Annotated in this window: 49 protein-coding genes (1 of these 49 running past the window's edge); 35 read left to right on the forward strand and 14 right to left on the reverse strand. The window is 29.0% G+C overall.

Features of this window, described 5'->3' with window-relative positions; translation table 11 throughout:
* Positions 1-89: 89 nt before the first annotated feature.
* A complete protein-coding gene (locus ACSIGE_RS02530) occupies positions 90-434 on the forward strand; it encodes a hypothetical protein (protein WP_440881226.1) in 345 nt (114 codons plus the stop codon).
* A gap of 79 nt (positions 435-513) precedes the next feature.
* Here the strand turns inward: ACSIGE_RS02530 and ACSIGE_RS02535 are convergent, their stop codons facing one another.
* Complete coding sequence (locus tag ACSIGE_RS02535) at positions 514-906, reverse strand: group III truncated hemoglobin (protein ID WP_440881227.1); 393 nt, start codon at positions 904-906, stop codon at positions 514-516.
* A 63-nt stretch (positions 907-969) separates the two neighbouring features.
* Between ACSIGE_RS02535 and ACSIGE_RS02540 the strand changes: the two genes are divergently transcribed.
* From ACSIGE_RS02540 to ACSIGE_RS02570, 7 genes are all read left to right on the forward strand, one after another.
* The gene (locus ACSIGE_RS02540) at positions 970-1,566 is read left to right on the forward strand and encodes a Crp/Fnr family transcriptional regulator (RefSeq protein ID WP_440881228.1); all 597 of its coding nucleotides are present in this window, start codon (positions 970-972) and stop codon (positions 1,564-1,566) included.
* A 142-nt stretch (positions 1,567-1,708) separates the two neighbouring features.
* The gene (gene purB, locus ACSIGE_RS02545) at positions 1,709-3,052 is read left to right on the forward strand and encodes an adenylosuccinate lyase (RefSeq protein ID WP_440881229.1); all 1,344 of its coding nucleotides are present in this window, start codon (positions 1,709-1,711) and stop codon (positions 3,050-3,052) included.
* A gap of 12 nt (positions 3,053-3,064) precedes the next feature.
* The gene (locus tag ACSIGE_RS02550) at positions 3,065-3,484 is read left to right on the forward strand and encodes a hypothetical protein (RefSeq protein WP_440881230.1); all 420 of its coding nucleotides are present in this window, start codon (positions 3,065-3,067) and stop codon (positions 3,482-3,484) included.
* 3 nt (positions 3,485-3,487) lie between these two features.
* Positions 3,488-4,267, forward strand: a complete 780-nt coding sequence (locus ACSIGE_RS02555; protein ID WP_440881231.1) for a TerC family protein — start codon at positions 3,488-3,490, stop codon at positions 4,265-4,267.
* Positions 4,268-4,380: 113 nt separating this feature from the next.
* Positions 4,381-4,695, forward strand: coding sequence for a hypothetical protein (locus ACSIGE_RS02560; protein WP_440881232.1), 315 nt, complete (start codon positions 4,381-4,383; stop codon positions 4,693-4,695).
* 44 nt (positions 4,696-4,739) lie between these two features.
* On the forward strand, positions 4,740-7,142 hold the full coding sequence (locus ACSIGE_RS02565) for a TonB-dependent receptor (RefSeq protein ID WP_440881233.1): 2,403 nt from the start codon (positions 4,740-4,742) through the stop codon (positions 7,140-7,142).
* A 17-nt stretch (positions 7,143-7,159) separates the two neighbouring features.
* Positions 7,160-7,729 (forward strand): type 1 periplasmic binding fold superfamily protein, encoded by a 570-nt coding sequence (locus ACSIGE_RS02570; RefSeq protein WP_440881234.1) that lies wholly within the window; start codon positions 7,160-7,162, stop codon positions 7,727-7,729.
* A gap of 89 nt (positions 7,730-7,818) precedes the next feature.
* Here the strand turns inward: ACSIGE_RS02570 and ACSIGE_RS02575 are convergent, their stop codons facing one another.
* Positions 7,819-7,974: a hypothetical protein gene (locus ACSIGE_RS02575; protein WP_440881235.1), complete on the reverse strand. Its 156-nt coding sequence runs from the start codon at positions 7,972-7,974 to the stop codon at positions 7,819-7,821.
* 409 nt (positions 7,975-8,383) lie between these two features.
* Positions 8,384-10,792 (reverse strand): replication restart helicase PriA, encoded by a 2,409-nt coding sequence (gene priA, locus ACSIGE_RS02580; RefSeq protein WP_440881236.1) that lies wholly within the window; start codon positions 10,790-10,792, stop codon positions 8,384-8,386.
* 516 nt (positions 10,793-11,308) lie between these two features.
* Here priA and ACSIGE_RS02585 point away from each other — a divergent pair.
* On the forward strand, positions 11,309-11,647 hold the full coding sequence (locus ACSIGE_RS02585) for a hypothetical protein (RefSeq protein WP_440881237.1): 339 nt from the start codon (positions 11,309-11,311) through the stop codon (positions 11,645-11,647).
* 47 nt (positions 11,648-11,694) lie between these two features.
* Here the strand turns inward: ACSIGE_RS02585 and ACSIGE_RS02590 are convergent, their stop codons facing one another.
* Positions 11,695-12,240 (reverse strand): TlpA family protein disulfide reductase, encoded by a 546-nt coding sequence (locus tag ACSIGE_RS02590; RefSeq protein ID WP_440881238.1) that lies wholly within the window; start codon positions 12,238-12,240, stop codon positions 11,695-11,697.
* Between the two features lie 185 nt (positions 12,241-12,425).
* On the opposite strand from ACSIGE_RS02590, the gene gcvT reads away from it, so the two are divergent.
* Positions 12,426-13,508 carry a glycine cleavage system aminomethyltransferase GcvT gene (gene gcvT / locus ACSIGE_RS02595; protein ID WP_440881239.1) on the forward strand — a complete coding sequence of 361 codons (1,083 nt, stop codon included), beginning with the start codon at positions 12,426-12,428 and terminating at the stop codon, positions 13,506-13,508.
* A gap of 64 nt (positions 13,509-13,572) precedes the next feature.
* Here the strand turns inward: gcvT and ACSIGE_RS02600 are convergent, their stop codons facing one another.
* A complete protein-coding gene (locus ACSIGE_RS02600; RefSeq protein ID WP_440881240.1) occupies positions 13,573-15,063 on the reverse strand; it encodes a pyridoxal phosphate-dependent decarboxylase family protein in 1,491 nt (496 codons plus the stop codon).
* A gap of 138 nt (positions 15,064-15,201) precedes the next feature.
* On the opposite strand from ACSIGE_RS02600, the gene ACSIGE_RS02605 reads away from it, so the two are divergent.
* The 5 genes from ACSIGE_RS02605 to ACSIGE_RS02625 all read left to right on the forward strand — a co-directional run bounded on the left by ACSIGE_RS02605 (position 15,202) and on the right by ACSIGE_RS02625 (position 22,950).
* Entirely contained in the window at positions 15,202-16,848 is a 1,647-nt protein-coding gene (locus tag ACSIGE_RS02605; RefSeq protein ID WP_440881241.1) for an OstA-like protein, read from the forward strand.
* Between the two features lie 5 nt (positions 16,849-16,853).
* Positions 16,854-18,035, forward strand: coding sequence for an aspartate aminotransferase family protein (locus ACSIGE_RS02610; protein ID WP_440881242.1), 1,182 nt, complete (start codon positions 16,854-16,856; stop codon positions 18,033-18,035).
* Between the two features lie 334 nt (positions 18,036-18,369).
* The gene (locus ACSIGE_RS02615) at positions 18,370-20,142 is read left to right on the forward strand and encodes an AMP-dependent synthetase/ligase (RefSeq protein ID WP_440881243.1); all 1,773 of its coding nucleotides are present in this window, start codon (positions 18,370-18,372) and stop codon (positions 20,140-20,142) included.
* A gap of 64 nt (positions 20,143-20,206) precedes the next feature.
* Complete coding sequence (locus ACSIGE_RS02620; RefSeq protein WP_440881244.1) at positions 20,207-21,820, forward strand: RluA family pseudouridine synthase; 1,614 nt, start codon at positions 20,207-20,209, stop codon at positions 21,818-21,820.
* A gap of 404 nt (positions 21,821-22,224) precedes the next feature.
* Positions 22,225-22,950 carry an SDR family NAD(P)-dependent oxidoreductase gene (locus ACSIGE_RS02625; RefSeq protein ID WP_440881245.1) on the forward strand — a complete coding sequence of 242 codons (726 nt, stop codon included), beginning with the start codon at positions 22,225-22,227 and terminating at the stop codon, positions 22,948-22,950.
* Positions 22,951-22,956: 6 nt separating this feature from the next.
* On the opposite strand, the gene ACSIGE_RS02630 is transcribed toward ACSIGE_RS02625, so the two are convergent.
* A complete protein-coding gene (locus tag ACSIGE_RS02630) occupies positions 22,957-23,700 on the reverse strand; it encodes a LytR/AlgR family response regulator transcription factor (protein WP_440881246.1) in 744 nt (247 codons plus the stop codon).
* A 655-nt stretch (positions 23,701-24,355) separates the two neighbouring features.
* On the opposite strand from ACSIGE_RS02630, the gene ACSIGE_RS02635 reads away from it, so the two are divergent.
* The 5 genes from ACSIGE_RS02635 (at position 24,356) to ACSIGE_RS02655 (ending at position 31,662) form a co-directional block, all read left to right on the forward strand.
* Positions 24,356-24,955 carry a hypothetical protein gene (locus ACSIGE_RS02635; protein WP_440881247.1) on the forward strand — a complete coding sequence of 200 codons (600 nt, stop codon included), beginning with the start codon at positions 24,356-24,358 and terminating at the stop codon, positions 24,953-24,955.
* Positions 24,956-25,597: 642 nt separating this feature from the next.
* Positions 25,598-26,842, forward strand: a complete 1,245-nt coding sequence (locus ACSIGE_RS02640; protein ID WP_440881248.1) for an FAD-dependent oxidoreductase — start codon at positions 25,598-25,600, stop codon at positions 26,840-26,842.
* 155 nt (positions 26,843-26,997) lie between these two features.
* The gene (locus tag ACSIGE_RS02645) at positions 26,998-28,293 is read left to right on the forward strand and encodes a DASH family cryptochrome (protein WP_440881249.1); all 1,296 of its coding nucleotides are present in this window, start codon (positions 26,998-27,000) and stop codon (positions 28,291-28,293) included.
* Positions 28,294-28,314: 21 nt separating this feature from the next.
* Positions 28,315-29,799 carry a cryptochrome/photolyase family protein gene (locus tag ACSIGE_RS02650; RefSeq protein WP_440881250.1) on the forward strand — a complete coding sequence of 495 codons (1,485 nt, stop codon included), beginning with the start codon at positions 28,315-28,317 and terminating at the stop codon, positions 29,797-29,799.
* Positions 29,800-30,027: 228 nt separating this feature from the next.
* Positions 30,028-31,662 carry a class I SAM-dependent methyltransferase gene (locus ACSIGE_RS02655; protein ID WP_440881251.1) on the forward strand — a complete coding sequence of 545 codons (1,635 nt, stop codon included), beginning with the start codon at positions 30,028-30,030 and terminating at the stop codon, positions 31,660-31,662.
* A gap of 65 nt (positions 31,663-31,727) precedes the next feature.
* Here the strand turns inward: ACSIGE_RS02655 and ACSIGE_RS02660 are convergent, their stop codons facing one another.
* Together ACSIGE_RS02660 and ACSIGE_RS02665 are read right to left on the reverse strand one after the other, a co-directional pair.
* Entirely contained in the window at positions 31,728-34,208 is a 2,481-nt protein-coding gene (locus ACSIGE_RS02660; RefSeq protein ID WP_440881252.1) for a PIG-L family deacetylase, read from the reverse strand.
* Positions 34,209-34,414: 206 nt separating this feature from the next.
* The gene (locus tag ACSIGE_RS02665; RefSeq protein ID WP_440881253.1) at positions 34,415-35,842 is read right to left on the reverse strand and encodes an ATP-dependent DNA helicase; all 1,428 of its coding nucleotides are present in this window, start codon (positions 35,840-35,842) and stop codon (positions 34,415-34,417) included.
* Positions 35,843-35,948: 106 nt separating this feature from the next.
* On the opposite strand from ACSIGE_RS02665, the gene ACSIGE_RS02670 reads away from it, so the two are divergent.
* The 4 genes from ACSIGE_RS02670 to ACSIGE_RS02685 all read left to right on the forward strand — a co-directional run bounded on the left by ACSIGE_RS02670 (position 35,949) and on the right by ACSIGE_RS02685 (position 38,416).
* Positions 35,949-36,683: a hypothetical protein gene (locus ACSIGE_RS02670; protein ID WP_440881254.1), complete on the forward strand. Its 735-nt coding sequence runs from the start codon at positions 35,949-35,951 to the stop codon at positions 36,681-36,683.
* Positions 36,667-37,482 carry a DUF3822 family protein gene (locus ACSIGE_RS02675; protein ID WP_440881255.1) on the forward strand — a complete coding sequence of 272 codons (816 nt, stop codon included), beginning with the start codon at positions 36,667-36,669 and terminating at the stop codon, positions 37,480-37,482. The genes ACSIGE_RS02670 and ACSIGE_RS02675 overlap by 17 nt, the downstream gene beginning before the upstream one ends.
* Positions 37,483-37,491: 9 nt before the next feature.
* Complete coding sequence (locus ACSIGE_RS02680; protein WP_440881256.1) at positions 37,492-38,028, forward strand: RsmD family RNA methyltransferase; 537 nt, start codon at positions 37,492-37,494, stop codon at positions 38,026-38,028.
* Positions 38,029-38,137: 109 nt separating this feature from the next.
* The gene (locus ACSIGE_RS02685) at positions 38,138-38,416 is read left to right on the forward strand and encodes an STAS domain-containing protein (protein ID WP_440881257.1); all 279 of its coding nucleotides are present in this window, start codon (positions 38,138-38,140) and stop codon (positions 38,414-38,416) included.
* 94 nt (positions 38,417-38,510) lie between these two features.
* On the opposite strand, the gene acs is transcribed toward ACSIGE_RS02685, so the two are convergent.
* On the reverse strand, positions 38,511-40,436 hold the full coding sequence (gene acs / locus ACSIGE_RS02690) for an acetate--CoA ligase (RefSeq protein ID WP_440881258.1): 1,926 nt from the start codon (positions 40,434-40,436) through the stop codon (positions 38,511-38,513).
* A gap of 241 nt (positions 40,437-40,677) precedes the next feature.
* On the opposite strand from acs, the gene ACSIGE_RS02695 reads away from it, so the two are divergent.
* On the forward strand, positions 40,678-41,466 hold the full coding sequence (locus ACSIGE_RS02695; protein WP_440881259.1) for a sulfite exporter TauE/SafE family protein: 789 nt from the start codon (positions 40,678-40,680) through the stop codon (positions 41,464-41,466).
* Between the two features lie 167 nt (positions 41,467-41,633).
* Complete coding sequence (locus ACSIGE_RS02700) at positions 41,634-42,338, forward strand: energy transducer TonB (protein ID WP_440881260.1); 705 nt, start codon at positions 41,634-41,636, stop codon at positions 42,336-42,338.
* A gap of 114 nt (positions 42,339-42,452) precedes the next feature.
* Here ACSIGE_RS02700 and ACSIGE_RS02705 read toward each other — a convergent pair whose 3' ends face one another.
* Both ACSIGE_RS02705 and ACSIGE_RS02710 read right to left on the reverse strand, forming a co-directional pair.
* Positions 42,453-44,459: a M12 family metallopeptidase gene (locus tag ACSIGE_RS02705; RefSeq protein WP_440881261.1), complete on the reverse strand. Its 2,007-nt coding sequence runs from the start codon at positions 44,457-44,459 to the stop codon at positions 42,453-42,455.
* Positions 44,460-45,074: 615 nt separating this feature from the next.
* Positions 45,075-45,545 carry a Dps family protein gene (locus ACSIGE_RS02710; RefSeq protein ID WP_440881262.1) on the reverse strand — a complete coding sequence of 157 codons (471 nt, stop codon included), beginning with the start codon at positions 45,543-45,545 and terminating at the stop codon, positions 45,075-45,077.
* A gap of 115 nt (positions 45,546-45,660) precedes the next feature.
* Between ACSIGE_RS02710 and ACSIGE_RS02715 the strand changes: the two genes are divergently transcribed.
* Positions 45,661-46,602, forward strand: a complete 942-nt coding sequence (locus ACSIGE_RS02715) for a hydrogen peroxide-inducible genes activator (RefSeq protein ID WP_440881263.1) — start codon at positions 45,661-45,663, stop codon at positions 46,600-46,602.
* 24 nt (positions 46,603-46,626) lie between these two features.
* On the opposite strand, the gene ACSIGE_RS02720 is transcribed toward ACSIGE_RS02715, so the two are convergent.
* Positions 46,627-48,519 carry a SulP family inorganic anion transporter gene (locus tag ACSIGE_RS02720; RefSeq protein ID WP_440881264.1) on the reverse strand — a complete coding sequence of 631 codons (1,893 nt, stop codon included), beginning with the start codon at positions 48,517-48,519 and terminating at the stop codon, positions 46,627-46,629.
* Between the two features lie 138 nt (positions 48,520-48,657).
* On the opposite strand from ACSIGE_RS02720, the gene pyrR reads away from it, so the two are divergent.
* The 6 genes from pyrR to ACSIGE_RS02750 all read left to right on the forward strand — a co-directional run bounded on the left by pyrR (position 48,658) and on the right by ACSIGE_RS02750 (position 52,668).
* Positions 48,658-49,209 (forward strand): bifunctional pyr operon transcriptional regulator/uracil phosphoribosyltransferase PyrR, encoded by a 552-nt coding sequence (gene pyrR, locus ACSIGE_RS02725; protein WP_440881265.1) that lies wholly within the window; start codon positions 48,658-48,660, stop codon positions 49,207-49,209.
* Between the two features lie 26 nt (positions 49,210-49,235).
* Entirely contained in the window at positions 49,236-50,168 is a 933-nt protein-coding gene (locus ACSIGE_RS02730; RefSeq protein ID WP_440881266.1) for an aspartate carbamoyltransferase catalytic subunit, read from the forward strand.
* A gap of 5 nt (positions 50,169-50,173) precedes the next feature.
* The gene (locus tag ACSIGE_RS02735) at positions 50,174-50,506 is read left to right on the forward strand and encodes a hypothetical protein (protein WP_440881267.1); all 333 of its coding nucleotides are present in this window, start codon (positions 50,174-50,176) and stop codon (positions 50,504-50,506) included.
* A 39-nt stretch (positions 50,507-50,545) separates the two neighbouring features.
* Entirely contained in the window at positions 50,546-50,869 is a 324-nt protein-coding gene (locus tag ACSIGE_RS02740; RefSeq protein ID WP_440881268.1) for a T9SS type A sorting domain-containing protein, read from the forward strand.
* A 209-nt stretch (positions 50,870-51,078) separates the two neighbouring features.
* Positions 51,079-51,402: a T9SS type A sorting domain-containing protein gene (locus ACSIGE_RS02745; RefSeq protein WP_440881269.1), complete on the forward strand. Its 324-nt coding sequence runs from the start codon at positions 51,079-51,081 to the stop codon at positions 51,400-51,402.
* Between the two features lie 324 nt (positions 51,403-51,726).
* The gene (locus ACSIGE_RS02750; RefSeq protein WP_440881270.1) at positions 51,727-52,668 is read left to right on the forward strand and encodes a ribonuclease Z; all 942 of its coding nucleotides are present in this window, start codon (positions 51,727-51,729) and stop codon (positions 52,666-52,668) included.
* 100 nt (positions 52,669-52,768) lie between these two features.
* Here the strand turns inward: ACSIGE_RS02750 and ACSIGE_RS02755 are convergent, their stop codons facing one another.
* On the reverse strand, positions 52,769-53,134 hold the full coding sequence (locus ACSIGE_RS02755) for a CoA-binding protein (protein ID WP_440881271.1): 366 nt from the start codon (positions 53,132-53,134) through the stop codon (positions 52,769-52,771).
* Between the two features lie 91 nt (positions 53,135-53,225).
* Between ACSIGE_RS02755 and ACSIGE_RS02760 the strand changes: the two genes are divergently transcribed.
* On the forward strand, positions 53,226-55,616 hold the full coding sequence (locus ACSIGE_RS02760; protein WP_440881272.1) for a TonB-dependent receptor domain-containing protein: 2,391 nt from the start codon (positions 53,226-53,228) through the stop codon (positions 55,614-55,616).
* A 106-nt stretch (positions 55,617-55,722) separates the two neighbouring features.
* On the opposite strand, the gene ACSIGE_RS02765 is transcribed toward ACSIGE_RS02760, so the two are convergent.
* Complete coding sequence (locus ACSIGE_RS02765; RefSeq protein ID WP_440881273.1) at positions 55,723-56,730, reverse strand: 3-oxoacyl-ACP synthase III family protein; 1,008 nt, start codon at positions 56,728-56,730, stop codon at positions 55,723-55,725.
* A gap of 190 nt (positions 56,731-56,920) precedes the next feature.
* Here ACSIGE_RS02765 and htpG point away from each other — a divergent pair, with 190 nt between their 5' ends.
* Positions 56,921-57,671, forward strand: partial view of a molecular chaperone HtpG gene (gene htpG, locus ACSIGE_RS02770; protein WP_440881274.1) — the start only. Its footprint extends 1,160 nt past the window's final position; 751 of the gene's 1,911 nt are visible here — the first part of the coding sequence; its start codon is at positions 56,921-56,923; the stop codon falls past the right edge of the window.

Raw genomic sequence — 57,671 nt, forward strand, 5'->3', positions numbered from 1 at the left:
GCATTAAGGTTTTATTCTTATTTATGATTGAACTCATAAATTATAAACAGATTACCCTTTAATTTTGTTTAATAAAAACGAGTTAAATCATGGAGATATCAAATCTAATACAATCGAAAAATACTATTTCAGCACGAAAAAAAAATATTTTAATTGAACTTGTAAATGCTTGGATTAAAAAAGAAGAAAAAAATGCTATCGGAATTGCAATTTTATTTATTATGGTTGGTACTATGATTGCTTCTATTTCAGCAGCATTGGCTATACAAGGTGAAATTGCATATTTCCCATTAATTTTCACTTGTTTATCTGCAATGGGAGCAAATGTGATGGCTATAAGTCAACAACCTTTTAAAATAATTACTTGGACATTTATTATCAATATTCTTGGAAACTTACTTCTAATAATATACCAGCTAAAAGCATATGTTTAATTGGCAAAAAAATAAAACTACAAAAGTCTGCAAGGTTTTTGTAGTTTTATTTAATGTAATTGCATTGAATTTTAATATTTTAAGGTCTACTATCAAATATTTTGAAAAACAACATAGAAGCTATATTTCTTGCTCTTTCTTTGGCATTAAATGCTTTTTCACCAACAAAAAGCTCATCTATTGTAGAAAACCATAATTGAAGCCAACGTCCAAAATGTTTTTGAGAAATACTGTATTTAAAACTTTTATCAAGATTTTTATGTACTTTAACAGGATTTCCTTTAAACTTTCTTACAAAAAACAAATTTGTTTCCCAGAAATCTGTTAGCTTTATTAAATGATTTCCCCACTCCTTTTCTGGAATCATTTCAATAAAAATAGGCCCAATTAAATCGTCCTTTTTTATCCGATCATAAAAAGTTAATACTAATAAGTAAATATCTTCTCGTGACGCTATTTCTTTTTTATCCATATTCATATTAATTAAAAGCAAAAGTATATATTTACCTGAAAACCTTTTATGACCTAAATCATAATGATTCCAGAAGATATTTTATTCGAATTCAACGCTAAGACAGTTACTTACAAAAAAGATGAAAAAATTTTTACTGAAAATGACATTGCGCGAAACTATTACCAAATTTTAAAGGGAGCCGTAAAAATGAATAATTTTAATGATGATGGTAAAGAATTTATACAAGGTATATTTTACAAAAAACAAAGCTTTGGTGAACCTCCGCTTTTTATAAGTGTTCCTTATCCGGCAAACGCTATGACTTTATCGGATTCAGAAATAATTATTTTACCTAAAAAAAAATTATTTGAATTACTAACAGACCACCAAGAGATACATTTTAAAATAACAAAAGCGCTAGCTAAAAGACTTTACTACAAAGCTATAATTGCTTCAGAAATTTCAGGACAAGAACCAATGCATCGGATTTTAAGATTTTTTGATTATTTAAAAAATGATGTTCATAAACTAACATTAAATTCTAACTTTCAAATTCCCTATACAAGACAGCAAATTGCAGATATTTTGGGTTTAAGAGTTGAAACCGTTATTCGCTCAATTAAAAGTTTAGAAAAAAAAGGAGAAGTAAAAATAATTTCAAGAAAAGTTTACAGGTAATTTAACACTTCTTTTAAACACCTGTTAATCAAGCAAAAAAATAAATAATTTAAAAATACTTCTTTAATAAAAATTTCTATTTTTATTATATATTATCAACGCTATAATTTTTATTTTTGTTGCGTCAACACAACAAATAAACATGAATTTAACCCAATTAAATGCTATCTCACCCATTGATGGAAGATACCGTAATAAAGTTACTAGCTTAGCAAATTATTTTTCTGAAGAAGCTTTGATTAAATATCGAGTTAAAGTTGAAATTGAATATTTTATTGCTTTATGTGAAATTCCACTTCCTCAATTGGCTTCTTTCGACAAAAACCTATACACTTTACTAAGAGATATTTACAACAACTTTGATTCACAAGATGCTATCAAAATTAAAGAAATTGAAAGTATAACTAATCATGATGTTAAAGCCGTCGAATATTTTATCAAAGAAAAATTCGATGCTTTAGAACTTGAAGAATTCAAAGAATTTATTCATTTTGGCTTAACTTCTCAAGATATTAATAATACGGCTATTCCATTATCTTTAAAGGATGCTATGGAAGAAGTTTACTATCCAAAATTAGACGCTTTAGTTTCTAAGTTAGCCGATTTAGCTGAAGAATGGGAAGAAATACCCATGCTTGCTCGTACTCATGGGCAGCCTGCATCGCCCACTCGTCTGGGAAAAGAGTTTTTCGTATTTGTTGAGCGTATAAATAACCAAGTTATGCATGCGCAGCACGTACCACATGCTGCAAAATTTGGAGGAGCTACAGGTAATTTTAATGCCCATAAAGTTGCTTATCCAACTATTGACTGGAAAAAATTTGGAACTGAATTTGTTGAAAATATTCTTGGCTTACACCATTCTTTTCCTACTACCCAAATAGAACATTATGATCATATGGCTGCATTATATGATGGTTTAAAAAGGGTAAATACAATTTTAATAGATTTAAATAGAGATATATGGTCATATATATCAAATGATTATTTTAAACAAAAAATTAAAAAAGGAGAAGTTGGCTCTTCGGCTATGCCGCATAAAGTAAATCCTATTGACTTTGAGAACTCTGAAGGAAACTTAGGAATTGCAAATGCAATTTTTGAACATCTCTCTATAAAACTTCCTATTTCACGTCTTCAACGTGATTTAACAGATAGTACTGTGCTACGAAATATTGGAGTGCCTTTTGGGCATACACTAATTGGTTTTACCTCTACGCTAAAAGGATTAAATAAATTATTATTAAATAAAGAAAAATTTAAAAAAGATTTAGATGATAATTGGGCTGTAGTTGCTGAAGCTATTCAGACAATATTACGAAGGGAAGCTTACCCAAATCCTTATGAAGCACTAAAAGGATTAACACGTACTAATGAAAAAATTACACAAAATTCAATTGCCTCATTCATCGATACTCTTAACGTTTCTAATGAAATCAAAAAAGAGCTGAAAGTAATTACACCTTCAAATTATACTGGAATTTAATTGTATTTAAAAATGAGAAAAATCTTACTTGTACTAATTTTCATGCCAATATTAATTAAATGTAAGCCACAACTAAAAGGCAATCCTGACAGGTTTAAATATGGTGTTTTTGAGTTTCCTGCTATCGGAAATATTAGTAAAATAAAAATAACACGAAATGACAGCCTTCAAATTGAAGAGTATACAGAAAAAATTAGTGTTTCAAACGACAGTATGAGTACTGAAAAAATTATAAAAAAGATTGATACTTTTTATATAAAATGGAAAAATAATTTTAACTACACCTGTATCAAAAAAAATCCTAAGACAGACCTTTATAAAGACCCCTTGTTTTTTCAAATAACGAAAGTAACAGAGGACTCTTATGATTTTACATTAAAAATTGGTTACTCAAATTTCAAACAAAAAGGAACAATAAAAAAAATAAAATAAACTATGGAAATATTCTTACAAGCAGATACTTGGGGGGCACTCATAACATTAACGTTTTTAGAAATTGTGTTAGGTATTGATAATATTATTTTTATATCTATCGCCGCAAACAAACTTCCTGAAAACGAACAGAAAAAAGCAACCAATATTGGACTTCTATTGGCCATGGTACTTCGTGTGGTTTTATTATTTGGAATTTCATTACTAATTGCCATGAACGCTCCTTTTTTCCATATTGACTGGTCTTGGTTTAAAGCTGGTTTTACAGGACAAAGTTTAATTTTATTTGCGGGAGGATTATTTCTTTTGTACAAAAGCACCAAAGAAATTCATCATAAAGTTGATGGGATAGAAGCGTCTACAGGTGATGAAAATTCTAAAAAGAAATATACGATAAGTCAAGCAATAATTCAAATCACATTAATTAATATCGTATTTTCTTTCGACTCAATATTAACCGCAGTTGGTATGACAAATGGTATAGAAGGAGCGATGATTATTATGATCACTTCAGTCATACTATCGATGATTATCATGATGTTATTTGCAAATCCAGTAGGAAAATTTGTAAATAAGCATCCATCAATTCAAATGCTAGGATTGGCCTTCTTAATACTTATTGGCTTCATGTTAATTGCGGAAGGAGCTCATCTTTCCCATGCAAAACTTTTTGGTCAGGAAGTAGGAGCTATTCCGAAAGGATATTTATATTTTGCCATCACCTTTTCCCTAATCGTTGAAATGTTAAATATGCAAATTAGAAAAAAGAAAAAAAGTAATTAACCGTGTATTTTTTTAGGTCATTAATAGTGTCTATTTAAAGTATAATTAAATCATAAATAAAGCCTTAACATATTATTTTGTTAAGGTTTCTTTTTTTTACTTATTTTTGACGCGTGTTAAAAATAAAGGAACACATATTAATTTTATTCATAGTTGTATTACTGTTACCTTCAGTTATACAATTATTTCATTCGTTTGAAAGCCATATACACAATATTTGTTCTGCAGTTGACGAACATCACTTTCACGAACAAGAACAAAGTTGTTCTCAATGGCATTTTCAATTAGAAATATTTCATTATGAAAATTTGAGAAAATTCACTTCAATTTTCGTAAAACCTGATCTACTTCCTATTGAAAACCCAAGTAGTATATTTACTTTAGACAATAATAAAAAGTCTTCAAGAGCACCTCCCTTCACGTTATAATTATTTTAAATCTGTATATAATTATAAATACAATAACTAAATAAATGAATTTAAAAAGCATTTCTTTGTTGCTTTTAGTACTAAACTCTTTGTCTGTATTAATTGCTCAAGAATGTAAGCTTGTTTTTTCTGGTTTTGTAGAAGATTTTCATGATAAATCTCCTATAGTCGGTGCTACCATTTTTGTAAAAAATTTAAATAAGTATACGACTACCGATACAGAAGGTAAGTTTACATTAAAAAATATCTGCCCAGGTACTATAACTGTACATGTATCGCATGTTGCATGTGACCCTCAAGAATTTCATTTTGAAGTGAGTAGTGATATTTTTAAAATTATTGATCTAGAACATCACATAGAACAACTAAATGAAATAAGTATTAAAGGGAACCTTGGTCTAAAAACCAAAACTTCCCAAGAAACTTTGTTGAGTAGTAAAGAACTGGAAAACTTTAGTAATGCAAATTTAGGAGATGCAATAAAAAAGGTATCTGGTGTATCCTCTATAAATACTGGAAATTCAATAGTAAAGCCAATAATCAATGGTTTACACAGTAGCAGGGTTTTGATATCTTTTAACAATGTTAGACTGCAAGATCAAGAATGGGGTATAGAACATGCGCCTAATATTGATATCAATGCTGCTGGATCAATATCGGTTATTAAAGGAGCTAATGCTCTTCAATATGGAGGTGACGCTATAGGTGGTACAGTTATCATTAATCCAAAAAGAAACTTTAGTAAAGATAGTTTATTTGGGAAAACAATTGTTTCACAACAAACAAATGGTCGTCTTTTTTCTGTTAGTTCAAGTGTTAATAAAAATTACTCCTCAGGCTGGTTTGCTAATGGTCAAACCAGTTACAAAAGAGCTGGTGATTTTAGAGCACCAAATTACAATCTTACAAACACAGGAATAAACTCGAAATCTTTTAGTTTTAATAGTGGTTACAAGAAATTTGATAAAGGTTTTGAAGCGTTTTACAGCTACATTGCAAATACTATCGGAATTTTACGTTCTTCTCATATAGGAAATGTAACCGATTTGGTAAACGCTATAAAAACTCCAAAACCAAGCATAATAAAGGATTTTGATTACGACATTCATAATCCTAAGCAAAATGTTACACATCAACTTTTAAAAGTAGCTGCTTACAAGCGATTTAAAGGCTTTGGAAAGGTTTCTTTTCAATATGACTATCAACGAAATAAAAGATTAGAATTTGATGTACGCCGTGGAGGAAGAAGTGATAAAGCTGCCCTAGATTTATTATTACAAACCCATTCAGCAAAGTTAGATTTTCTTTTAGATTCTAATTCTGAGAGCATTTATAAATTTGGTGTTAACATTGGAACTCAAAATAATTTTCCAAAAGTTACAGGAGTAAGAAGGTTAATTCCTGATTATGATCACCATTATATTGGTGCATACACTATTGGTAATTTTAAATTCGAAAAAATATTTTTAGAACTAGGTTTACGCTATGACTTTGATCATGTAAATGCAAAAAAATATTATAAAAATTCTTTTTGGTCAGAAAAAAACTATCCAGAAGATTTTGGACATACCGTATTGTTAAGTAACATCAATGGCGGACAACTATTAGCCAATCCAAAATTTAACTATAACAATATTTCAGGTTCTATTGGAATGATTTATTCTTTAAATTCAAACCATTCAATTACACTAAACTATGGTTTATCTAATAGAGCTCCAAATCCTTCTGAATTATTTAGTGATGGCTTACATCACTCTGCTGCAAGAATTGAACTAGGAGATTTACGTATAAAACAGGAAACTTCAAACAGAATTTCGACAACATATCAATATACTAAAAAAAATATGGATTTCACGTTTGAATCATTTTATAATCATATTACGGATTTTATTTATATGGAGCCGTCGGGTATTGAAGCAACTTTAAGGGGTGCTTTTCCCGTCTGGAGTCACAAGCAAATTAATGCACAACTTTTTGGTTTTGATACAAATTTAAATTATCAATTAACCAATACTATTTTATTTAACAATAAAATATCGTTTTTAAGAGGTTCAGATTTATCTACTAAAAGACCTTTAATAGATATCCCTCCTTTTAAAACCTCAACAACTTTATTTTTCAAAAAAGAAAACTGGAAAAATTTCTATGCTTCTTTAGAAAGTGAGTTTAATGCCGAACAAACACAATTCCCTAATAATAATTTTGAAGTATATATACCAACTACTTCAAGCTATGAATTAGTGGACATAAGCTCGCCTCCATCTTCGTATCATTTATTAAATTTCTCTTCAGGAATTGATTTCAACCTATCTAAAACAACGGTTGAACTCAATTTTACCATTGATAATATTTTCAATACATCATATAGAAATTATTTGAATAGATTAAGGTATTTCTCAGATGACATAGGAAGAAATTTCCGATTACAATTAAAATTTAATTATTAATCAAAAACATATTAATTATGAAACATATTAAATTATTAGCCATATTATTCATATCAACGTTAACTTTCACAGCCTGTTCAGATGATGATGAAACAACTCCAGAACCAGAACATGAAGAAGAACTTATTACAACAATGAAAATTGAACTAACTCCAGAATCTGGCAATGGTACAGTTATTTTTACAAGTACAGATTTAGACGGTGATGGTGGAGAAGATCCTAAAATAGTTGCTCCAAATTTAGCAGCAAACACAACTTACAAAGGCTCAATAACACTATTAAATGAAAATGAAAGCCCTGCCGATAACATTACAGATGAGGTTAAAGAAGAAGCCGAAGAACATCAATTTTTCTATATTGTAAAGGATCTAAATAGTACTTTTACCTATACTGGTCAAAAGGATGCTAATAATAATCCAATAGGAATTGATTTCGAATTAAAAACAGGTAATGCAGGAACTGGCTCTTATACTTTTATCTTAAGACATGAACCAAATAAAACAGCTGATGGTGTTTCTAATAATGATATTACCAATGCTGGAGGTGAAACAGATATTGAAGCAGTATTTGGTGTTACTATTGAATAAATAGTTTATAAACTTTTTATTAAAAAAGGCTCGATCTGATACGAATCGAGCCTTTTGTTATTTGTAAAGGTAATTACTTTTTTATTATATCAGCTTAAGAATACACAACCGAAATCTCTAATCATAAAAACCTGGTTGAATAATGCTTCATTAGAGACTATAGGTATTTCAATCAACATATAATTTTGTGTTGCTTCAAATCCATTTTTGTTAACTAGCTTTATTTTAATGACTTCTGTTTTCATATGTATAAGCTTTGATTATACTGCAAATTACTTAGTAATTCTAATGGTATATTCCGCTTTTAGCTCAAACTCTATTAAGTTTCTATAAATGTGCTTAATCGACAGTTAAAATGAATATGATATTAGATAAAAAACCCACTCAAAATTTGAGTGGGAAAATTGCTATGAAAAAGAAAGTCTAAGGACGTCTCCAAAGACTTTACAAATATACATAAATATATTTTATACTAAAAAACAAACTTTATTTATTTCATAAAAAACACAGATTCGTAAAACTTAATAAGCACTCGTTTATTAAACAGTACGAAAAAAGAAATAAATATTCCTGAGCACGAATACTTAATTTTATACTTTTTTATTTAAATTAACAAAACAATGCAACTTAAATATAATAATCGTCCCAATAAATTTAATATGCGTCTACATCAATAATAAAGCGAATAGATCGGTAATCTTTGACTGCTTCAAATACTTCCATTATTTTTTGTATTTGTTTCTTAGTTTTCAATAAAGATTGTTTCGGTGGTACTTTAAGAGTTAAATTCTTAATATACTGATTTCTTACTCTTGATACAACTGGCTCAGTAGGTCCCATAACATTACTACCAAAAGAGTTCCTTAAAGCTTTTGCCAACCAATTTATACCTGAATCTACCTTTAAATAATCTCTATGTTTTAATGTTATTTTTATAATTCTATAGTATGGAGGGTAGTTAAATTGCCATCGATCTTGGAGCTGTTCTTTATACATTTCTACATAACTATTAGTGGATACCTGTTGTAAAATTTGATGGTATGGATTGTAGGTCTGAATAGCTACTGCTCCTCGTTTTTTTGATCTCCCAGATCTTCCTGATACTTGTACAAGCAGTTGGTAAGCGCGTTCATGAGCCCTAAAATCAGGAAAATTTAACATAGAATCTGCATTCATAACACCTACTAGTGAAACATTCTTAAAATCTAATCCTTTAGAAAGCATTTGCGTTCCTACTAGAACATCTATTTCTTGAGCTTCGAAAGCTCTTATTATTTTTTGATACCCGTTTTTACCTCTGGTAGTATCTAAATCCATTCTACCAATATTAATATCGGGAAAAAGTTCTTTTAATTCTAGTTCGATTTGTTCTGTACCAAAACCTTTAGAATCTAAAGTACTGCCTCCGCAAGCATCACAAGCATTTGGCATAGCTCTATAATAACTGCAATAATGACACTTCAACTCTTTTCTATATTTATGATAAGTTAAACTAACATCACAGTTAGGACACTGAGGAGATACTCCACAAGTAGTGCATTCTACAACTGGAGAAAAACCTCTTCTATTCTGAAATAATATGATTTGTTCTTTCTCATTTAGTGCTTCATTAATCATTTGAATTAAACGATCTGAAAAATGCCCCTTCATTCGTTTTTTCTTGTATTTTTCTTTAAGATCAATCAACTCTATATTAGGTAATTGAATATTTCCAAAACGTTTATTTAAGTGTATAAAACCATATTTTTTTTCAGAAGCATTATAGAAGCTTTCTAATGAAGGAGTTGCTGAACCTAATAAAACCTTTGCCTGATGTTGATGACCAAGTACTACAGCAGTATCTCTCGCGTTATATCTCGGAGCAGGGTCAAATTGCTTATATGAATTTTCGTGTTCTTCATCAACAATTATAAGTCCTAAATCGGAAAATGGTAAAAAGACAGACGATCGAGCACCCAGAACGAGTTGTGCCTTTGTTTTACTATTTAAAACATTATTCCAAACCTCTACTCTTTCATTCATAGAATATTTTGAGTGAAATACTGATAAATAATCTCCGAAATATATTTCAAGTCGGGAAATTATTTGTGTAGTTAAAGCTATTTCAGGTAATAAAAATAAGACTTGCTTTCCTTTATCTAAAAATTCTTTAATTAATTTCACATATATCTCTGTTTTTCCAGAGCCTGTTACACCATTTAATAGCGAGACTGAATACTTTTCGAAAGACTGTTTAACCTGTAAAAACGCCTTTTCTTGATGTTCATTTAAGACTTTTAAATCACTAACCTCCCCTTTAAAACTAACTCTATCCTGCTGTAAATGGTAAAACTCAAATATGTTTTTTGAAATTAATGTATTTAATACAGATAAAGAAATGTTAGCCTTATCCTGTAATTCTTTTACTTTAACTTGTTTCGAATTACTTGCTAATTGAAAATAGAGAAGTACTGCTTCTCGTTGCTTTTTAGATCTAGATAGCTTTTCTAATAAAGTTTTTAATTCGTCAGTATTATTAAACTTATCTTTTAGTTTTATATATCTAATTAATTTTGGTTTATATACTTCATAAATTTTTTCTTTTATATGAACGGCATTTTTCTGAATAAGTTCATCGATGATGGGAAGTACCTTCTTCTTATCTAAGATATCGCAAACTTGATTTATTGTAAGTTGTGAATGATTTTGTAATGCCTCAAAAATTAAAAAAGCATCATCTCCTAGTTCAAGATCATTCTTAAAAGCATCATTCTTAAAAATAATCGTTTCACTTTCCAAAAGAAAAGCTGAAGGCAATGCAGCTCTGTATACATCTCCTAAGGCACACATGTAGTAATTCGATATCCATTCCCAATGTTTAATCTGCTGTTGGTTAACAACTGGAGCTTCATCTAATATTTGATGAATATCTTTTGCAACATATAAAACTGGAGATTTTTTATGAATATTAAATACTAAAGCCGTATAAATCTTATTTTTTCCAAATGGAACTGCAACACGCATTCCTGTTTTAAGGTACTTTGATTCAGCTTCTGTTATTGCGTAGGTATAAGTTTTTCGCAAAGGTATGGGTAATATTACATCTATAAAATGGATAAAATATAATTTTTAAAAATTCAAAATTACAACAAATTCATAATATTTAAGCACCTTTTACAAATAGCTAAAACTATTTTAATTTAATTAAATAAACCTAATGAGTACATATTTTCTTGATTTTAACATGGGAATAATCCAACTACTTTTATGGTAATAATTGTAAAACTACAATTATTTAGATGTATATAAACAAGTTAAAAGAATGATCTATCATTAAAATATTTGTTGTACTTCTGTTTTTTTGTTTAATATATTTTAATTAAAATGAAAACATATTTTATACCAGATAAAAAATTAAGATTTATTTAAAATTAAGAATTCCTAAAAACCCTTAATGTTATTAAATACATAAAAAAATAGTTAAAAAAAAGACTTGAAATGACTCTTTATTAAAAAATTGTTAATAATATTGATAATTACGCATTTAACTAATTATACTTTGTATATTTGCAGTGTAATAAAAAATCAAAAAAAGTAATCATGAAATCATTATTTAATTCCCTATTAATTACAGTTGTTTTATTTCTTTCTGTAGGTACTTTTGCTAATGATAATTTACCTAAAGCAACAAGTGTATTACATTCAGAAATAGTTGAATTAATTGGGAAGAGAGTACCAATGGAATCAAAAGAAAACTTATTAGTTCGTGTTTCTTTTGTTCTAAATAATCAAAATGAACTAGTTATTCTAGATGTCATTTCAAAAGACGATGATTTGAACTCTTACATAAAAAATAAATTAAATTACAAAAAACTTTCTACTAAAATAGAAGGAAAAAACCAAGAGATTTATACACTACCTATAAAGGTTAATCAATAAATCATTTTAATTATTGAATAAAAAAGAGGCTTTTTAAGCCTCTTTTTTTAATAAGTTAGTTTTTCCAGCAACTTTCTTATTTCTAATGAATTCCAATTCGCCGCTCCATTTTTAGACACTACTATTTCTCCCAAAGAATTAATGATATATGTCTGAGGAATAGAAGAAGATTTTAATGCTTCAGGCACCGACGATTCCCATCCATAAGTAGGTAAATTATAACCTTTATTTTTATAAAACTGATCAACATCACTCCAGTTTTCATTGGTAACAAAAATAAAGTTAATTTTATTTTTATAATCATCATAAAGCTTTTGCATACTAGATAATTCTGCTCTGCAAGGAGGGCACCAAGTAGCCCAAAAATTAATTAAAAAAACATTATTTCTTAATTCTTTTCCCTGGATAGACTTTGTATTTAAACCTTTTAACGACCAATTATAATCAGAAAGCACTTCCCTATCAACTTGTTCTATCACTGATGGCGAAAAAGATACTAATCGTATTATGAACTCTTTTGAAGGAGGGTACAACATGGCTCCCACAAGAACTAACATTAGGCTATTTGAAATTATTTTTTTTGAAAACATCATTACTTTATTCGATTTTAAAAATACAATAAATTTTATTTAATGTTCATAGGATAATAGTTTTGTCTACTTTTCAATTCAATACTTACTTTCTTTTTAGTTGATAAAAATATTCAACAACTTCAAAGAATTTGTTTCTCATATTTTAGCTACTTTAGCTTAAAATAAAACAAACTTAATTCTAAACAATGAAAAATATAGCATTAACACACATTCATGAGTCTTTAGGAGCTAAAATTGTTCCTTTTGCGGGTTTCAATATGCCTGTACAGTACGAAGGTGTGAATATTGAGCACGAAACTGTAAGAAATGGGGTTGGAGTTTTTGACGTGAGCCATATGGGTGAATTTTTCTTGAAAGGTGAAAACGCCTTAGCTTTAATTCAAAAAATAACATCAAACGATGCTTCAAAACTAACACCTGGAAAAGCCCAATATAGTTGTATGCCTAATGATAATGGTGGTATTGTTGATGACTTAATTATTTATATGATTAGTGATGATGAGTACATGCTAGTAGTGAATGCTTCTAATATTGAAAAAGACTGGAATTGGATTTCTAAATTTAATGATTTAGATGTTGAAATGGAAAACCGTTCTGATGATTGGTCTTTATTGGCTATACAAGGTCCTAAGGCGGTTGAGGCAATGCAATCTCTTACTTCAGTAAATCTTTCCACTATTAAATTCTATACTTTTGAAATAACTGATTTTGCTGGGCTACCTAATGTAATTGTTTCAGCAACAGGATATACTGGATCTGGAGGATTTGAAATTTATGTTAAAAATGAAAACGTAGAAGCTGTATGGAAAAGCGTTTTTGAAGCTGGAATGAAATGGGGTATTAAACCAATAGGTTTAGCTGCTCGAGATACTTTACGTTTAGAAATGGGCTATTGTTTGTATGGTAATGACATAGATGATAGTACCTCTCCAATTGAAGCTGGTCTTGGATGGATAACAAAATTTAATAAAGATTTTGTAAACGCTGAAACACTAAAAAAGCAAAAGGAAGAAGGAGTCTCGCGCAAATTAATTGCTTTTGAATTAACAGAGCGTGGTATACCTCGACAAGGTTATGATATAGTTAACTCTGAGGGACAAATAATAGGTAATGTTACTTCTGGAACTATGAGCCCTTCTTTAAATAAAGGAATTGGTTTAGGTTATGTAAAAATTGACTACACTAAAATTGATAGTAAAATCTTTATCCAAATTCGTAAAAAACAGGTAGCAGCAAAAGTTATAAAACTTCCATTTTACAAGAAATAAGTCTTATTTTACCATAAAAAAGCAAACAGCAGTTGGGGCGTCTCCAACTGCTGTTTACTTTTGATTAGAGTTTATCTCTTAAGTTTTTAGAAAATTCTTTTCTAATATTAGCTTTATTTAAAAACGTCTTTTTTTCTAAAATTTCTTCAGCAAAAGAATTAGATAAAAGTAACGTAGACTCAACGTCTTCAAATGTTGTTTTAGGGTTAATCAAACACATTCTTAGGACAACTTGTTTATTTAAAACAGTAGTCACAAATAAAGCTTCACCAGATGTCATAATTTTTTCTGATATTTTCTGATTAAGTAAATCAACTTCTTGTTCCGTTAAATTTAATCCTATAGGATTATATCTAAAATTTATAACAGCTAAAGTTGCAGGTGATATAATTTCCCAATTTCTACTTTTACGTAATAATTTTTCTACATTCTCAGCTAGCTTAATACCATAATCAACTGCTTTTTTAAAAACATCAAGACCATATGTTTTTATGGACATATAAAATTTTAAAGCTCTAAAACGACGCGTCAACTGAATTCCATAATCGTAAAAATTTATTTCAGATTCATTTCCTTCAATATCTCTTAAATACTCTGGACTCTCACTAAAAGTATTGCTTAACCATGACGCATCTTTTACCAAGAGACAACCTATTTCATAAGGTTGGAAAAACCACTTATGGGGATCCACAGTTAAAGAATCTGCTCTCTCAATACCCTTCAAAATTTCTTTTCCATTTTCTGCTAAAATCGCTGCCCCTCCATAAGCTCCGTCAACATGCATCCAAATTCCCTCTTCTTCACAAATATCAGCAATATCATTTAATGGATCTACAGTACCTGTATTTGTGCTTCCAGCAGTTGCTATGAAACAAAATGGCTGTAACCCTTCTAGTTTATCTTTTGCAATTGCATTTTTTAATTTATTAATACTTATTCTAAACTCAATGTCTGTTGGTAGAACCCTGATTTGTTCTTTTCTAAAACCTAAAACACGAATTGCCTTAATATTTGAAGAATGAGCTTGGTCAGATAAATAAATTATGGCTTTTGAAAAATCATCGCCACATTTAATTCTTCTGGCTGTTACTAAGGCTGTTAAATTAGCCATTGAACCTCCACTTGTAAATACTCCTCTTCCTTCATTTACAGGGAAATTAAACATTTTTAACAACCAATTGGTTGTTACAATTTCTATTTCAGCAGCTGCAGGTGATACAATCCAACCTCCTGAAAAAATATTAAAACCTGTTGCCAAACTATCTGCCATAGTACTTATGAAATTACTAGGTCCTGGGACAAAAGAATAGGCTTTGGGGTGTGTAGTTACCACACTATTTGCTATGACATTTTCCATAACAAACTCAAGAACCTTCTCTGCATCCATACCCTTTTCCGGAGCCTCCTGTAAAAAAACATCATCCATTTCTTTTCTAGTAGCTCGAATAACTGGTTTTTTTTTGTCAAAAGTATCCCAATGGTCAACGATTAAATCGACAATTTTATATCCGTACGACTGCATTTCTTCTTTTGATAAATCAAAATGAGCGCTCATATTTCTAAAAATTTTATAATTATTTCAAAAATAACATAATTAACAACCAATTCCTTGAGTATTCAAACATATTTTACCTAATTCTTAATAAATTTGACTTATGTTTTTCATTATTTTTGTTGTCTAAATTATTTTATTTTGAAAAGACTTATTGTTCTATTTCTTTTACTCTATTCTGTTGATAATTTTTCACAGACAAAGAAAATTAAAGTTCTATCTAGTGAATACTCAGAGACTGACGAAAATAAATACCCAGGAGCTACTGTTTTACTTGGTAATGTAAAAATTGCTCACGAAGGAGCTACACTGGAGTGCAAGCAAGCTTTGCTTTACAAAAAGAAAAATTTATTTAAAGCTGCTGGTGAAGTTATTATAGAGCAAGGCGATAGCATCACTCAGTATAGTGACTTTGCTTTATATAACGGAGATACAAAAAAAGCAACTTCATGGGGGAATGTGGAGGTTAATGATAAGGAAATGAAAATGAGTACTGATACTTTATATTTTGACAGAAAAGAACAAGTACTATTTTACAAAAGCGGAGGAATAATAAATGATAAGGAAAACACCTTAAAAAGTAAGGTAGGAACATACTATCTCGAAAAGAAAAAATTTTCAGCAAAATCCAAAGTAACTGTTCTGAATAAACAGCATTTTTTGGAATCAAATCATCTAGATTATTACACGAACTCGAATTTCGTCTACTTATATGGACCCAGCACAATAACAAATCTAAAAGATAGTACTAAAGTTTATTCAGAAAGAGGCTTTTATGACACCAATACAGAGATTTCTTACTTTGTTAAAAGAGCAAAACTTTTCTTAAAAGATAGAACAGTGGAAGCTGATAGTTTGTATTATGATAAACGAAAAGGGTTTGCCTCAGCTACGAATAAAATAAAAGTAATTGACACTATTCAAAATATGGTTACAAAAGGTAATTATGCTGAATTATTTGAAGAAAAAGATTCCTTATTTATTACAGATAAAGCTGTTGCTATCTCTGTTCATGAAAAGGATTCAATGTACATTCACGGAGATAAAATTCTTGTAACAGGTAAAAGCAAAGAACGCATAATAAGAATTTTTAATGACGTTAAAATTTTTAAATCAAACCTTCAAGGTAAGTGTGATTCAATTCATACGAGTCAAATAAGCAGTTTGACACAAATGTTCCAAAACCCCATTCTTTGGTCAGGAAAAAGTCAAATAACTGGAGATACAATCCAACTACTTTCAGATAATCAAACAAACAAGCTAGATTCTTTATTCGTTCGTAAAAATGGATTTATCATTGAAAAAGATTCTCTTGCTATTGATGATTTTAATCAAATTAAAGGTAGAGATATTTTTGGAAAATTTGATGGGAATGACTTGAGAACGATGTTAGTAAAAGGAAATGCAGAATCACTATATTTTAATAGAAGTGATAAAACTAAAAAACTGGAAACCATAACTAAAGAAATTGCTAGTGATATTGAATTTACTTTAGAAGACAATCAAATTACGCAGACAAAATATTTCAAAAAATCGGAAGGTAAAACTTTTCCTCCTTCGGAATTTCCTGTAGACAAGAAAAAATTTAACGGTTTCATATGGCGCGGTGACGAGCAACCGTTAACCATGGAAGACATTTTTTTAAATGATAAAGAAAATGGAAAAATTAAAAATCCAAAAGTTAATCTAAAAAATTCTAGAGATAATATAAATAAAGTAAAAAAACAGCTTTCTGAAGAATTTAAGAAAAAACAGAAATCAACAGATTATAAATTTTCAAAAGAATAGTTATAATGAAAGACCAATTCTTAAAACATCAAGGGCAAACTACTCCTCATCCTTTAGCTATTGAAATTTCTTATGCAAAGGGAAGTTATATATACGACAATAATGGAAACGAATTATTAGATTTCGTTGCTGGAGTTTCGGCAAATAGCCTTGGTCATAATTATCCAAAAGTTACAGAAGCCATTGAAAAACAATTAGAAAAATATTCTCATGTCATGGTATATGGTGAGTTCATTCAGAAACCTCAATTAGAACTATCAGTTGCTTTGTCAAAAACTTTACCTAATTCATTATCTTCTGTTTATTTAGTTAATTCTGGCACAGAAGCTACAGAGGGAGCTTTAAAACTTGCCAAACGCTTTACAGGACGAAGTGAAATTATTGCAGCCAAGAATTCGTACCATGGCAATACGCAAGGTGCTATGAGCGTATGTGGAATGGAAAAACAGAATCAAGCATACAGACCGCTTATTCCTGGAGTTAAATTTATTACATTTAATAATGAAATTGAATTAAGTAAAATTACAACAAAAACAGCCTGTATAATTCTAGAAACTATTCAGGGAGGTGCTGGTTTTATAGAGCCCTCTAATAACTTCTTGAAAAAAGTTAAAAAAAAATGTGAAGATGTTGGTGCTCTTTTAATTTTGGATGAAATTCAATCAGGTATCGGTAGAACAGGAAAATTTTGGGGTTTTGAAAATTATGATGTCATACCTGATATTATAATAACAGGTAAAGGCCTCGGAGGAGGAATGCCTATAGGAGCTTTTATTTCTTCTTATGAGATCATGTCATATTTAAAAGATAATCCGAAATTAGGACACATTACAACTTTTGGAGGGCATCCCGTGATTGCTGCTGCTGGATTAGCTACTATTAAGGAAATAAGTAATACTTCTCTAATTAAAGAGTCTTTAGAAAAAGAAAAAATAATCAGAGATTTTTTTAAAGGGCATAAAAAAATAAAAGAAATTAGAGGTAAAGGGTTAATGCTTGCTTTGATTGTTGAATCTTCTGATGTTGCTACTAGAGTTATCTTAGAATGTATGCAAAAAGGATTGATTCTTTTTTGGCTTTTATTTGAAGAAAAGGCAATTAGAATTACCCCCCCACTAACAATTTCAAAAGAAGAGATTCTAAAAGGTTGTAAAATTATTCTTGAAGTATTAAATAAAAACGATTAGTAAATGAACAGGCTACTTTTATATCTGATAAGTATCAAAAACAGTTTACATTGTAGAGTCGAAATCCTATTTTATTTAAATTCACTATTACTCCAATGGCACTAACTAGTTTTTAATCTTAATAGGTTTTAAATTTATTAACCTAATTATCAAAAAAAAACGATTTTTATTGTCGTTTTTTTATTTTAAAAGAATTTATTGATTAAAACTTAGTACTAAAAGTACCATTTACCCCTAAAATATTTAACTAAACACCAATAAATCAGATATTAACACATTTTTTGTACAATCGACCTATTTTTCATATTTTGCATTGCACTAAACAATTGATTATATGCCGAGCGAAATTAAACGCCTTTTTGATTTTCCTTATTACCAATTAGAAACTTACAATTTATCAAAAGCATTTACAACAAAATATAACGGTAAATGGCAATCCGTATCCACAAAAGAATACATTGAACAAGCAAATGCTATTAGTCGTGGTCTGTTACGTCTTGGAATTAAACCAGATGATAAAATTGCACTTATTTCAACAAATAATAGAACTGAATGGAATGTTTGTGACATCGGAATTCTACAAGTAGGTGCTCAGAATGTTCCTATATATCCTACAATTTCTAAAGAAGACTACGAATATGTTTTAAACCATTCTGGTTGTGTATATTGTTTTGTTTCTGATGTTGAAGTATTAGAAAAAATAAACCAAATTAAGTCAAAAACTAATTTAAAGGATGTTTTTACATTTGATGATATTGAGGGAGAAAGAAGTTGGAAAGAAGTATTAAATTTAGGTAAAGACAAAAGTAATCAAGATGAAGTAGAATTTAGAAAAAGTGCAGTAACACCAGATACTTTAGCTACTATAATTTATACCTCAGGAACAACAGGACGGCCTAAGGGGGTTATGCTTACTCATAAAAACATTGTATCAAACGTAATAAGCAGTGAAAAAAGAGTTCCTTTTGAATATGGTAAAGAAAGATCATTAAGCTTTCTACCAATATGTCATATTTTCGAAAGGATGATTTTATATTTATATCAATACTGTGGGGTTTCTGTTTACTTTGCTGAATCTATCGATCAATTAAGTGCAAATGCACAAGAAATTAAACCTAATGTCATGACAGCTGTTCCTCGACTATATGAAAAAATATATGACCGAATATACGCAAAAGGAGCTGAGTTATCTGGAATAAAAAAGAAATTATTCTTTTGGGCAATTGAATTAGGTCTAAAATATAAACCCTATAAAGCTAATGGTTGGTGGTATGAAAAGCAATTGAGTATTGCGCGTAAACTCATATTTTCGAAATGGCAAGCTGCTCTTGGTGGTGAGTTAAAACTAATGGTATCAGGTTCAGCTCCACTTCAACCAAGGTTAGCTAGAATGTTTGCAGCCGCAGGAATGCCTGTTATGGAAGGATATGGGCTTACAGAAACATCTCCTGTAATTTCTGTGAATGATCAAAGAAATGGAGGATTTAGAATAAAAACCGTAGGTAAAGTTATTAATGGTGTCGAGGTTAAGATTGCTGAAAGTGGTGAAATTTTAGTAAAAGGGCCAAACATAATGGTGGGATACTATAAAGACCCGGAAAAAACAGCTAAGGTACTAAAAGACGGATATTTTCATACAGGCGATAAAGGAGAAATTTGTGAAGATGGATTTCTTAGGATTACAGGTAGAACAAAAGAAATGTTCAAAACATCTGGCGGAAAGTATGTTATACCTACTCTATTGGAAGGAAAATTAAAGCAATCAAGATTTATTGAACAAGTTATGGTAATTGGTGAAGGTGAAAAAATGCCTGCAGCGTTAATCCAACCTAACTTTAAGTTTGTAAGAGAATGGGCTAAAAGGCATCAGATACTGCTTGGTGATAACACCAGTATTACAGACAACAAGAAGGTAATTGAGCGAATTCAGGAAGAAGTCGATGAATGTAATACCAATTTTGGTAAATGGGAACGGATCAAACGTTTTGAATTAACACCTGATGAGTGGTCTATAGATGGTGGTCACCTTACCCCTACAATGAAAATGAAAAGAAAAATAATTAAAGGTATTTATAACAATTTATATGAAAAAATTTACAGACCCTAATTTTTTTCACAATAATATATAGCGTCATTGTATATTTTATAATGGCGTTTTTTTACATCTAAAAATGAGTAAACTTCATTCTTTTACATCTGACATTAGTCATATTAAACTTCCAGATGAAATTGCATATCCACATAACTATTTTCCTCATAAAATTGCTCAAATAGCCTCAGAGGAACTTCAGGTTTATTTAAAAACGCAAAAGGCCATCAATCATATGGTAGGACTTAACTCAATTGCTGGAATCGGGAAAATGTTTGGAGTACTGGTTGTAAAAGACACTTCAGATGAGTTAATGTACTTAGCAGCTTTTTCTGGAAAAATATTAAATAGTAATCTACACCCTTATTTTGTTCCTCCAGTTTTTGATAATTTAGATCCCAACAATTTTTATGTAAAAGCAGAGGCTAAATTAAATAAATTAACAAAAGAAATTAATAAACTCTGCAAAGACAAAGAATATTTAAATATTAAACTTGACTTTGAAGATAAAAAAAAACTCAATAAAAAAATTCTTGAGCAAGAAAAAATTAAAATAAAAGAACGAAGGAAATTAAGGAAAAAAGAAAATAAAGTCGACAATCAAAAAAACTTAAATGAAGAGTTTTTTTTGAGAGAATATGAAATTTACTTAAACCAAAAATTAAAGCCATTAGAGTTAAATTATGTAGCCTTAAATGATAAAATAAACAGGCTAATTAAAAAAAGATCAAAACTTTCAGTTGATACACAAAGAAAACTATTTGAAAGTTATCTTTTTTTAAATAGCAATAATAGATCTTTAAACTTATTTGATATCTACAAAAATAATACTCAAAATATCCCTTCAGGAGCAGGAGAATGTTGTGCTCCAAAACTATTTCAATATGCTTTTTTAAATAAGCTAAAACCTATTGCTCTAGCAGAATTTTGGTGGGGTAATCCGTTATCATCTTCTGTTAGAAAACATAAACAATACTATCCTGCCTGTAAAGGAAAGTGTAGGCCTATTTTAAATCATATGTTAAAATATTTACCTATAGCTCCTAATCCTTTATTAAAAAGCCTTAATCAAATACAAACGTTAAATATCATATACGAAGATGAATATTTAATGGCAATTAATAAACCTGAGAAAATACTAAGTGTTGAAGGTAAGGAAGTGAAAAATAGTATTGAACATTTGGTAAAAAAAAACTATCCAAATTTATCGGGTCCTTTAATTGTTCATCGATTAGACATGTCTACTTCAGGAGTTTTATTAATAGCTAAAAGTAAACAAATACATAAACATTTACAGCAACAGTTCGTTCAAAAAAAAATATACAAAAAGTACGTAGCACTACTTGATGGTATCTTAAAAAAAGATAGAGGCTTAATCGATCTGCCTCTTAGAGTTGATATTGATGACAGACCAAGACAAACGATATGCTATCGTTATGGAAAAAAAGCACTGACTAAGTGGGAAAAAATATCAATTGAAAACAATGTAACCAGAGTTAACTTTTACCCTATTTCTGGACGAACACACCAGCTAAGAGTACATTCTGCTCACAAAAGTGGGTTAAATATACCAATTATTGGAGATCAACTTTACGGAAAAAGAAATAAAAGGCTTTATTTACATGCTGAGGAAATTATGTTTATACATCCTATATCTAAAGAAAAAATTAAAATTATAGCTCCTGTACCTTTTTAAATAATTATTATAGATTAAAGTAAAATCTCCTTTCTTTCGAAAGGAGATTATCCCTTAAATATTAGCAGAATGTATTGTATTTGAAATACAAATACATATGCAATATACCAAAAATAGGCCTTTTAAACACTAAGGGTTAACCCTTAAAACAAAGTAGGTGGTTTTACCAAACAAAACACCTATAAACCATTAAAAAAGCTCTCAAAAAGAGAGCTAAACTAAAAACCAATTTAAAAAATCTAATAATGAAAAAACTTTTTAATAAATTTATTTTTAAACAGCAACAAAAAACTAAAAATAAGCCACATTGCTACAAAAACCCTGATTAACAATACATTATTAACGTTCAATGTCTTTTAACTATTCATCGATCTTTAAAGTATTTTTATCATATATTTGTTTACATGGATATTGTAATTATTACTGGCGGTAGCAACGGAATTGGAAAGGCCTTAGCTCAAAAATATGCTTCAAAAAAATATAAAGTATTTTCTTTTTCAAGAAGTAAATCTGGAATAAAAAATATTACTGAAAAAATAATTGATCTGAGTGATATATTAAAATCTAAAACTCAGTTCACTTTATTTTTAAACAACTTTAACAGCAAAAAAATCAAATCGTTACACTTGATTAATAATGTAGCTCGTATAGGAACAATAGCAAATATTGAGAATATCGACTCTGGTGATATTTTAAAAAGTATTAATCTGAACATTACCCTACCAATATTACTTTCAAAATTATTTATTGAACATACAAAAGAAATTTCTTGTCAAAAGAAAATCACAAACATATCATCTGGAGCAGCAATTAAACCATACGAAGGTTGGAGTATTTATTGCGCATCTAAAGCTGCTTTAGATATGTTTACTAAAACTATTGCATCTGAACAGACTTCACTTAAAAATGGGGTAAAATGTATAGCACTTTACCCTGGTGTTGTTGATACCAATATGCAAAAAAAAATTAGGGAAACGAAAGAAATAAATTTTAGTAAATTACAGCGTTTCATTAACTTGAAAAAAAACAACGAATTATTCACTCCTTATTACGTGGCTGAAACTATATATAAAATTATAGATAATGATGAATTAAAAAATGGATCTATATTTGATATAAGGGACTTCTAAGTATATTTATCTAAAAATAATATTATCTTTAATAAATGCATGCTTATAACGCTCACTAAAAGGTATTTGATAATCCCCCTCTAGAATAATAAGATTGTCTTCAAAATAAATTTCTTTAATTTTATTGATGTTAATAATATTATTTCTATGAACTTGTCTGAAATTAGCATTGCCGATTATTTCCTTTAATTTTGATAATGATAATTTTATCAAATAACAACCATGCACGCAAGCTATATTACAATACTTTTCTTTTACCTCTACAAAAATTATTGACTCTATATCTACTTTTACAACACAATTTTTTTTCTTTATAAAAAGATACGATGGGCTTATCACGGCTCCTTTATCATGAAAACTAATACTATTCGATTGATGATATGACGCTTCAATTGCTAGTTCAAGAGAATATAAAAGTTCAAGCTCATTATAAGGCTTTAACAAATATACCATTGGATTTGTTAATTTTGCTTTATTAAAAATAGCTTTGCTTTGCATACTTGTCAAAAACAAGATAGGTATATTGGCTCTTTGTCTGTGAATACGTTTTGCTAATTCAATACCTTCTGGCTTACCTTCTATCATAATATCTAAAATTATTATATCAAAAAAGTAGTTTTGAATTTTAATTTCCGCCTCCGTTAGATTTTGAGCTCTTACTACCTCATAATCATTTTGCTCGAGAAAACAAGTCAATTGACTTGCTTCTTTATCTAAGTCTTCTAGTAAAAGTAATTTAAGTTTGGTCATAGTATAAAAATAAACTAATTTCCTTAGAAACCCAATTTTATCAGGTTTTATAGTAATTGTTAATTTTTATAATCTGATAAACTAAATATTATTTGATCATAGTATTCTGTCAATGCTGTAAACAATAAAAAGCCACATATTATTATGCGACTTTTCTTAAAAGGGGAAATAAACATACATATTCTATGTTATGCAAAATTTGTTGCAAAAGTATTTATAGCTATTTTAATTAAAGTTATGAAAACCTTAACAAAAAGCTAAATAATTAACAATAAAGCTATTCTTAGTTGATATCTAATCGTGTGTTTAAAACAATATAGGAGTCAATAATAAAATAAAAAAGGATAAGAAGTTTCTTTATTAATAAACATTCCTATCCTTACACTAAAGCTTACTACACTTAGTATAAAACTAATGGTATAAATACAATTCTATTAACTATTTAGATACTTTATCAGTTAAAGAAGATAAAAGGTAATTTATCAACGATGAATAAAAAATATTAACATATAAAGGTCAAATTAATTTCTAAATGAAAAAGTTATTACCAACATTCCTATTTCAATTTTGAATAGGTAATAATTCTTGTAAACAAGTTACTTCAATTTTAAATAATATAATTTCTATAAATTGGTATTTTCAAAAATCATGTAAATTGCAAACTCATAAACTTTCAAATAACTCTTCATCAAAAATGAAATATCTTGACTTATTTCCAATTTTCATTATTAAACTATTTTTCTTTATTTCTTGTACTCAAATTAAAAATTTAAGTATTGATGACCAATATAAAATAAATGCTATGATTGATTCGATGCAAACTTTAGATCAAAAAAATAGATATAACATAATAACTATTGAAAAAAAATATAGAGTTGATGTCAATAGTAATAACGGAAAAATTTTAACAAAAAAACTGAAAAAAGAAAAATTAGGAGTTAACTATAATTCATACAAAAGAAGTAAAGACAGTCTTCGTGAAATTTTTGAGAAAACAAATAATTTAAACACAGAACGCCTCATAGATATAACAGAAAAATATGGATATCCTAGTAGAAAACGTATTTCCAATTACACAGCTTCTGCCCTTTCTATATTTATCAACTCAAATAAAAACTATTTTTCAAAAATTAGAGAAATCATTGCAAAAGAATACAAAGCAAAAAGAATTTCAGAATACGAAAAAGACTTCATCCTTTGGCACGTAAACGGTAGAAAAACTACCCCTCCGATACGTAAAAAAAATAACAGTTAAAGGTATGTTCATAATTTTATGCTTAATTAAAAAATAAAAATGTGACTTATTAAAAAGTTTTGTGTCATAAATACAAATAAACGTTCATATTTTATTGATAAAATACGCTGAATTAATTATTTTAAACAAGTTATAAAGTGAAACATAAAGTAAACCTCATTGGATAGACCGAGGTCCCTAAAAAGAAACATTTTCCTCTTACTTAATATAATTCAAAATTAATTTCTTACACTAAATTTTTATCTTACACTAAAGCGTTGACAAAAAATAACTTATACTACAAAATATTTTACCGGATTAGGTTCAATTGAACTAAATAGTAAAATAAAAATTAGTTAATATTTTATAAAAATACCTAGTTTAATTTTTTTTGAATTAAATATTATGTGGATATTTGGTTATGCAGGCATTTTACTATTACTTTCTCTTGACACTTAAACAAATTTCCTTCATTTAATTTATTGATAATCTTTTTAAAATCAACCCCATAAGCTATCTGATAGCACATCATATTTTTTGTTTAATTTTTTTATTTACAAATTGAACATTTGTATATTTGACTTATTACATTTTAAGAGACTTTTAATTTCTGAAATATTGTAAAAATAGTATTATTTTAAAAACGTTTCGTCATCCTAAATAATGAGTAAAAAAAATAAAAAAATTTATATTATTGGTGCAGGTATTAGTGGCTTAACTGCGGCTATCTACTTAGAAGAAAAAGGTTATTCTCCTATTTTAATTGAATCATCAAATGATGTTGGAGGACGAGTAAAGACAGAAAAATATAACGGTTTTTTTCTAGACCATGGATTTCAAGTTTTATTAACTTCTTACCCCTTAGCAAAAAAATACTTAAACTATCATGATCTAAATCTACAAAAACTTATACCTGGGTCCCTTATATTAAAAAATGGATCATCTTATCTAATCGGCGATCCATTCAGGAAGTTAGATTTTCTTTTTTCTACGGTTTTTTCAGTATTGCTAACATTTAAGGACAAACTCAAAATACTAAAATTGAGAAGCATATTGAAGAAAAAATCAATAGAAAAAATTTTTGAAAGTAAAGAAACTTCAACAATGAGTTATTTGGAAAACTTTGGTTTTTCACAAAAAGCTATTCAAAACTTTTTCATTCCTTTTTTCGGAGGTGTTTTTTTAGAAAATAAACTAGAAACCTCAAGCAGAATGTTTGAGTTTACTTACAAAATGTTTGAATCTGGTGATACTGCAATTCCTAAACATGGAATTGGAGCAATAGCACAGCAATTAAAGCACCAATTAAAGAAAACAAAATTTCTTTTAAATACAGAGGTTATAAGTATTAGTGAACATCAAATACATCTTAAAGGAGGTCAAGTTTTAGATACTGATTATTCAATTATAACAATTCATCCAGGCAAATTAATTAAAAATCATTCTTTACCTTCTTCTCTATGGAAATCCTGCAAAACACTTTACTTTATAACAGAAAGTGACTTAATCAATAAACCTTTAATAGGTTTAAATGCTAATAAAAAAGGATTAATTAATAATTTATTTTTTCATACCAGTATTGAAAACAATAATGAAAGACCTGAAAAACTGTTATCTGTTACAATCACCAAAGAACATAATTTAAACTCTAACAAATTATTAATAGAAAAGGTTTCTAAAGAACTAGAAAGTTATGGAATTTGTAAAAAGGTTGAGTTTTTAAAATCTTTTGATATAAAATTTGGATTACCAACAAACTCCTCAGCAACAAACTCAATAGAAATAAACAAGTTACGATTTAGTGAAAATATTTTTTTAGCGGGAGACTACTTACTAAATGGCTCTCTAAATGCTGCTATGTACTCTGGGGAGCAGGCTGCATTGGCATTAATAAATTCAATCAGTTAAAATAATTTTAACTATAAATTATTTAAAATACGACTTTCATTAAGCTATATACCACGTTTACAATAAATTTCAAGGTTTTATCTTTTTGTTTATCTATTTAAACAAAAAGATAAACAAAACTATTATCTTTAATTTATTTTAATGATAAAATGAGTATGACATCTAGTATATCTATAATCTGGTTTACATCCAACCTAAGGACAATCGATAATCATATATTAAAAGTAGCTTGTGAAAAATATGATCGTGTTATTGGTTTTTACTGTTTTAATAAAAACGATTTTAAAAAAAATGAATTTGGTTTCAAGAAAACAGAAAAATTCAGAGCTAAATTTTTAATTGAATCTGTCAATAACTTATCCCAAAATTTAAAAAAATTAAATATCCCTTTATTTGTATTTTTTGGAGATCCTGCAGAGAAGCTCCCTAAATTTTGCAAAAATAATGATGCTACCGCCTTACTGTTTCAAAATGAATTCACTGAACAAGAAACGAAGTTAATCACAAAAATAAGCTCTAAACTCCGCAATAAAATAAGCATTCACTCTTATTTTGATCAATTTTTATTTCATCCACATGATCTAATTTTTGATATAGATAAAACACCTGAAGTTTTTAGTAGCTATCGAAAAAAAGTCGAAAAATATGTAACTGTAAAAAAATGTTCAGAAATCCAACCAAAAAATCCGAGTAATTGGATTCCTGTAACAACAAAAATTCCCAATCTTCAAACTTTGGGTTTTACTGATTTTTCTATACCTACATTTACAGCTTTTCCTTTTAAGGGAGGTGAAGATGCTGCAATGAATCGCCTGCAATATTACTTTTTTAAATCAAGAAAACTCGGATCATATAAAGAAACAAGAAATGGATTACTTGGAGTCAATTATAGTTCAAAATTTTCTCCTTGGTTGGGAAATGGAAGCATCTCTGCAAAAACATTGTACTGGGAAATAAAAAAATATGAAAAAAGATTTGGGCAAAATCAATCAACCTACTGGTTAATATTTGAACTTATTTGGCGTGATTATTTTAAATGCTTAGCATACAAACATGGAACGAATTTATTCACTTTGGGAGGAATAAAAAGAAAAAAATATAACTGGAATACAGATGAGGTATTAATTCAATCTTGGATAAATGGTCATACTTTCAACGACTTTGTAAATGCTAATATGATTGAACTAAAAAAAACTGGTTGGATGAGTAATAGAGGCAGACAAAATGTAGCTTCTTTTTTTGCGAAAGAGTTACTGTTAGATTGGCGAATTGGTGCTGCTTATTTTGAGAGTATGCTCATAGATTATGACGTACACAGTAATTACGGTAATTGGCAATATGTAGCTGGTGTTGGAAACGACCCAAGAGACCGTAAATTCGATGTGAAATGGCAATCAGAAAAATATGATGCAAACCGTAAATTTAGAAATAGGTGGTTACAATTATCCTAATAATTTAAAAAACAGACTAAAATGAAAGAAATTACATTACTCTTTCCCAATCAAATCATTGAAAATACTGAAATATTTAGTACCGATATTCCCATCTACTTAGTTGAAGAATATTTATTCTTTAATCAATATAATTTTCATAAGCAAAAATTAGCTTTTCATAGATCCACAATGAAGTTTTATGAGAATTATTTAAAAAATGAAGGGTTTGATGTCTTTTACATAGAAGCTAAAAATTATGAAAGTAAGACAAAAAACCTTATTAAAAATCTAATTGAAAAAGGTTTAGAAAATATCCATATCATCGACCCTACTGACAACTGGCTAGAAAAACAGGTGACAAATTTTAGAGATCAATTAAATATTATTATCTACGAATCGCCTCTTTTCATAAATAATAAAAATGAACTAACATCTTTTTTTAAACCTTCTAAAAAAAAATTTTTTCAAACATCTTTTTATAAAGATCAACGAAAATTAAGAAATATTTTAATAGAAAATGGAGAACCTAAAGGAGGTAAATGGACTTTCGATACCGAAAACAGAAAGAAATATCCTAAAGGAAAAATCCCACCTACTATATCATTCCCTGAATCCAATGAATATTATCAAGAAGCTAGAGAATATATTAAAAAAAACTTTTCTGACAATCTTGGCGAACTTTGTGAAAAACAAATTTATCCTATCACCTTTCAAGAAGCTAAAAAATGGTTGATTAACTTTTTAGAAACAAGGTTCTATGAATTTGGCCCTTATGAAGATGCTATTCTTGACAATAACCATTTTTTAAACCATAGTGTTTTGTCTCCTTTAATTAATATAGGATTGCTTTCTCCTTCATTTGTCATTGATTTATCAATAAGATATGCAGATAAAAATAATATTCCTATTAACTCTTTAGAAGGATTTATAAGACAAATCTTAGGGTGGCGTGAATTTATACGTGGAATTTATCTAGTGAAGGGAACTGAAGAAAGAACCAAAAACTTTTGGCAACATTCTAGAAAAATACCTAAAGCTTTTTATGATGGAACAACAGGAATAATACCTATAGACGTAACCATAAGCAAAATCAAACTTACAGGATATGCCCATCATATTGAGCGCCTAATGATTTTAGGTAACTTTATGTTATTATGTGAGTTTGATCCTGATGATGTTTATAAATGGTTTATGGAATTTTTTATAGATAGTTACGATTGGGTAATGGTACCGAATGTATATGGAATGGCCTTATTTGCTGACGGTGGACTTATGTCAACAAAACCATACATAAGTAGTAGTAACTATGTTAAAAGAATGAGTAATTATTCAAATGGAGACTGGCAACAGGTTTGGGACGGACTTTTTTGGCGATTTATGAATAAAAATAGGCTTTTTTTAAGTAAAAACCCAAGGTTAAAAATGCTTATTAATAATTTAGATAAAATGGATATAGACAAACGAAGCAAACATTTTGAAAATGCTGAGGCATTCTTAAATAAAATAAATAACAGTTTTAAGTAACTCAATTAAACTATTGCAAATAATAAATATAACCATGATAAAAAATTATACAATTCAGATAATTAAAAATATATTTTATTTTTTAACTATCTCATGATAAAGCAATTCCAACTAACTGTTGTACTAAAAACTATTTAGTTCTATTTCGTCGACAGTTTTAATCATCTCAGAATACTTCTCTTTAATTTAAAATTCAATTCATTATATTTAATTATAAAGAAAGTTTTCATGATTTCTAAACAAAAAAAATCGAGATTAAGAAGTGATTTATTTAGACATTTGGATGGAATCGTAACTTGTCCCTCTGCATTTGTTCTTTTTCAAAAAGGAATTACTAAATATCTATTAAAAAAAAAACAAGCATCACTAACCTTGCTAAGCAATCATTTTAATGCAAATGATGGGTATTTAAATGTAGCCTTACGAACTTTATGCTCACAAGGATGGTTAGATCAAAAAATAAATAACATAGAAAATACTGTTACTTACAGTTGTAATAAAAATTCTGAAATTGCATTTAACTATTTTTATCTATACAAAGAAGCTTTTGAACTACTTGAATATTCAAAACATTCCTGCGTTCTAAGTCTCGAAAAACAAACTTTACAAAAACTAGATAATTTATTTGAGTTTTATTTTTCTAAATTAAACAATCCTTTACCCGAAAATCCTGAAGAAAAGAATATAGTTTCTCAAATTTTAAAGCATATTGAGGGAGTTATAGTAGGACCAATTATTGTATTGTTAGGAATGAACAATATGTTTCACAATTATTTTATGCAAACTAAATTCAAAGCTGAAGAATTTCATAGTGAACCTGATAATTTTAAGCGTTTACTAAATATTCTCAAAAGATTAGGTTGGTTTACAAAAAATAAAGAAACCTATGAATTTACCAATGAAGGCCTTTTTTTTGCAAAACGAGCAAGTGCTTACGGAGTTACAGTATCCTATATTTTAACGTTAAAAAAATTAGATCAACTTATTTTTTTTAATGCTCCTTACAAATTAAAGTCAAATAATATAGGCATGCAAGAAACTCATGTTGATAGAGCAATGAATGTATGGGGAAGTGGTGGTGCTCATGCTTCTTATTTTAAGGTTATTGATGAAATTATTATTAGTTTATTCAATAAACCCGTAGAGGAACAACCTAAAGGTATTTTAGACATTGGCTGTGGTAGTGGTGCTTTCTTAATACATCTTTTCAATCTAATAGAAAACCATACTTCAAGAGGAAAGCAACTAGAAGAATACCCTCTTTATCTGATTGGTATTGATTATAATCAAACTGCTCTCGAGATAACTCGTAAAAATTTAGTGCAAGCAAATATTTGGGCCAAAGTTATGTGGGGAGACATTGGAAACCCTGACAGACTGTCAAGAGATCTAGAAGATAAATATGGGATTATTTTATCTGACTTATTGAATGTAAGAACATTTTTAGATCATAATCGTATATGGAATCCCCCAATTAAACGAGAGCAATTAACATTGACCTCTTGTTCTGGAGCCTATGCTTATCGTGGAAAAAAACTTAATAATAATTTAGTTATTCAATCACTGAAAGAACATTTTAATAAGTGGAAACCATATGTTAAGAAATTTGGTCTTTTACTAATTGAACTTCACACATCCAAACCTGAACTAATTGCAAAAAATATAGGTAAAACAGCTGCAACAGCTTACGATGCTACCCACGGTTATTCTGATCAATATATAGTAGAACTTGATGAATACATGAACGCTTTAAAGTCTATAGGCTTATTCCCTGATGAAAAAGTATTTAAAAAGTTTCCTAATTCTGACTTAGCAACAATCTCTATTAATCTGTTTAAAACAAAATCAGACTACATTATTTAGCTTTAACACAACTCAAATGTATTTTTTATGGTCTTATCATAATACTAATCTAGACTTTTAAAAAATTACAGTGCAATTAAATTTGCAAATAATTTGTAAGCCCCTGAAACACCTGCTGGAAGTTCTCTAAAGAAACTTACTCCCGTGTAGATATAATTTCCTTTACCATATTTTGCAACCAACAAACTCCCTTTTTTAGGAGTTTCTCCTTTATCATTCATCGATAAAATTGGCACGTATTCCTTACTCCAATAATTCGGAAAATAAAGTCCTCTCTCTTGAACCCAACCTTCAAAATCTTGAGCACTTATTTTATTTGGATATTGTAAAACTTTGTGATCTTTAGCTAATAAAGTTACTTTAGCATTCTCGTCAGTAACCCTGTCTCTAGATAGCTTCAACTCATATGGAGCTTTAACATCAACGCGTCTATTTGTATTATACTGTACAATCATATTTCCTCCATTTTTAACATAATTCAACAGAAACTTTTGTTTGTACTGAAGTTCTTTTTTTGTATTGTAGGCTCTTATCCCAACAACAATAGCATCAAATTTTGAAAGATTTTTATCATTTATTTCGTTAAGAGAAATTTCAGTTATTTTATAGCCTATTTGTTTTAAACTCTCTGGTACAGCATCACCAGACCCTTGTATATAACCAATATGATTTCCTTCTTTTTTAATATTTAACCTAACAACTTTTGCACTTGATGGTAACAAAACAGTTTGTTTTGGTATATGGCTGTAATTAATTTCTACCAACTCTTTGTCATAGGTTTTTCCATTAACTTCGGCTATTGCCTTAATGTACCCCTCTGACTCACTTGATGTTGGTGAAACCATAAAGTTCATTATTTGAACATCTCCTTTCTGTTTAATTGAAAAATTAATTTGTTTTGGAGTAACTTTCCACCCTTTAGGCACCTCAATTTTAGCAAATCCATTCAAATTATCTTTACCTGCCTTTACTTCAACTTTTACTTCCTGAGCATCCTTCTCAGCGAATATTAAAACTTTATTTTTTAGTTTTGTTGTAACTTCAGGCACTATTTCAAAAGGCTCATATATTTCACCTTTATCTCTTTGAGAATACCTAAATACAACAGATTTCATAAATGAAATGGGAACTCCGTTAATCAATAAATTATAACATACAATAACAGGTCTTTTACTTTCTGGATTCCCTATTTCTGTTTGGTCTGAAACTTTGTACATCCCTAGCCCCCATGCTTTTTCTAACCAGTATGGTGTAGAATATCTCATGTGATTTATTCTTATTGTCTCAGAAAAATTCTTTTTGATATTAGCATCTAGGTTTATTTTTTTTAATAAAAGTTTTTCTTGAGGTTTAATTTCAATCGAGATTAATTGAATCGGAACGTCACTTCGATTTAAAGCTTCAAAATTGATTTTTACTTCACTATTTAATGTAGCATTAGAGCTTGTTGATGAAGCTTCTAAATATAACCCAGTGCAAGCTTCAATAATTACCCTAAGCTCTTCTAATTTAATTTTTCTCCAATGTTCATTTTCTAATAATTTTAGCATGTTATACGCTTTCATTAATTCGGGTATATGTCTAGATGGTTTTAGAAAATCAAAATTATTTTCAATATTAATTAAAATATCTCCTATCTCTTTTCCTCCCGGAACTCGTGTCCAAGTAGTATTTATTCCTGAAAAAATATCTTTTTTATCTGAAGGAAAGTCACCTTTTAAAAATTCTACATACTCTTCTTGGCTTCCTCTTGTGGTCAAGCGTCCAAATCCTTGACATAAATGCTGACTACTGGCTATAGAAGCAAGCTCGTTATTTGACAACCCCTTAAGAGGATAATATGCGCCGATATCAAAGTTTAACATTTTTGACTTGTCTGCCTTTGCAAAATTTTCTTTACTGCCATAAAACCACCATGATGTATTAAAAAACAACCTATATGGTTGCCAAGGTTCAGTAAATTTTAATTGACTCTTATATTTTGTTTTATCGTTTGCTAGATCAAAGGCATCAACACTTAACATTGCTGAAGTAGTATGATGTCCATGTGTAGTACCCGGAGTTCTATGATCAAATCTGTTAATAATCACATCAGGCTTAAAACTTCTAATGGTCCAGACAATATCTGACAACACCTTGTCTTTATCCCATATTTTTAGGGTTTCATCTGGATGTTTTGAATAACCAAAATCATTAGCTCTAGAAAAATATTGTTCACCTCCGTCTACTCCTCTAGCGGCAAGAAGCTCTTGTGTTCTTATTACCCCTAATAATTCTCGAATTTCGGGACCGATTAAATTTTGACCTCCGTCGCCTCTTGTAAGTGAAAGATAGCCTGTTCTTGCTTTTTTATGATTTGCTAAATAAGCTATTAGCCGTGTATTTTCATCATCCGGATGTGCTGCAATATACAAAGCTGATCCTAAGAAATTCAACTTTTGAATTCTTTCATAAATCTGATTAGATGATAATTTAAGGGGTTTTTGAGCTGTTATTGACAGTGATATCAATAAAAATGAAATAAAAACTATTATTTTTCGGTTCATTTTCAATATTTTGGTTCTGTTAGTTCTCAAAAATAAGTTTTTTGTTTATGATTTATAATACATTAACAAAACGATAACATTTATCATCTTAATAAATTATCACAAAAACAATTCTCTAAAAGTTAATTTCACCCTTAAATGAAAAATAAAAAGATGTCCTTTTGAATTAAAAAAAAATTAAATAAATCTTTACTAAAAACTACTAATTATTGGTAAAAACATTCATTTTTAAAACCTATTAAGTATAGTTTTTCTTGAGCTCTTGTTACTGCTGTATATAACCATCTAAGATATTCAACAGAAATACCTTCAGGCAAATATGGTTGCTCTATAAAAACCGTTTTCCATTGCCCTCCTTGAGACTTATGACAGGTAATTGCATAGGAAAACTTAACCTGAAGAGCATTAAAATATTTATTTTTTTTAACCCCCATAAACTGTTTATACTTGGATTTTTCATGGGAAAAATCCTCTTTTACTGCTTCATATAATTTATTTGACTCTTCATAGGTAAGTGAAGGGCTTTCACTAGTTAATGTATTCAGCAATAGCACTGTTTCAAAAGGCTTCATGTTTGGGTAGTCAATCATCCTAACTTCAACTTCAGCAAACTTGAAACCATATAATTCTTTAATCTCTTTAATTCTAATAATTTCACAAATATCACCATTTGCAATAAAGCCTGCATCAGAAGATTCTTTTAACCAGAAATAATTATTCTTAACAACCATTACGTAATCTCCTGTTGAAATATTGCTCTCTTGCCCTCGTATCTTTGTTCTAATTTGTTGATTATATTGATTTGCCCTCTTGTTTGAACGAACAATGATGGCGGTATCTTCTAACCCGTCACCCCCATCATATGCCTGTGTAATGGCATCTTCTATATCATAACCATCTTGTAATCTTATAATATCAGGGAAATCAATATTGAATTTAAACTCTGTAGCGCCATTTTCAATAAGTACTCTTATGTCCGTTGCATTAAATAATATTCCTGAATCTTCTTGCTGGCGAACAACTTCACTTAATTCAATTTCTGTTACTTTTTTATTAAATTCAAAAGATAGTTTATCCCCCTCTAAAGCTGGGCTTATATCTAATTTAACTGGTGGTAATTGAGCGGTATCTCCAATGAAAATAACCTTACAATTTTTTCCAGAATAAACATATGAAATTAAGTCACTTAATAATGATCCGTTTTCAAATAACTTAGAATTTTGTTTTTCATCAGATATCATTGAAGCTTCATCAATAATAAAGAGCGTATTTGTATGCTTATTAGGTTGCATTACAAAACTAACAGTTCCACCACTTTGTTTTTTAGGAAAATATATTTTTTTATGAATCGTTAATGCCTGCTTACCCGAATATCCTGAAATAACTTTAGCTGCTCTTCCTGTTGGAGCTAACAGAACGGCTTTTCTACCTGCTTTCCACAAATTATTTACAACTGTACTTATAATAGTAGTTTTTCCTGTTCCTGCATAGCCTTTTAATATGAATAAAGAACTATTATTATCCTCAAAAATAAAATTTGTAAGATCATTTAATAATTCATTTTGTTTAATGGTAGGCTTATATGGAAATTCTCTAAGTATTTCAGTATAAAACTTGTTTCTTGATTCGATCATAAATTCGTAATAATTTTCAAAGATAAATGTATTTATACTTAAAAATTTTCATGATTAAAAAAAAATTGTAGATTTGCGAATATCATATATTAAAATTAGAAATAAAATGAATTTATTATTGATCTTAGCAGCTGCTGTTGTTGTTGCAGTTTTGCTAGCCGTAGTAATTGTTAAGTTTGTGCCACTAAAATTAAGATGGTTAGTATCTGTAGTATTTTTAGCGCTTGCTATTTTCTTGACTAACAAGATTTATGACGGAATTATGGAGCCGATAAATTTCGCCAAAGAGAAAAAAGTACGTTATGCAAAAGTTATTAAGAATTTAAAAATAATTCGTGATGCACAAATAAAGTACAGTGAAGCTAATGGACAATATGCAAGAAATAAGGATACCTTAATTAATTTTATAGAAAATGGACAATTAGTTTTAACAAAAACTAGTAATAAACCAAAAACAATAGAGTTAGGGGGAGGAATAACTAAAGAAATTTCGGAAAAGGTAATTGATACGATAGGATATGAGCCAGTAAGTAAATATTTCGAAGGTAAAGATTATAAAAACATGTTCAAGGTTCCAGGGACTAATGTAGAATTTGAATTGGCTACAGGAACAGTTGAGAAAGTACAAGGTTTAAACGTACCTGTATTCGAGGCTAAAGTTAGTAAAGAACCTATTCTGAAAGGGTTATCTGTATCTTTAGTAAAACAAGAGCTAGAAGCTGTTGAAAGTGATCAAATCAAAGGAACACATGTTTCTGTTGGTTCTTTAGGAGAAGTTACCACTGGAGGAAATTGGCCTCCATACTACGATAAAGGTGATGCAATTGCAAAAAAAGACTAAAAATATTAGCGCAATAGCGCAATATAAAGAATTATCCATCCAATTTAGTTTGGATGGATTTTCTTTTTGTGTTCGTAATTTTGACACAAAGCAAATACTTAATGTAACCGAATATACATTTACAAAAACTCTCTCTTCTCCAGAGTTATTATTAGAAAAGATTATTTACATTTTTAGTAATGATATTGCATTACAACACGACTTTTCAAGTGTGCGTGCTATTCATCAAAACAATTTAGCTACTATTGTACCTGAAAAATATTTTGACAGAAATGATTTAAAACCTTATTTAGATTTTAATGTAAAAACTTTGTCTACTGACTTTTTAACCTATGACAATATTGAGGTCATAGAAGCTCATAATGTATACATTCCTTATGTTAATATAAATAACTTTATTTTTCAAAACTTCGGTGAATTTGAATATAATCATCATATTACCGTTTTAATTAATAAGCTTCTGTTGACTAATGATTCAAAAGAAAAAGAAATGTATGTCAATGTTAGTAAATCACAGATGGATATTTTGGTTATAAATGATAAAAAATTAGTTTTATACAATTCTTTCTTATTTGAAACTAAAGAAGATTTTATTTATTATATACTATTTATAGCTGAGCAACTTAATCTTGATCCGGAAAAATTTCATCTAAGTTTTATTGGAAATATCGATAAAAAATCTAATTTATATCAAATAGCATACAAGTATGTGAGAAATATTTTTTTTATAAACAGTTCTTCGTCCTTTTTAAACAATGATAATGAACTAACTAATCATTCAACTTATCTATTACTTTAAATTTAAATAATGCGCATTATTTCAGGAAAACACAAAGGTAGAAGGTTTTCAGCACCTAAAAAACTACCTGTTCGCCCTACCACTGATATGGCCAAAGAATCACTATTCAATATCATTAATAATTTATATTATTTTGAAAATATATCAATGATGGATTTATTTGCTGGCACAGGAAATATAAGTTTTGAATTCGCCTCGAGAGGTACTAAAGAAATATATGCAGTTGACGCTTACTTTGGTTGTATCAAATTTATCAATCAAATATCAGAAGAATTAAATTTTAATATTACTGCATACAAATCAGATGTTTTCAAATTTTTAGAAAAAACCCAATTGCAAACAGATATAATTTTTGCTGATCCACCCTATGATTTTTCAGATGAGAATTTCTTCAAAATAATTAGTTATGTTTTTGAAAAAAAATTAATAACCGAGGAAGGTGTTTTAATTATTGAACATTCAAAACATACCTCATTATCTAAACATGATCATTTTGACTATGAAAAACGTTATGGAGGTAGTGTTTTTAGTTTTTTTGTAAATTAAAGTTCTGTTTACCTAAAGGAAAATGCTTTTAATCGAAATAACTATTTTCTCAAACAAAAAATTGGTTTCCGAATCTTTTAAATGTATAATTTAGAAAAAACTAGGAACTATGCATGTGAACATTACAAAACAAAAAAATCTTTTTTTCTTGAAAGGAGATCTCAATAGTTCTAATTTCAAAAAAGTTAAAAAGAAGATCAATAATTTTTTAAAAAAAAATCATTCTGTTATACTTAATATTAGTGAGGTAAAAGAAATGGATAGTAAGACTGTAAACTCTATCGTTAACTTATTCACAAAAGCGATTGATCACGATAAAGAAATAAATTTGGTAGGCTATGGTACTAAAGATATTTATGATGAGCTAATGACACGTAATATAATTTGATATTTCTTTAAAAAAATATGACTGATATAAAAACAAACTAAAGCCCTCAAGTAATTTTAACTTGAGGGTCTAGAAAAGTAAGAAAGATTTATTATTAGTTTACTAGCTCGTTTTTTATCCTTTTTTCGATAATAGTTTGCACCACCTCAGGATTTAGTAAAGTTGACACATCTCCAAGATCATCTAATTCGTTATGAGCAATTTTACGAAGAATACGTCTCATTATTTTACCTGAGCGAGTTTTGGGAAGCCCTTGGGTAAATTGAATCCTATCTAATTTAGCAATTGGACCGATGTGCTCTGTAATGATTTGATTTATTTCTTTACGAAGATTATCATGATCTCTTCCCTCCCCTACTTCTTTCAGAATCACATACCCATACAATGCATTTCCTTTGATGTCATGAGGGAAACCCACAATCGCACTTTCTGCTACAGCTGGATGCTCATTTATAGCATCTTCAATTGGAGCTGTTCCTAAATTATGGCCTGAAACAATAATGACATCATCTACTCTACCTGTAATTCGATAATACCCAACTTCGTCACGTAAAGCACCATCGCCTGTAAAATACATTCCTTTGAATTGAGAAAAATATGTTTCCTTATAACGTTGGTGATTTCCCCAAATACTTCTTGCCATTGAAGGCCACGGAAATTTTACACACAAACGACCGTCTACCTGATTGCCAAAGATTTCATTTCCTTTATTATCCATCAATGCCAATTGAATACCTGGAAGAGGAAGCGTTGCATAAGTTGGCTTTGTTGGGGTTACGTAGGGAATAGGAGAAATCATCATACCTCCTGTTTCTGTTTGCCACCAAGTATCTATTATTGGGTTTTTCTTTTTCCCTACATTGTCGTTATACCAATGCCAAGCTTCTTCATTAATAGGTTCACCTACAGTTCCTAATACTTTTATAGAAGATAAGTCATGCTTTTTAACATAATCTAAATTTTCTTTTGCTAAAGCTCTAATAGCTGTTGGAGCCGTATAGAATTGAGTTACCTTATGTTTCTCTATGATTTCCCAAAATCTACCAAAATCAGGATAACTAGGCACCCCTTCAAACATAACAGTAGTTGCTCCATTAGCTAAAGGACCATATACAATATAACTATGCCCAGTAATCCAACCTATATCAGCAGTACACCAATAAACATCACTTTCCTTATAATTAAACGCATTTTTGAATGTGTAAGCTGTATAAACCATATAACCAGCTACTGTATGTAACATACCTTTAGGATTTCCTGTAGACCCAGAAGTATAAAGTACAAATAAAGGATCTTCTGCTTTCATTACTTCAGGTTCACATTCTTCAGATGCTACATCAAGTAAAGGGGATAACCATTTATCTCGTCCTTTTATCATATTTGGTTTAGAATCAATTCTTTTAGAAACCAATACTGTTTTTACTAAAGAACAACTCTCAAGAGCTTCATTTACAATACCTTTTAGATCTATTTTTTTTGCACCTCTATAAGCACCATCAGATGTAATAACCATCTTTGCTTCGCAGTCATTTATTCGAGTAGCTAAAGCAGATGCTGAAAAGCCAGCAAAAACAACAGAATGGACAGCTCCTATTCTTGCACAAGCCAATAACGAAATAGCTAAATCTGGGATCATTGGTAAATAAATGCAAACTCTATCTCCTTTTTCAATACCATTCTCTTTTAAAACATTTGCGAATTTATTAACTCTCCTGTAAAGATCTCTATAACTTATTTCAAGGGGACTTTCATTGGGATTATTCGGTTCAAATAAAATAGCTGTTTTATCCCCTCTTGTAACTAAATGACGGTCAATACAATTTTCAGTAATATTTAATTCAGCCCCCTCAAACCATTTTACTTCGGGTACAGAAAAATCGTACTCTAAAACTTTTCTCCAAGTTTTTCTCCAAACAAAATGTTCTTCAGCGATTTCTTCCCAAAATAATTCGGGGTCTCTAACAGACCTTCTATAAACCTGATAATATTCTTCTAAATTTTTTATATGATAATTACTCATTAAGCCTTATGTTTAAAATATCTATAACTAAAATAATATTAAATTTTTTATTTTATATTTTTTTCTACCAATAACTAATTTTACACACCCAAACAACAAAATAAAAGACTAAACAATAAAAAAAACAATTTTACTTATTACAAATAAGAAAAAACAATTAATTATTTTAACATCTGGTAATTTACTTCTGTTAATTTTCAACTATTAAATGTGGTATTTTAGTAACTTTTTATATGATATTATGCTCACAATTTTAGTTTCAAACATATTGATAGATTATTGGCATCTTGTTTTTCTATTTTTTTTGATTTCAATAATATACTCTTCAGTAGGTTTCGGGGGAGGCTCCAGTTACTTAGCTGTTTTATCCTTAACAGAAATTATTTTTATTCAAGTAAGATCTACTGCGCTTCTTTGCAATATTATCGTTGTAGCTACCAATCTAATTATCTTACATAAAATAGGGAAAATTAATTGGATTAAAGTATTTCCTTTGGTTATTTTCAGTGTTCCAATGGCTTTTACAGGCGGGCTTTTAAGGATTAATAAAACCTTCTTTCTTATAACATTAAGTACCGTTTTAGTAATAACTTCAATCATAATGTGGCGATCCTATAAAATAGTTACTGATACTAATTCAAAAAAAACAAGCGCATTAAAAAGTGCCTTATATGGAGGAGGAATTGGTTTTTTATCAGGTCTGGTTGGTATTGGAGGAGGGATATTCTTAGCTCCTTTTCTACATATTATCAGATGGGATACTTCAAAAAAAATTGCTTCAACCTGTAGTTTTTTTATCTTGGTTAATTCAATTGGTGGATTAATTGGTCAAACTTATAATCCTAAATTTCAAATAGATTGGTTTCTTTCATTAAGTTTGATGACAACTGTCTTTGTGGGGAGTATAATAGGAAATAGATTAAGCAATAAATTGCTCAATCCACTAAAATTAAAAAAAGCAACTGCTATTCTTATTGCTTGTATTGGTTTTAAAATTTTATTTAATTCTATTTTTAAAAATTTGATTTGATATATAAACCAAAATACAAAATCATTAAAATGTCACATCTGAAGTAAAGAGTATTTTATCGGCTAAAAGACTCTCTTAATCTATTAAAGGATATAAGCCTTATCTTTATTTCTTATGTTTGATGCTCAATATCAAACCAAAAACTCAACTACTAGAAAATCGAGTTTATGTCAAAAATTTATTTTGTATCAAATTTATTATTTTATTTTATTTTTCAACAAAGCTTTTCACAGCATTGTACTTTAGATTCTGATATCAATAAAAGTGACTTAAATTCGATTTTTTTCTTAAAAAAGAAATGTAAAGTTTCACCAAAAATAAAGCAATCATCTCTACCCTCAAACGATCATCATCGTTTTCTAAAAAAGAGAAATAAAAAATTATCTAATACATTTATTTTCGAATCTGAAAACTTAGCAAAAAATTTAAAAGCTTCGACTAAATTAGATATATCTAATATCAAGAGAAATATAGCTACTATTTCCACTAAACTGCTTGATGCAAATAACGATAAGCTTATCAACTTTACAGATATTGATTTTATTCCTCTTTTTGATCAAGCGGACAGAGATTCAGGAAGACAGTATGATAATTTCAATCAAAAAATGCAACACCATATAAATAAACATTTTTTATATCCAAAAACAGCTTTAAAACGTAATATTGAAGGGGTTGTTTTAGTAAAGTTTGTTATTGATAAAAAAGGGGATGTTTCGCGAATTCAAGCAATTTCTTCAGAAAAAAATAAATCTTTACAAGAAGAAGCTAAACGTATTATAAGATTACTGCCAAAATTCATTCCTGGAAAACACAATAATAAGAGTGTTGATGTTCTTTTTAATATTCCTATGGAATTTAAGATTGAAAAATAGATAGTTTTAGTTAAATATAAACAGTAGCCTTTGTTTTTTACAACTACAAAAAGTACATCAGTATAGCTCTAACTTCAAACCAATGTACTTTTTTAAGATAGTATCTACAATATTTTATTTAATGGAAACTTTTATTCTTACTTGCGCTCCATTATTCTCAGGCTTAACATGAACATAGGCAGGTTTGGTATTGCCATGTATCCCATTAACATCAATCATACTTGAATAATATCCGGTTTCATAATCAATTATAGGAAAACTTTCATTGTAATCATCATTTGGTCTGTATTCAATACCATAACTAAATATATTTAAGTAATACCCCAAATTAAATTCATCTCCGCCATACACATCATTACTTTCACCCAAATCAAGTTGATTTACATAATACCAATTATACCAATCTAATCGGCTCATATATAGATACCTATTTTTTAGATTAAAACTAACATTGTAATTGAAATTAAAGTAATAATCAGTTGTTGAATTTAATCCTACCCTAACATTTTTAATATTTTTAGAGTTGTATTCATTTGCAAAAGTGATAAAACCATTACTATCATACCTATTACTTTTATAATTAATAAGTTTTTCTGGATTTATTTTCCTACTTGGTGTTTCCCATTTATGTAAATTGATATAAATCGAATTATTCTGAAACTTACTTATAACTCTACCATTTTTACCTCCATAAGAAGAAAATCCTTTTAAACATATAGTTTCTCTGGTTACAGGCTTAGATTTGTAATTTAATACTAATGGAGCATCAGCATCACTACGATTTGGATTAAACAAAATATTATTAGTATTAAAAATAAGTCGACTATCATTCTCTACATTCCTTTTATCATGATTGTACTTAAAAAAAACTTCCCGAACATGGTTCCCTTCATAATAGACACTTCCATTAGCTTTAACTTGTAAAGCAATAACACTACCTGTATTTAAACCAATAGGTAAATCTATAATTTCATTAGAATGCGCTGTGTGAATATATACTTCAAGATTTGAATAGTCAATATTATTAATGTAAATAAACCTATCTTTGGAATTTAAATCATTATTCTTTTTGTAAAGAAAAGTTGCTAAATTAATATCCTTTTGACTTATTTTAAATTTATTTGGCAAACTATTATCAGGGGTTTGCCTTTTAACATCAGAACCATCTTTAAATGTATACAGAGGAAGTTTTTCTCGTTTTAAAGCATCTCTAAGTGCAATAGCGTTTCTAGGATAACTGGCATACAACATAATTGATTCTTGACTAAAAGAGAAAGGGTTTCTATAACTAGGTTTACTTATTATATAATTTCCAATTGCCTTGTAAAGTAGGTCTGGAAAATTATTTTGAATATATAAAAATGCATCAGTATTTAGTGTAATATAATCATTTCTATCTGGTAGTACATGCTCATGCTCCAAACCAACCACATGCCCAAATTCATGTAAAATACTTAAATAGTCACAAGTATCACTTAATTGCATCTCTGTTATACTAGCACCTAAACCATTAGTTCTACATCCTGTATTTACTTTTTTAATATAAATATATTTTGTACTCTTTTTATTTTGTTCTATTAACTTCAATGCGGGCACAGCATTTTGCCAGTCTTTTGCTGCTGCTCTAATAAGTCTTTTTCTTTCTTCATTAAATTTAGGATCAATATAAAATCTTATTATGCCATCTGGAAATGGGGTAACCTTAATGACTTTTCCTGTATTTAATTCTTTTAAAATATCTTCTCCACTTAAAGCAATATTTTTATCCTTACTTTTTGTGTAAAGATTTTTTAACCCTAGCTCAATCACATTTTTTTTAGGTAATATGACATCATCGTAATAAAAATAATTTCCATTACTTTTAAAAACTGTCAATTTTTGCCCTAAATAATCTATATCAACAAGACTATTATTATTTGATAAAACTTCTTCTTCAATATTATTTTTTATATGGTATTCATCCTGACAACTATGAAATAAAAATAATAGCATTATCGGTAACCAAGAAAGTTTTTTTAAATGGTCAAATTGAAAATCAGCAATGTTTTTTTCATTTTTTTCTTTTAAAAGTCTATTTATTAAAAACAGTACTTTTTTACTTAAATTTAATTTAGTTTTCATTTTATTTATGTGTAAAAGGGTTATTGGCAAACACATATTTATTCACTCTCTAATAATTAAAAAACTATGCGTAAACCATTTACAGTATAAAAAATCAATTTTAAATTTTATAAATAAAGATGCAGTTGTATCTATAGTAAAAAGAATATTTCTAATTGTAATATGTTTCCATTTCTCAAATTGAATACACATAGAAATATTGTTCACGCTTAAGAACACTTTGCGCTCTTTACTTATATTAAATTAATTTATCACTCTATATTATAGGAATAAGAAAAAAATATTTTTCAATACCCTTAAAGCATCAAAAAAAATAGATAACCGCATAAATATCAATCCATATAATAGATTTTTAGAAATGTAATCTTTTATATTTATCGTATATTCTAAATAAAACAACGTATTGATTAAAAAAGAAATTGAATCTACTTATTTCAAAATGATAAATGTAGTATCTGTAAGCAGAAAAAAGCAAGCTTTCAGGTATTCATGTGTATAGTATTGGAGAAAGCTTTAATGAAGTTTTAAACTATTACTATTAAACATTTGTAAACAAAAAAGGTGATATAAAATTATATCACCTTTCGTAATTATTTACAATAAAAATACTTTAGTTTAACCTAACCAAGCATTCATCATCCATAATGTTTTCTCTTGTTCTGAAATAAAATCACTCATCATCGAATTAGTCCCTTCATCTTCAGCTTCATCCGATAAATCAAGAATTACTCTTTCTATTTTCAATAACTCTGTCAAAGAATTAACCACTAAGCTTACTGCTTCTTCATCATTAGAAATATTTTTACCAATAGGCACAGATGCTTGACTCTGATAATCTTCAAAGGTATGAAGAGGTGTTCCTTGCAATGTCAAAATTCTTTCCGCAATTAAGTCAACTTTTTCTTGGGCATCCGTATATAACTCTTCAAATTTTAAATGTAACTCAAAGAAGTTTTTCCCCTTTATATTCCAATGTAGCCCTCTAACATTTTGATAGTATACCTGAAAATTAGCTAACAAATTATTTAACTCTTTTGTTAATTTATCTGTTTTATTTTTATCCAAACCTAAAATTGAAACTGCCATATTTATTACCTTTTGATTTATTAGTTTTTCTAAGACAAAGCTAGGCTAAATTAATCCGAATTTAATATAAATTATATTGATTGTTTTAATATATTTATCAAAAAATATTATAGGAATGACTATAACTCAATTGAAATATACATTAGCTGTTGCAGAATATAAAAATTTCACTATTGCGGCAGAAAACTGTTTTGTTACACAACCAACACTTAGTATGCAAATACAAAAACTTGAAGAAGAATTAGACGCTAAAATTTTTAATAGATCAAAGAAGCCAATAGAACTTACAGAAGTAGGAAAACGAATTGTAGAACAAGCTAAAGTTATTGTGGACGAAAGTAATAGAATCGTTGATATTGTCCATCAACAAAAAGGATATATTGGCGGAGAATTTAAACTAGGAATTATTCCAACCGTAATGCCTACTCTTTTGCCTATGTTTTTAAAAACATTTAGTAAAAACTACCCTAAAGTTCAACTGATAATAGAAGAACTAACAACAGATGAAATTATAAGAAAGTTAACAGACGGTTATATTGATGCCGCTATTGCCGCAACACCTCTAGAAAATGAAGCTATTAAAGAAAGAGTTTTATACTATGAGCCTTTTGTTGGATTAGTACCTGAAGATCATGACCTATATAAAAAAAATAAAATTAAAGTTGATGAATTAAATGTAGAAGATATTTTATTGTTAGAAGATGGTCATTGTTTTAAGGATAGTGTTTTAAATATTTGTAGAACACATAAAAGTAATAAAAATATTCGTTTTCAGTTAGAAAGTGGAAGTTTCGACACTTTAATTAAATTATCAAAAGATGGACTTGGAATGACGCTTCTACCCTATCTTAATACTCTAGATTTGAATGAGGAAGATAAGGGGCACTTGAGAGAATTTGAAACTCCTCCACCAGCAAGAGAAGTTAGCTTGATATATCACAAGTCACAATTAAAAATGCAACTTATAGAATCACTAAAAAATACTATTGATGGTGTTGTTAGAGGTGCTATAGCTTTTAGCGACGTAGAAATTGTAAGCCCTTTAAATAAATCATAAAAAAATCCCGTAATCGGGATTTTTTTAAAATTCATATTCAGATAAAGGCTTTGGAAATTTTTCTGGATTTTCTGCTAAATGATACCTAGGGTCATCAATATCTTCTTCAATAATAGTCTGAAACTTTTCATTTGCTTTGTAAAGCAACACTTTACAATCTTCACTCAAATGCTTAAGCACTATCTTTTTTCCTGCAGTTTCATACTTCTCAACTAAATTAAAGATTGCTTCAATAGCTGAGTGATCTGAAACTCTTGACTCGATAAAATCAATTTCAATTTTATCAGGATCGTTTCTAACATCAAATTTTTCATTAAACGCTGTAATACTTCCAAAAAATAAAGGCCCCCATATCTCATATACCTTGGTCCCATCTGCCTTCATTCTCTTTCGTGCTCTAATTTTTTTTGCATTTTCCCATGCAAATACTAAAGCAGAAATAATAACTCCAACGAAAACAGCAATCGCTAAGTCAAAAATAACAGTAACGGAAGAAACAATTATCAGTACTACTGCATCCGAGACAGGAATTTTATTCATAATTCTAAAACTAGACCAAGCAAAAGTTTCTATTACCATCATAAACATTACCCCTACCAATGCTGCAATAGGTACTTGCTCAATGTATTTATCTGCAAAAAGAATAAAAACTAAAAGAGTAACAGCCATCATTACTCCAGATAGTCTTCCTTTACCTCCGGCATTTATGTTGATTACCGTTTGTCCGATCATCCCACAACCACCTGTTCCACCGAAAACTCCACTTAGAATATTACCGGCTCCTTGAGCTACACACTCTTTGTTTCCATTTCCTCTAGAATCGGTAAGCTCATCAACTAAATTCATTGTCATTAAAGTTTCAATTAAACCTACTGAAGCAGCTAAAAAAGAATAAGGAGCGATAAATTTAAGGGTATCTAAATTAAACGGTAGATTACTCCATAGTTGAGCCAAATTCATTTTTTTTGACAACTCATCAAAACCATTTAAGCCTATACCTCCTCCATTTCTAATAAAATCACCGACGTTAATTGATTCAATTCCTCCAAAAACAACAATAAAAGTAATTATTAAAATAGCAGTCAATGCAGCTGGCACTTTGGTTGTCAATTTTGGTAGCCCCCAAACAATTAGCATGGTTAATAACACCAATACAATCATTATATATAATTTTGAGCCTTTCATTTTTGTTTTTAGAACTCCTTTATCTAAAACAGAATGAAATCCTTCATCATTATAATTATAAACAACTTTTTTGCTTCTTATATCAAATACCTGCCCCTCTGATATTAAGAATAATTCTTCATTAGTTTCATTGTTAAAAACTGATTTATCTTGAATACGAAAAATCGTATTATTTGAGGTAATATCCTTAACATTATTACCGTCAATTTTATATACTAACTCCTTATTTTCAGTAATTCTTTTGTTTTGCCCGTAAAGATCTTTTGAATTTTCAGTAAACATTCCCAATTGAGCCATAAATATAACAACTGCTAATCCATTAACAAATCCCATCATAACAGGATGCGGTATTAAACGAACAAATTTACCTAACTTAAAAACACCTGCCAACACTTGGATAACTCCCATTAGAACAACGGCTGCTAATAAATAAAAATAGCCCATGTTCTCAACTGGAGTATCAAAAAGTAATCCTTTAGCATGGCCTTCCTGTATCATATTAACAAAAATAACGGCAACTGCACCAGCAGCACCTGAAATTAAGCCAGGTCTTCCACCAAAAATAGCAGAAATACTTCCTATTACAAAAGCACCAAACAAGGCAACAATAGGGCTTATCTGTGCCACAAAGGCAAAAGCTACAACTTCTGGTATCATTGCTAAAGAAACAGTGATACCTGCTAAAGAATCATCTTTAACTTTTATTTTTTTATTTCTAATGTATTTCATCATAATCTTTCAATACTTTTCTAAAAGTTGGCAAATTTAAAGATAATTTAATTGATATAGTTTTTACGTTTAACTTTTGCTACACTATTTTTTTGTAGTAATTTTGAAATTGAAACTATCATACAAAATTTGGTAGCAACAATGAGCAGAAAAAAACTACTTAATTCAAAAGAAATTGAAATCATTCTGCATCGATTAGCGTGTCAGTTAATCGAAAACCACGACGATTTTGCCAATACTGTTATCATAGGCCTCCAACCTAGAGGAAGTTATTTGGCCAAGCGTTTGGTTAAAATCTTAAAGAATGAATATTCAATAAAAGGTTTACAATTAGGTTTACTCGATATAACATTTTACAGAGATGATTTTAGAAGGCGAAATGAACCTCTAGAGGCCAATTCAACAGAAATAAACTTCCTAGTTGAAGGTAAAAAAGTCGTCTTTGTTGATGATGTTCTCTTCTCAGGTAGAAGTGTTCGTTCGGCATTGACAGCCATACAGTCCTATGGAAGACCTGAAAATATTGAATTACTTGTTTTAATAGACAGGCGTTTTAGTCGTCATTTACCAATTCAACCAACTTATAGAGGAAGACAAGTAGATGCAATAAATCAAGAAAAAGTTTTGGTTCATTGGAAAGAAACTAATGACAAAGATGCTATCTATATTGAAAACAAAGAAAAACACAACTAAAAACACAACTCATAAAACAACTAAAAATGAAGCAGTTAAGTGTTGAGCATTTGCTAGGAATCAAATACTTAAATCAATCAGATTTAGAACTTATTTTTGAAACTGCCTCGCATTTTAAAGAAGTTATTAATAGACCAATTAAAAAAGTTCCTTCGCTAAGAGATATTACGATTGCTAATTTATTCTTTGAAAATAGTACACGTACGAAACTGTCTTTTGAACTAGCAGAAAAAAGACTTTCTGCAGATGTAATCAATTTTTCAGCAGGTCAATCTTCTGTGAAAAAAGGCGAAACGCTTATTGATACTGTAAATAATATACTTTCTATGAAAGTTGATATTGTTGTTATGAGACACTCGAACGTTGGTGCTGGTGTCTTTCTTTCTAAACACATTGATGCTAAAATAGTAAATGCAGGAGATGGAACTCATGAACACCCTACCCAAGCTTTACTTGATAGCTTTTCTATGCGTGAAGCGTTAAATGGTAACTTAAAAGGAAAAAAAATAGTTATTGTTGGCGACGTTTTACATTCCCGAGTTGCACTTTCTAATATTTTCGCATTAAAATTACAAGGAGCAAAAGTTAAGGTGTGTGGCCCCAGCACTCTAATCCCTAAATACATTACAAGTCTTGGTGTTCAAGTCGAAACCAATTTAAAAAAAGCCCTTGACTGGTGTGATGTAGCCAATGTTCTTCGAGTTCAGCATGAAAGAATGGATATTAAATATTTTCCTTCTACAAGGGAATATACGCAACTCTTTGGTATTAATAAAGATGTACTTGATAATTTAGGAAAAGATATTGTAATCATGCATCCTGGACCAATAAACCGTGGAGTTGAATTAACAAGTGATGTAGCCGATAGTGAGCAATCTATTATATTAAATCAAGTAGAAAATGGCGTAGCTGTAAGAATGGCAGTCATCTATTTATTAGCGCAAAAAATAAAAAGATAGTTTTGATGGAAATTAAGCAAAATAATAATTATAAACTTATTACTTCTGAAGAAAAAACATTTAACTCTTTTTTAAATAAGTTTAAACAGATTTATAACAAAATAGAGAGTTCTCATATTATTTTAGAATTTTCTTCAAAAAATAATTTTTCTGAACAAAATATTTTGTTACTTTTGGAATATGCTTTTATTCAAAAGAAGAAAGGTTTATCTTTTGTGATTATTGATAATAGTGTAGATATTGATAAATTTCCCGAAGAACTAAATATTGTTCCTACACTTATAGAAGCGGAAGATGTACTAGAGATTGAGAATATTCAGCGTAATCTAGGTTTTTAACCTTTCAATTATTCATAACCCCTAATGAATTAATTATTTATGACAAAAAGACTACTCTTTTACGTATTATTTTTTTTAACCACGTATGTATTCTCTCAAAAAAATCATACGCTTAAAGGCTTGGGTGCTCACCCCAATCCATTTAATATAGAAACAAAAATATCATTTAAATCTGATAAAATACAAACAGTTGTTGTAACCGTTGTTGATATTTTAGGAAAATCAATAATGAAAGAAAAAATGACTGCTGAAAGAGGGATTAATAGCATTCCTTTCAGACGAAATGATAATAGTACAGGCATGTATATTTATTCTGTTCAAACAACAGAAGAAGTTGTTTCAAAAAGGTTTGTTATTAGATAAGCTATTTTAGTAACATTTTGACTTTCTTAAAAGTGTTACATGATAGGTTGTTATCTATTTTAAATTTATGTAGGCTAAAATAGTTGTTTTCTTTAAAATTTTTACGAATAACTACTTCATGTGGTTCATTACTAAGTTTTTAATATTACAACTTACAAGGAGCTTATAAAGCAATCATATTAATTATTCATACCCCCGATGAATTATTTATGGCTAAGAAAAAACTATTATGCACATTATTACTTGCTACAACTTTTATGTGTGCTCAAAAAAATAAAACAATTAAAGAATTGGGTTTAAAATATAATCCATTTAGAATTGAAACGAAAATTTCATTTAAATCTATAAGAACTCAAGCTGTAACTTTATCAGTTATTGATATATTAGGTAAATCAATATTAATAGATAAAATTATTGCACATAAAGGAATGAATAATATTGCTTTTAAACACAATATTTTAAGTCCTGGAATGTATCTATACGCTATCGAAACAAGTAAAGAAGTTCTGTCTAAGAGATTTGTTGTCAAATAATATCATTGACGTCAAACTTTATTATGAATTACTATTACTTATTTATTCAGTCAAGAAACCTTTTACTTTAAGAAAGAAAGAAAGAAAATATTACCAACAAAATAGTATTCAAATTGAAAAATAAATTTATTTTTCAATTTGAATTTTATATTTTCGTTTTCAAACTTCTTTTAATAATAGTCATATGTTTTTTTATTTACATGCGTTATTGCCATTTTTATTATTAATAGCATTTTACTATTTTGAAAAAAGAAATATTATCAAATCTGTGAACTACTAAATAATGTCTGTTAGAATTTCGCGTATAATAAAGCAATCGTTAAAATGCATTTAAACCTTACTATTTTAGGTTGTCATTCAGCAACCCCTCGCTCGAATGCTTATCCTACATCTCAATATTTAGAAATTAATAATAGGCATTTTTTAATTGATTGTGGAGAAGGGACACAAAGACAAATGCGTAAATATAAAGTAGGTTTTTCTAAAATAAACCATATTTTCATTTCTCATCTACATGGTGATCATTTTTTCGGATTAATAGGGCTAATTTCTACTTTTGGAATTCTAAATAGAGAAAAACCACTACATATATTTGGTCCTAAAGGAATTAAAGAAATTACTGTTCTACAATTAAAATTATCGAAATCATGGACAAAGTATAAAATTATTTTTCATGAACTTTCATCAAAAGAAAGTGAAATTATTTTTGAAGATGAAAAAGTAATAATTAAAACAATCCCTTTGGATCATAGAATCTATACTAATGGTTTTTTATTTACCGAAAAAGCTAAACCAAAAAAGCTTGATATTGAAAAGATAAAACAATATTGCGAAATTGAAAAGTGTGACTATAATAATTTAAAACTTGGTAAGGATTTCAAACTCTCTTCGGGTAAAATTATTCCAAATTCTCAATTAACTATAGAGCCTGAGACCCCGAAAAGTTTTGCTTTTTGCAGCGATACAGCTTATAAACCAGATATTATTCCTATCATTGAAAATGTCGATGTTTTATATCACGAAGCTACCTTTCTAAACGATAGAGAAGATTTATGCGAAAAAACAAAACATTCTACAGCAGCACAAGCTGCTTCAATAGCCCATCAAGCAAACGTTAAAAAACTTATCATAGGGCACTATTCTAGTAGATATAAGAATATAAATAATTTTAAAACGGAAGCTGAAAGAATTTTTAAAAATGTTGAGCTAGCAGAAACTGGCAGTCGCTACTCTCTTAGTTCCCCTCCTACCGAAATTATAACTTAATAAAAGGTATTTCTTTTTTAAGAAAGCTTAATAGTTTTAAACTAAAGTTTTAAGCATATAAAAAGGCTGAAATCTATGGTAATCAGCCCCAAATTATAGTTTAACTATATTGATTTATAGACAATAAAACCAACGTACATGCTTCTTGAACAAGAATATGATTACGTCTTAATAATTTCGTGAACTCAACGTTTTCGGTTCCAGGATTAAAAATGACCCTTCTAGGGCATAAACTAATCACATAATCATAATAAACTTCTTGAATTTTAGGATTTATATATAATGTAACTGTATCAATATTTTCAAACATTTTTTGATGTTTATAAATCTTTATACCTGCTACCTCACCCTCTTTTGCTCCTATAGCTATTGTAGGCACGGCTTTTTCAGCAAGAAGTTCTATTGCCCTATTTGAATACCTAGTACTTTGCAAAGAAGCTCCAATTACCAATGTTGTATTTTTCATTTTTCTTAAAAATAAGTTAATCTTTTTTTTTCTTGTAACAAAAATAAAGCTCTAACAGTCTGTTAAACATAAACGATTCAAAAAACACAAAATGAAAAAATTATTAACAATGCTTATTATTTTTATGAGCTTTTCCTCCTTTGGAAAAAATTTACCAAAACCTGGAGTCGTGTCAGGTAAAGTTATTGACAAAATTACACATGAGCCTTTACCATACGTAAATATAATTATAAAAGACACCAAACAGAGAATAATAACTGGAGGAATAACTAATGAAACTGGAAAATTTATAATAAAAAATATTCCTTTCGGCAAAAACATCCTTGAAGTTCAATTTATTGGTTACTCAATTTTCACAAAAGTAATAAATATAAATAAACAAAATAAGAACATTGAAATAGGAACTATTTCACTAGAAGAGGATTCAACAACTTTAGATGAAGTAGAAGTAAGAGCAGAAACGTCTACAGTTACTCAAAAAATAGATAGAAAAGTAATTAATGTAGGTAAAGATCTTACTTCCGCTGGTGCAACCGCTTCTGAATTATTAAACAACGTACAATCTGTTAGTGTAGATAGCCAAACAGGAAATATTAGCTTAAGAGGCAATGAAAATGTAAAAGTTTTAGTAGACGGTAAACCTACCAATGTTCCTGCATCTCAATTACTAAAGCAATTACCCTCGTCTTCTATTAAAAGTGTTGAACTTATTACCAATCCTTCAGCAAAATACAATCCAGAAGGTATGAGTGGTATTATTAATATTATTTTAAATAAAAATGCCAATCTAGGTTTTAATGGCTCTTTAAATACTGGAATTGAAGCTGGACATTATGTTCGTTATAATACTTCTACAAACATGAACTACAAAGCTGGAAAAGTTAACTTTTTTGGAAATTATGGTTTTAACATCGGTGACCGCTATAATTTCGGTTTTATAAATAGAAAGGGAATAAATAATCAAGATATTAATTTTATAAATGATAATGAATCTCATTTGTTTAAAATAGGAGCCGATCTTTATTTAGATGATAAAAACACATTATCTTTTTATACTACTCAAAACTGGTTTAAAAGTAATTCTAATGGAAGTGCAATAATTACTGATAGTTCAGGAATAATTACCAATATCTCTCCTAACAATCAATTATCAGATAGTAAAGACCAAGCTTATAACCTGAATTATAAACATGATTTTGATACAGAAGGACACAATATTGAGTTCGAAGCAACATTTTCAAAAAATGAAACTCCTCAATTTTTCTTAAATAATGATCTTATCCAAACAAATGATGGTAGCTTAAATTATTTTAATGATATTTTTAATGACAGATCAAACACTTTAATCAACCTTGATTATACGAATCCTTTATCTAAAAATGGAAAATTAGAACTTGGGCTTGAATACCGAGCAAATAATTCATATAACACAAATATTACTAACCAAACTGGTTTTAATAATTCGTCATTCTCTTATGACAGAAAAATTTATTCCGGTTATATTAATTACGGTCATCAGTTAGGTAAATTAAGTATACAATTAGGCTCTAGAATTGAACAATTTAATATTAAAGGGATATTTAAACAAGAAACATTAGGTAATGAAACAGTTACTGATGATATTTTCACAATATATCCTTCTGCTTTTTTTACTTATAACCCATCAGATGAAAATCAGTTTCAGTTAAGTTATAGTAAAAGAGTAGACAGACCAAATATCCAACAAGTAAATCCAATTAGAGAATGGAGTACTGCTTTAATTACTTCAGTCGGTAATGCACAACTATTACCTCAGTTTACAAATTCCATAGAATTTAATTATACTAGAAAAATTAAGGGTGGATCCATTACTATCGGAAGTTTTTATCGTAATATTAACGATGTCATTTCAAGAGCAACTTTTAAAGATACAAGCGACCCTAGCAATGTTCGTCAAATTTTAACTTATCAAAACTTTGACGACACAAATTCTTACGGACTAGAACTCTCTTCAAATTATAAAATTACTAAATGGTGGAGAACGAATGCTAGCATGGATATTTATGCTCAAACACAATTTGGCACCAATGATTTAAATAATCAAAATGCTTCTAGATTAGAGGTAAAAAATCAAGTTTTTAATGCTCGGATTAGTAATAATTTTAACGCTACTAAAAATATGAGTTTTCAACTATTTGCAATGTATCGAGGTAGTTTTGAAAATATTCAATGGAAAGTTGCCCCTATGCGAATGGTCAATTTTGGAGCAAATTATAGTATTTTAAAGGGCAAAGGTAGTATTACCTTTAGAGTGAATGATATTTTTAATACAATGCGTTTTCAATTTCAATCTGAAACCCCTTTTACCCAAAATGGAAAATTCAATTGGGAAAGTAGAAACACCTATATTGGTTTCAATTATAGATTTGGAGGTGGAAAAAATCGCGCTAAAGAGAGGAGAAAAAGAGACCATAATGAAAAAGGAAGTGGTGGATTTATGTAAAAAACACCAAGAAATCATTAACATAACCAATAAATAGATACGATACGTGTCAAGTTATATAAAAGATAGTGTGTATAATAATTATACACACTATCTTTTATTTTTATTACCATTTTATTACCACAGATCCCCATGTAAATCCACTACCAAAAGCAGCCAAAACAACTAAATCTCCATCATTTATTTTTCCTTTTTCCCAAGCTTCTGTTAGCGCTATAATTACAGATGCTGCTGTTGTATTGCCATACTTTTGAATATTATTATACACCTTATCATCAGATAATTGAAATTTTTTCTGAATAAATTGAGCTATTCGTAAATTAGCCTGATGCGGAATAAGCATATCTATATCCTCTTTCTTCAATTTATTAGCTTCAAGTCCCTCCATTATTGCCTCAGAGAATCGAACCACTGCGTGCTTAAATACAAATTGACCATTCATATATGGATAATAAGACACATCATCGGGGTCATTATCTTTCATAATTGCATCAACCCAGCGACCTGTCGCTGGTCCCTCTAGAGCAAGTTCTTTAGCATGTTTACCTTCAGAATGTAAATGAGAGGATAAAATACCTTTTCCTTTTTCTTCACTTCTTGAAAGAACAGCTGCTCCTGCCCCATCTCCAAAAATAACAGTAACACCTCTTCCCCTAGTAGATCTTTCTAATCCACCTGAATGGTTTTCAGAACCAATTACCAGTATATTTTTATACATTCCTGTTTTAATAAACTGATCTGCTACTGATAGTGAATAAATAAAACCAGAACATTGGTTACGTATATCAAGTGCCCCTATAGTTGGCATTCCCAACAAATCTTGAACACGAACACCTCCACCTGGAAAGTACATATCAGGACTTAAAGTTGCGAATATTATAAAATCAATGTCATTATTTGTTAAACCGGCTCTTTCAATAGCTATTGTAGCAGCTTTCGCTCCCATTGATGAAGTTGTATCTCCTGTTTTAGGATCAATCCAACGACGTTCCTTTATCCCAGTTCTCTCTTGAATCCATTCATCACTAGTATCCATCCACTGGGTTAAATCGTTATTGGTAACCACATTCTCGGGCACATAGTACCCTAATCCTGAAATTTTCGAACTATACATAGTTTTTTACGTTATTTTTTTACTCAGATGCAAAATTTTGCCGGTCAAAAGTAGCGATTTATAATTTTCTAAACAATATAAGAAATCCTTTGACGAAAATATATGTCATGTTGTCATTTTATTATTTTTGGTATTTTTTTTGACATAAATAGCGAAGAAGAAATTATTTACAATCAAAATATATAAATTTATGAGTAAAGGAAATATCAATGTGTCAGTCGAAAATATTTTTCCACTGATTAAAAAGTTCTTGTATTCTGACCATGAAATCTTTTTACGTGAGCTTATTTCTAATGCTACTGATGCTACCACAAAACTTAAACATTTAATTTCTATTGGAGAAGCTAAGGTTGAATATGGTGCGCCTAAGATTGAAGTAAAAGTTGATAAAGAAAATAAAACCTTAACCATTATCGATCAAGGTTTAGGGATGACAGCAGAAGAAGTTGAAAAATATATCAATCAAATTGCTTTTTCAGGTGCTGAGGAATTCTTAGAAAAATATAAAGATGATAAAAACGAAACAGGTGTTATCGGTCACTTTGGTTTAGGGTTTTACTCTGCGTTTATGGTTGCAAATAAAGTAGAGATAATCACTAAATCTTTTAAAGACGAAGATGCTGCCCATTGGACATGTGATGGATCTCCCGAATACACTTTAGTAAAACATGATAAATCTGATAGGGGTACTGAAATTATATTACATATTGCTGAAGATTCAGAAGAATTCTTGGAAGAAGGTAAAATAAGAGGACTGTTAACAAAATACAATAGATTTAACCAAATACCAATAAAATTTGGCACAAAGAAAGTAAATGATCCTGATTTTACTCCACAAACAACAACAGACAAAGACGGGAAAGAAACAACAGAACCTCACAAACAAATTGATGTTGATGATATCATAAATAATACAGATCCTGCATGGACAAAAAAACCAG

The sequence above is a fragment of the Tenacibaculum profundi genome (genome assembly GCF_052050075.1).
Taxonomy (GTDB): Bacteria; Bacteroidota; Bacteroidia; order Flavobacteriales; family Flavobacteriaceae; genus Polaribacter.

Bases quoted from the DNA above. Each gene is read 5' to 3' on its own strand.
- ACSIGE_RS02530 (WP_440881226.1), top strand. From the start codon at position 90: ATGGAGATATCAAATCTAATACAATCGAAAAATACTATTTCAGCACGA.
- ACSIGE_RS02535 (WP_440881227.1), bottom strand. From the start codon at position 906: ATGGATAAAAAAGAAATAGCGTCACGAGAAGATATTTACTTATTAGTA.
- ACSIGE_RS02540 (WP_440881228.1), top strand. From the start codon at position 970: ATGATTCCAGAAGATATTTTATTCGAATTCAACGCTAAGACAGTTACT.
- purB (WP_440881229.1), top strand. From the start codon at position 1,709: ATGAATTTAACCCAATTAAATGCTATCTCACCCATTGATGGAAGATAC.
- ACSIGE_RS02550 (WP_440881230.1), top strand. From the start codon at position 3,065: ATGAGAAAAATCTTACTTGTACTAATTTTCATGCCAATATTAATTAAA.
- ACSIGE_RS02555 (WP_440881231.1), top strand. From the start codon at position 3,488: ATGGAAATATTCTTACAAGCAGATACTTGGGGGGCACTCATAACATTA.
- ACSIGE_RS02565 (WP_440881233.1), top strand. From the start codon at position 4,740: ATGAATTTAAAAAGCATTTCTTTGTTGCTTTTAGTACTAAACTCTTTG.
- ACSIGE_RS02570 (WP_440881234.1), top strand. From the start codon at position 7,160: ATGAAACATATTAAATTATTAGCCATATTATTCATATCAACGTTAACT.
- ACSIGE_RS02575 (WP_440881235.1), bottom strand. From the start codon at position 7,974: ATGAAAACAGAAGTCATTAAAATAAAGCTAGTTAACAAAAATGGATTT.
- ACSIGE_RS02585 (WP_440881237.1), top strand. From the start codon at position 11,309: ATGAAATCATTATTTAATTCCCTATTAATTACAGTTGTTTTATTTCTT.
- ACSIGE_RS02590 (WP_440881238.1), bottom strand. From the start codon at position 12,240: ATGATGTTTTCAAAAAAAATAATTTCAAATAGCCTAATGTTAGTTCTT.
- gcvT (WP_440881239.1), top strand. From the start codon at position 12,426: ATGAAAAATATAGCATTAACACACATTCATGAGTCTTTAGGAGCTAAA.
- ACSIGE_RS02600 (WP_440881240.1), bottom strand. From the start codon at position 15,063: ATGAGCGCTCATTTTGATTTATCAAAAGAAGAAATGCAGTCGTACGGA.
- ACSIGE_RS02610 (WP_440881242.1), top strand. From the start codon at position 16,854: ATGAAAGACCAATTCTTAAAACATCAAGGGCAAACTACTCCTCATCCT.
- ACSIGE_RS02615 (WP_440881243.1), top strand. From the start codon at position 18,370: ATGCCGAGCGAAATTAAACGCCTTTTTGATTTTCCTTATTACCAATTA.
- ACSIGE_RS02620 (WP_440881244.1), top strand. From the start codon at position 20,207: ATGAGTAAACTTCATTCTTTTACATCTGACATTAGTCATATTAAACTT.
- ACSIGE_RS02625 (WP_440881245.1), top strand. From the start codon at position 22,225: ATGGATATTGTAATTATTACTGGCGGTAGCAACGGAATTGGAAAGGCC.
- ACSIGE_RS02630 (WP_440881246.1), bottom strand. From the start codon at position 23,700: ATGACCAAACTTAAATTACTTTTACTAGAAGACTTAGATAAAGAAGCA.
- ACSIGE_RS02640 (WP_440881248.1), top strand. From the start codon at position 25,598: ATGAGTAAAAAAAATAAAAAAATTTATATTATTGGTGCAGGTATTAGT.
- ACSIGE_RS02645 (WP_440881249.1), top strand. From the start codon at position 26,998: ATGACATCTAGTATATCTATAATCTGGTTTACATCCAACCTAAGGACA.
- ACSIGE_RS02650 (WP_440881250.1), top strand. From the start codon at position 28,315: ATGAAAGAAATTACATTACTCTTTCCCAATCAAATCATTGAAAATACT.
- ACSIGE_RS02655 (WP_440881251.1), top strand. From the start codon at position 30,028: ATGATTTCTAAACAAAAAAAATCGAGATTAAGAAGTGATTTATTTAGA.
- ACSIGE_RS02660 (WP_440881252.1), bottom strand. From the start codon at position 34,208: ATGAACCGAAAAATAATAGTTTTTATTTCATTTTTATTGATATCACTG.
- ACSIGE_RS02665 (WP_440881253.1), bottom strand. From the start codon at position 35,842: ATGATCGAATCAAGAAACAAGTTTTATACTGAAATACTTAGAGAATTT.
- ACSIGE_RS02670 (WP_440881254.1), top strand. From the start codon at position 35,949: ATGAATTTATTATTGATCTTAGCAGCTGCTGTTGTTGTTGCAGTTTTG.
- ACSIGE_RS02680 (WP_440881256.1), top strand. From the start codon at position 37,492: ATGCGCATTATTTCAGGAAAACACAAAGGTAGAAGGTTTTCAGCACCT.
- ACSIGE_RS02685 (WP_440881257.1), top strand. From the start codon at position 38,138: ATGCATGTGAACATTACAAAACAAAAAAATCTTTTTTTCTTGAAAGGA.
- acs (WP_440881258.1), bottom strand. From the start codon at position 40,436: ATGAGTAATTATCATATAAAAAATTTAGAAGAATATTATCAGGTTTAT.
- ACSIGE_RS02695 (WP_440881259.1), top strand. From the start codon at position 40,678: ATGCTCACAATTTTAGTTTCAAACATATTGATAGATTATTGGCATCTT.
- ACSIGE_RS02700 (WP_440881260.1), top strand. From the start codon at position 41,634: ATGTCAAAAATTTATTTTGTATCAAATTTATTATTTTATTTTATTTTT.
- ACSIGE_RS02705 (WP_440881261.1), bottom strand. From the start codon at position 44,459: ATGAAAACTAAATTAAATTTAAGTAAAAAAGTACTGTTTTTAATAAAT.
- ACSIGE_RS02710 (WP_440881262.1), bottom strand. From the start codon at position 45,545: ATGGCAGTTTCAATTTTAGGTTTGGATAAAAATAAAACAGATAAATTA.
- ACSIGE_RS02715 (WP_440881263.1), top strand. From the start codon at position 45,661: ATGACTATAACTCAATTGAAATATACATTAGCTGTTGCAGAATATAAA.
- ACSIGE_RS02720 (WP_440881264.1), bottom strand. From the start codon at position 48,519: ATGATGAAATACATTAGAAATAAAAAAATAAAAGTTAAAGATGATTCT.
- pyrR (WP_440881265.1), top strand. From the start codon at position 48,658: ATGAGCAGAAAAAAACTACTTAATTCAAAAGAAATTGAAATCATTCTG.
- ACSIGE_RS02730 (WP_440881266.1), top strand. From the start codon at position 49,236: ATGAAGCAGTTAAGTGTTGAGCATTTGCTAGGAATCAAATACTTAAAT.
- ACSIGE_RS02735 (WP_440881267.1), top strand. From the start codon at position 50,174: ATGGAAATTAAGCAAAATAATAATTATAAACTTATTACTTCTGAAGAA.
- ACSIGE_RS02740 (WP_440881268.1), top strand. From the start codon at position 50,546: ATGACAAAAAGACTACTCTTTTACGTATTATTTTTTTTAACCACGTAT.
- ACSIGE_RS02745 (WP_440881269.1), top strand. From the start codon at position 51,079: ATGGCTAAGAAAAAACTATTATGCACATTATTACTTGCTACAACTTTT.
- ACSIGE_RS02750 (WP_440881270.1), top strand. From the start codon at position 51,727: ATGCATTTAAACCTTACTATTTTAGGTTGTCATTCAGCAACCCCTCGC.
- ACSIGE_RS02755 (WP_440881271.1), bottom strand. From the start codon at position 53,134: ATGAAAAATACAACATTGGTAATTGGAGCTTCTTTGCAAAGTACTAGG.
- ACSIGE_RS02760 (WP_440881272.1), top strand. From the start codon at position 53,226: ATGAAAAAATTATTAACAATGCTTATTATTTTTATGAGCTTTTCCTCC.
- ACSIGE_RS02765 (WP_440881273.1), bottom strand. From the start codon at position 56,730: ATGTATAGTTCGAAAATTTCAGGATTAGGGTACTATGTGCCCGAGAAT.